Origin of the sequence: Nocardioides litoris (assembly GCF_006346315.1) — a bacterium.
GTDB classification, from domain to species: Bacteria; Actinomycetota; Actinomycetes; order Propionibacteriales; family Nocardioidaceae; genus Nocardioides; species Nocardioides litoris.
The window spans coordinates 113334-170378 of record NZ_VDMR01000006.1; the positions used below are offsets into that span (position 1 = coordinate 113334).

Sequence of the window (57045 nt, forward strand, 5' to 3'; positions counted from 1 at the left end):
GCGGCATCGTCGAGCTGCTCAGCACCCCCGAGCAGCGGGCCATCCTCGACCGCGTCACCGGCATGATGTCGCTGCTCGAGGGCCACGCCGACGTCGTCATGGACGGCGTCGGGCCGACCGTGATCCCCAGCGTGGCCGCCATCCGCGAGCGCTTCACCCAGCGCCGGGCCGGCGTCGGCACCCTCGACCGGCTGCTGCGCCGCGTCCTCGGCCTCGACGCCAAGATGGCGCAGTACCGCGACGGCGCCCGCTTCGTCCGCTCCGTCGTCGACAAGGTCGGCATGACCGAGTTCAACGTCGTCTGGGAGCGCGCCGAGCACCTCCCGTCCAAGGCCGAGCTCCAGGACCCCGAGGGCTGGGTGTCCCGGGTCCTCGGGTGAGCCTCGACCCCGCCGTCGCGGCGGTCCGCCTCGCCGTGCGCCGCACGCTGGCCGCGGCCGACCTCGCTCCCGCGACGCCCGTCGTCGTCGCCTGCAGCGGCGGCGCCGACAGCCTCGCCCTGCTCACCGCGACCGTGTTCGAGGGCCACAAGGACGCCCTCCGCGTGGTCGGCGCCGTCGTCGACCACGGCCTGCAGGACGGCTCGGGCGAGCACACCGACCGGGTCGTCGCCCAGATGGCCGGGCTCGGGGTCGACGAGACCCTCGCCGCCCGGGTCACCGTCGAGGCCTCCGGGCAGGGCCTCGAGGCTGCGGCCCGCGAGGCCCGGTACGCCGTGCTCGAGCAGGTCGCCGCCAGCGTCCGCGCCCCCCTCGTGCTGCTCGGGCACACCCTCGACGACCAGGCCGAGACCGTCCTGCTCGGCCTCGCCCGCGGCAGCGGCGGTCGCTCGATCGCCGGCATGCGGCCGGCGTTCGGCGTCTTCGCCCGGCCGCTGCTCGGCACCACCCGCGCCCAGACCGAGCAGGCCTGCGCCGCCCAGGGCGTCGAGCCCTGGCGCGACCCGCACAACACCGACCCCCGCTTCACCCGCTCCCGCGTCCGCGCCACCGTGCTGCCGACCCTCGAGCGCGAGCTGGGCCCCGGCGTCACCGAGACGCTCGCCCGCACCGCCGAGCAGCTCCGCCCCGACATGGAGGCCCTCGACGACATCGCCGAGCAGCACGAACGAGCCGCCCGCGACGGCGACGGCTGGGCGGTCACGGCCCTGCTCCGCCCGCCCCGCGCCATCACCACCCGCGTGCTGCGGCTCGCCGCGCTGCGCTCCGGCGCCACCGGCTCCGAGCTCTTCCACGTCCACGTGACCGCCCTCCTCGACCTGGTCGAGGGACGCCTGCGCGGCGAGGTCCAGCTGCCCGGCCTGGTCACGGCCCACCTCCTCGACGGTCGACTGAGGTTCCGGCCGACGGCTGTGCGAGGCTGACCGCCATGGACGCAGCCCACGTCGACGACGACCTCGTCAACGTCCTCTTCACCGAGGCGCAGATCCAGGAGAAGATCGGCGAGCTGGCCGCCGCCATCGAGCGTGACTACGAGGGCCAGGACCTCGTCGTCGTCGGCATCCTGCGCGGCGCCGTCATGGTCATGGCCGACATGGCCCGCGCCTTCACCCGCCACGTCGAGATGGACTGGATGGCCGTCTCCTCCTACGGATCCGGCACCAAGTCCAGCGGCGTCGTCCGCATCCTCAAGGACCTCGACACCGACATCTCCGGGCGCCACGTCCTCATCGTCGACGAGATCATCGACACCGGCCTCACCCTGTCCTGGCTGACCTCCAACCTCTCCTCGCGCAACCCCGCGAGCGTCGAGATCGCCACCCTCCTGCGCAAGCCCGAGGCCCTGACGATGCCCGTCGACGTCAAGTACGTCGGCTGGGACATCCCCAACGAGTTCGTCGTCGGCTACGGCCTCGACTACCGCGAGCGCTACCGCAACCTGCGCGACATCGGCACGCTCGCCCCCCACGTGTACTCCTAGGACTGGTCGCGGACCGTCGGCCCCGCGCCCGCCGGGCCGCGCCGCTCTTGCAGGGCTGCCGCCGGTCGGTACGGCGGCCCGTCCGGGCGCCGGGGCCACCGGCCGCTCCGTGCGCCGTGTCGTCAGGTCGAGCGTGGGCCCGGGCGCCTCGCTGTGGTCTGGTCGCGGACCGTCGGCCCCGCGCCCGCCGGGCCGCGCCGCTCTCGCAGGGCTGCCGCCGGTCGGTACGGCGGCCCGTCCGGGCGCCGGGGCCACCGGCCGCTCCGTGCGCCGTGTCGTCAGGTCGAGCGTGGGCCCGGGCGCCTCGCTGTGGTCTGGTCGCGGACCGTGGCCCTGCGCCCGCCGGGCCGCGCCGCTCGTGCAGGGCTGCCGCCGGTCTGGCCCGGCGGCCCGAGCGTCCAGGTCGGGCCGACCCACGGTGGTCGAGGAAGGCGCCCTGGCGCCTGTCTCGAGACCACGGAGCCGGCGTACCGGACCCCACCGCGGCAGCGGCCGTGGCCCGGTCGGTGGCCCGGTCGGTGGCCCGGGCTGACCCACCTGGGCGGTCCGCTCCCGCTCCCCTGAGAGGATGGGGGCTGTCCCCGCACCCCTGTACCGTCGGGGGCTCAGTCGTGCTACGTGCGGAAGTGTGGTCGTGAAGCGGATTTTCAAGGGTCCCTGGGTGTGGATCGGGATCGCGGTCGTGGCCGTGGTCCTCGCCCTGCAGTTCCTCGCGCCCGGCGGCGGGTACGACGAGGTGCCGACCTCCCGGGCCCAGGAGTACATCGCCCAGGACGAGGTGAAGGACATCACCTTCATCGACGGCGAGCAGAAGATCGAGATGACCCTGCGCGACGGCGTGCGCGACGAGGGGTCCAAGGTCTCCACCTCGTGGGTGCTCGGTCAGCAGCAGGGGTTGATCGCCCAGGCCGAGGCGCAGCTGAAGACCAACGGCGGCAACCTCGAGGAGCTCAACTCCGAGAACCCGCAGCCCAGCACCCTCGCCAGCATCTTCTTCACGCTGATCCCGTTCGTGCTCATCATCGTGCTGTTCCTGTGGCTGATGAACAGCGTCCAGGGCGGCGGCGGCCGGGTCATGCAGTTCGGCAAGTCCAAGGCCAAGCTGATCTCCAAGGACATGCCCAAGACCACCTTCGCCGACGTCGCGGGCTGCGACGAGGCCATCGAGGAGCTCGGCGAGATCAAGGAGTTCCTCCAGGAGCCGGCGAAGTTCCAGGCCGTCGGCGCCAAGATCCCCAAGGGCGTGCTGCTCTACGGCCAGCCCGGCACCGGCAAGACGCTGCTCGCCCGCGCGGTCGCTGGCGAGGCCGGCGTCCCCTTCTACTCCATCTCCGGCTCCGACTTCGTCGAGATGTTCGTCGGTGTGGGCGCCAGCCGTGTCCGCGACCTGTTCGAGCAGGCCAAGGAGAATGCGCCCGCGATCGTCTTCATCGACGAGATCGACGCCGTCGGCCGCCACCGCGGCACCGGCATGGGCGGCGGCCACGACGAGCGCGAGCAGACCCTCAACCAGCTGCTCGTCGAGATGGACGGCTTCGACGTGCGCGGCGGCGTCATCCTCATCGCCGCCACCAACCGGCCCGACGTCCTCGACCCCGCGCTGCTGCGCCCCGGCCGCTTCGACCGCCAGATCCAGGTCGACGCCCCCGACCTCGCCGGCCGCACCCAGATCCTGCAGGTCCACGCCCGCGGCAAGCCGCTCGGCCAGGACATCAACCTCGAGAACGTCGCCCGTCGCACCCCCGGGTTCTCCGGCGCCGACCTGGCCAACGTGCTCAACGAGGCAGCCCTGCTCACCGCGCGCAGCGGCCAGAAGATGATCGACGCCCCCGCCATGGACGAGGCGATCGACCGGGTCATCGCGGGCCCGCAGCGCCGCACCCGCCTGATGAGCGAGAAGGAGAAGCTCGTCACCGCCTACCACGAGGGCGGGCACGCCCTGGTGGCCGCGGCCATGCCCAACACCGACCCGGTGCACAAGATCACGATCCTGCCGCGCGGCCGGGCCCTGGGCTACACGATGGTCCTGCCCGACGAGGACAAGTACTCCCAGACCCGCTCCGAGCTGCTCGACAAGCTGGCCTACATGCTCGGGGGCCGTGCCGCGGAGGAGATGATCTTCCACGACCCGACCACCGGCGCCGGCAACGACATCGAGAAGGCCACCAACCTGGCCCGGGCCATGGTCACCCAGTACGGCATGACCGAGCGGCTCGGTGCCATCAAGCTCGGCGCCGACAACTCCCAGCCCTTCTTGGGCCGCGACCTCGGCCACTCCCGCGACTACAGCGAGGACGTCGCCGCGATCGTCGACGAGGAGGTCACCAAGCTCCTCACCGTGGCCCACCAGGAGGCGTTCGACGTCCTGGAGGACAACCGCGACGTCCTCGACGCGCTGGTGCTCGCGCTGCTCGACAAGGAGACACTCGACAAGGAGCAGGTCGCCGCGATCTTCGCCGACCTGCGCCGCAAGCCGACCCGCCCCGCCTGGACCGGCTCGCCCACCCGGCACCCTTCGACCATCCCGCCGGTCGAGATCCCGCAGGCCATCCGCGACCGCGCCGCGGCCGGCATCCTGGCCAAGGCCCCCGCCGGCGAGGGTGGGGTCGTGGTGACCCCGCCGGGACCGGGTGGCGACGTCCACGGTGACCCGAGCCTCGGGGGCACCAGCGGCTCCAACGGCACCGGCGGCCCCGGGGCGGCTCCCACGCCCCCACCGCCGGGAGCCTGAGGTGACCGACCCCATCGACCGCGACCCGGTCGACCCGGCCAAGGTCCCTGACTTCGACCACGACCGGGCCGAGGCCGCCGTCCGCGAGCTGCTCGCGGCGATCGGCGAGGACCCCGACCGCGAGGGCCTGCGCGAGACCCCGGCCCGGGTGGCGCGGGCCTACGCCGAGCTCACCGTCGGGCTGCGCCAGCGGCCCGAGGACGTGCTCACCACGACCTTCGACCTCGGCCACGACGAGATGGTCCTGGTGCGCGACATCGAGCTGTGGTCGATGTGCGAGCACCACCTGGTGCCCTTCACGGGCGTCGCCCACGTCGGCTACATCCCGGCCACCAGCGGCAAGATCACCGGGCTGTCCAAGCTGGCCCGGCTCGTCGACGTCTACGCCAAGCGGCCCCAGGTGCAGGAGCGGCTGACCTCGCAGGTCGCCGACGCGCTCATCGACATCCTCGAGGCGCGCGGCGTCGTCGTGGTCATCGAGGCCGAGCACCTGTGCATGACGATGCGCGGCGTCCGCAAGGCTGGCGCCCGCACCACCACCTCGGCGGTGCGCGGCCTGATGCGCACCGACGCCGCCACCCGGTCGGAGGCGATGGCGCTCATCCACCGCTCGCGGTGACCCCGCTCCTGCGTCGGGTCGCGGCGACCCTGCAGGGCGCGGAGCGGGTCGTGGTCGTCGACCCGCCGGGGCTGGCCCCGCCCACCGGTCTGCAGGGCCCGGGCCGCAGGGTCGAGGTGGTGACGGTGCGGCCGCCGCGGCCGCTCCACGAGGCCCTGGTCGGCCACGGTCACCTCGACGTCGTCGTCGACCGGGCGCGAGGCGCCGGCGCGGCGCCGCGCCTGCCGGTGCTGCTCGCGCACGTCCGGCCGGGCGGATCGGCGTACGTCGCGCTGCCCGCGCGCCCGGAGGCCCGCGGCCCCCTGCTCGACCTGGTCGCCGAGATCGAGCGCGTCCGGGCCGACGGGGTCGACCCGCCGTCGCGCCGCAGCCACGACCGGCGTCCGGTCGAGGTCCTCGACCTGCACGCCCTGGCCGCGAGCGTCGCGGCGGTCGAGGTCGACGACGTCGCGGTCCGGGTCGTGCGGTCCGACGTGGCCACGTGGGCCGTCGTGCCCGAGCGCCGCACCGACGACCTGCTGGCTGCCCACCCCCACCTCGGGCAGGTCCTGGAGCACCGACCGCCGGCATCGCGGCCGCGCACCGCCGGCTTCCGGTCCAGCGACCCCGACGAGACCGGGCTCGAGGGCCTGCACGCGCCCGGCCTGTCCCTGCGGGCACACGACGACGCGGTCGTGGCCCCCCGCATGGTCGCTCGCGTGCGCGACCTGGTGCTGCCCCAGGCGTGGCGCAACACCGTCGACCGACGTCCGCGCACCCCCGCCCTGGCCGGCTGGACCCGCTGGAGCGTCCGCGTCCCCGCCGAGCTCGACCGCCCCGCTGCGCCCCTGCCCGGCACCTGGTTCCACGCGGACAACGTCCTGCGCGGCCACTTCGGCCACGCCGTGACCGAGCAGCTCTCGCAGCTGTGGGCCTGGCCCGCGGTGCTGGACAGGTACCCGGACGCCGGCGTGCTGGTGGGCACCGACCGGGCCCCGCTGGCCGCGTGGGAGACCGAGCTGCTGGAGGCGGCGGGCCTCCCGCGCTCGCGGGTGCACGGCATCCAGGGGCCGGTGCGCGTGGAGCGCCTGCTGGCCGCCACGCCCGGCCACGTCGTCGGCCGGCACGTGCACCCCGACCTCCGTGCCCTCCACGCTGCCACGGGCGACGCCCTCGAGGCGCGCTCGGGGCTGTCCGCCACCCCGCGGCGGCTCTGGGTCACCCGGACCGCGGCCAAGCGCCGCTGCCACGAGGAGGCCGAGGTCGAGGAGCTGGCCCGTCGCCGCGGGTTCACCGTCGTCGACCCGGCCGCCCACCCTCTGCCCGACCAGGTCGCGATGGTGCGCCGGGCCGAGGTCGTGGCGGGCTGGGGCGGCTCCGGCCTGGTCCACCTGCTCCTCGGCGGACCGCCGCGCGCGGTCGTCGTGGTGACTCACACCGGCTACCCCGCCTGGAACGAGCAGGCCGCCGCCGTCCTCGGCGACCACCCGCTCACCCTGGTCCGCGGCACTCCCGACATCGTGACCGACGGCTTCAGCCGCGCGGCCATGCACTCCGACTTCCACCTCGACCCCGACCGCGAGGGCCGGGTGCTGCGCGAGGCCCTGGACGGGCTGTGAGGCCCGGCACCCGATCTCGGTAGCGTCAGGGCATGACCGGACGGGTGCGGGTGATGGGCGTCGTCAACGTCACGCCCGACTCCTTCTCCGACGGCGGACGGTACGCCGACACCGACGCCGCCGTGGCCCACGGCCGGCGGCTCCTCGCCGACGGCGCCGACCTGCTCGACATCGGCGGCGAGTCCACCCGGCCGGGCGCGACCCGGCCCGTGGTCTCGGAGGAGCTCGACCGGGTCGTGCCGGTCATCGAGGCCCTGGCCGCCGACGGCGCGACCGTCTCGGTCGACACGATGCGGGCCGAGGTGGCCGCGGCCGCGCTTGCCGCCGGCGCCACGGTCGTCAACGACGTCTCCGGCGGCCTGGCCGACCCGGCCATGCTCGCCACGGTCGCGGCGGGCGGGGCGACCTACGTCGCCATGCACTGGCGCGCCCACAGCGACCGGATGACCGACCACGCGACGTACGACGAGCCGGGCGGGCCCGACGACGTGGTGGCCGCGGTGTGCCGCGAGCTGGGGGAGCGGGTCGACGCCGCCCGCGCCGCCGGGCTCCCCGACGAGCGGCTGGTGCTCGACCCCGGGCTCGGGTTCGCCAAGCGCGGGGAGCACAACTGGCAGCTGCTGGCCGGGCTCGACCGGGTGCAGGCCCTGGGCTTCCCGCTGCTGGTCGGGGCGAGCCGCAAGTCGTTCCTCGGCGCGCTGCTCGCGGCGGGCGACGGCACCCCCCGGCCGGTGGGGGAGCGCGAGGTGGCGGGCCACGCGCTGACGCTGGTGCTCGCCCAACGAGGCGTGTGGGGGGTCCGGGTGCACGACGTGCGGGGCACCCGTGATGTGCTGCGCGTGTGGGAACGGACGCACCCCTGACGGGCCTCGACGAGCTCGCCGTGCGGGGCATCGAGTGCTGGGGCCACCACGGCGTCTTCGACTTCGAGAAGCGCGAGGGGCAGACCTTCGTGGTCGACCTCGTGCTGGGCCTCGACACCCGCCCCGCAGCGGCCTCGGACGACTTGCACGACACCGTCGACTACGGAAGCCTCGTGGCCGCGGTCAAGGCCGCGGTGGAGCGGGACCCGGTCGACCTGATCGAGTCCCTCGTCCAACGGATCGCGGACGTCTGCCTCTTGGATGTTCGTGTTCAATGGGCGCGGATCACGGTCCACAAGCCCGATGCCCCCATCGACGCGACGTTCGCCGACGTCGCGCTGACGATCACCCGAGAGCGCGAGGTCACCCGTGACTGAGACCCCCAACCCCAACATCGTCGATGCCGACACCCTCACCGGTGAGATGCGTCCGATCCGGCGGGTCGTCATCGCACTCGGCTCCAACCTCGGCGAGTCGCTCTCGGCGCTCCAGGGCGCCGTCGACGCGATCGCCGACACCCCCGACGTGTGGGTGACCGGCGTGTCCCCGGTCTACGAGAGCGAGCCGGTCGACTGCCCGCCGGGCTCGCAGAACTTCCTCAACGCGGTGCTGCTGGCCGACACCACCCTGGCCGCCAACCGCCTGCTGGAGCGGGCGATGGCCGTCGAGGACGCCTACGACCGTGAGCGCAGCGACGTCCCCAACTCCCCGCGCACTCTCGACGTCGACCTCATCGTCGTCGGCGACCGCCGCAGCGACACCGACACCCTCAAGCTGCCCCACCCGCGCGCCGGCGAGCGCGCGTTCGTGCTCAAGCCGTGGTTCGACCTCGAGCCCGACGCCGAGCTGCCCGGCAGCGGCCCGGTGGCCGACCTGCTCGCCCAGATCGGCGTCGACGGCCTCACCCTGCGTGAGGACCTCACCCTCGACCTCGACTGACCCGGCGACCCCCGCGACCCCCGCGATCCCGAGACCCGTGTGAGCGCCGGCGACCCCCGTCGCCCCGACAGCGGGGGCACCCTGGGCCCGACCCGCCCGGTCGTCCTCGCGGCCTGGGCGCTGGCCGGCTTCGCCGTGGGCTACCTCCTGCACCCCGTCTCCGACCGGTTCGGCAACCCGCCGTTGGTCACCTGGGCCCAGCCGCTCGGGCTGGCCCTGGTCGCCGCCATCGTCGGGGGCACCGCCTGGTCGACGTACCGGTCGGTCCAGGTGCGGCGCGAGACCCTCGAGCCGCACCGGGCGGTCAACCGGCTCGTGCTGGCCCGGGCCTGCGCCTACGTCGGCGCGGTGGTCGGCGGCGGCTACCTCGGGTACGCCGCCAGCTGGCTCGGTGACCCCTCGCCGCTGGCCGACGAGCGGGTCGTCCGCTCGGGCGTCGCGGCGCTGGCGGGCCTGGTCACCGCGGTGGTTTCGCTGCTCCTCGAGCGCGCGTGTCGCGTCCGATCGGACGACCCGCCGCACTAGCGTTCGGCCCATGTCTTCCCCCGCAGCCCGCCCGGGCAGCACCCGGCGCCGCCAGCGCTCCACGCGCGTCCTGGTCGCCGTCGTGCTCGTCGTCCTGGCCGTGGCGGCCGCTGCCGCCGCGGTGCTCAGCGGATCGTGGGCGGTCGCTGCCGGCGCCGCCGTCGCCGGTGCCCTCCTCGGGGCCGCGGCCGTCCGCATCACCTGGACCGAGGTCGCCGACACCCGGCGCGCCTGGGCGCGCGACCGGGCCGAGCAGGCGCAGGCCTACGCCGCCATCACCGAGGTCCGCACCACCGAGCAGGCCCTGTACGTCGCCGACACCAGCGGCCGCATCGCCCGCCACGAGGCCACGATCACCCGCCTCGAGAGCCGGCTCGCCGACGCCGCGGCCGAGGTCGCCGCCACCCGGGCCGAGCTCGTCACCGAGCAGGACAACGTCCTCGCCGCCCGCGAGGCCTCCACGGCCGAGCTCGACCGGATGGGCCGCCGGCTCGCCGACGCCGAGGAGCGGGCCGCGATGGCCGTCGTCCGGGTCGCCGAGCTCGAGCAGGAGCTCGACATCGTCCAGGCCGAGCTCGTGGCCTGGCAGTCCACCGGCGCCGCGCTCCGCAAGAAGCACGCCTAGACCCCACCCTGGCCCCACGCCGGCATCGCTGCCGGCCCCGCCCGGGCCCCACACCACGCCGACCCGTCGTGATCCACGACGGGTCGATGTGGTGCAGGGGCACCTCACCCCTGCGGTGCTGGAAGGATGGGCGATCGTGATCCCCGAGGCGTCCCGGTTCGAGTCCGACCCCGAGGAGGTCGTCGGCGACCTCGTCGACGAGCTGCCGGGCCTCCCCGCCGGGTGGCGCGTGGACTCCCCGGACGCCGACGACCCCACCGACGTCGCCCGGCTGACCGTGCTGCTGCGCGACCACGAGCGGCACGGCCGCGGGTGGCCGGGGGCCGGCGTCGACGACGTCCTGGTCGAGGTCTCGGCGGCGGGACTGCGCACCCGCGAGAACGTCGTCGTCCGCGACGAGGCCGGCCTGGTCCGGGCCTGGGGGAGCGTCCACGACCGAGCCGGCGGCCGGATGCTCTTCGTCCACGTCGTCGGGCGCGACCTGCCCGAGGAGGTCGGCCGCACCTGCTCCGACCTGCTCGTCGAGTGGGCCGTCGGCCAGGCCGTCGCGGTCGGCTCGGCCCGCGGCCTCGACGTCCAGCAGGTCGACACCGGCGCCTTCGCCGGCGACGAGCGCCAGGCCCGCTGGCTCGCCGCCGCGGGCTTCACCCACGTGCGCACGTGGTGGCAGATGAGCCGCCCGGTGACCGCCGACGAGGCCGACCTGGTGCCCTCGGTCGACGACTGGGCCGACCGCGGCGCCCGCTTCCGCCAGGTACGCCGCGCCGGCGACGGGTTGCCCGACGAGACCGACCTGCGGGCGGTCCACGACGTGCTGGAGGAGGCGTTCCTCGACCACTTCAACTCCTGGGAGGAGACCTTCGACGAGTTCCTGCACCGCCTGCGTGAGGACCCCGGCCACCGCTGGGACCACTGGTGGCTGGCCGAGCTGGAGGAGACCGGGGAGCCGGTCGGCGCGCTGGTCGGCACGGTCTCCGAGGCGGCGCCCGGGTCCGGGAAGCCCGACGGGTCCTACGTCTCCTACATCGGGGTCCGGGAGGCGGCCCGCGGCCGTGGCGTCGCCAAGGGCCTGCTGCGCACGATCATCGCCGACGCGGCCGGTCGCGGCCGTGACCGCGTGGGCCTGGAGGTCGACGCCGACTCCTCCACCGGCGCCGACGGGCTCTACACCTCGATGGGCTGGGAGACGCGCTACACCACGCAGAGCTGGCACCGCGACGTCCCCGTGCCCTGACGCACGACGACGCCGGCCCGCCCCGGGAGGGACGAGCCGGCGTCGTGCGGAGGACCGGTGGGCCGGTGGCCGGGGTCGGCCGTCAGGCCAGGCCCTTCTCCTGCAGCCAGTCGGCGGCGGCGGTCTCGGCGGAGGCCTTCTCGTCGCCCTCGACCCGGTCGCGCAGGCCGATGAGGTCCTCGGTCGTCAGCTCGGCCGAGACGGCGTTGAGCGCGTCGGCGAGCTCGTCGCTGTAGGCGGCGTCGGAGACCAGCGGGATGACGTTCTGGGCGGCGATGATGCCCTCGGGGTCCTCGAGGACGACCAGGTCCTCGGCGACGAGCGCGGGGGAGGTCGTGTAGATGTCGGCCACCTGCACCGTGTCGTCGACCAGGGCCTTGACCGTGTCGGGGCCACCGAAGTCCTCGATCGGGACGAACTCGACGTCGGTGATGCCGTAGGTCTCGTTCAGGCCCGGGACGCCGTAGCTGTACTCGTTGAACTGCGGGTTGGCGCCCAGCTTGAACGGCGTGATCTTCTCCAGGTCGGCGATGGTGGTCAGGCCCTCGGCCTCGGCCTTCTCGCGGGTGACGACGTAGGCGTCCTTGTCCTCGGCCGGCGCCGAGTCGAGCACCCGCAGGTCGTCGGCGGCGACGGCGTCGACGAGGGCCTCGTCGATCTCGCCGGTCTCGATGAGGGTGTTGGACTCGTCGTAGTAGGTCAGCAGGTTGCCGTTGTACTCCGGGATGAGGTTGATCGAGCCGTCCTGCAGCGCCGGGATGGTCTGCTGGCGCGGGCCGATGTTGAACCGCTCCTCCACGTCGAAGTCCTTGGCCTCCAGCGCCTGGGAGTAGATCTCGCCGAGGATCTCGCTCTCGGGGTAGTTGAACGACCCGACGACGATCGTGTCGCCGCTGGCCGCGCCCTCGGAGGGTCCGGTCGGGTCGCTGGAGCCGCAGGCGGCCAGCGCGGTGCTCAGTCCGGCGACGACGGCGACGACGCCGATCCGGCGCCAGCGGGGGTGGTGGGTCATGACTGTTCTCCTTGTCATCACGCGCTCTTCGAGGCGTGCGGCCGTGGTGACCGTCTGGGGCGGCGGGCTGCCGCGGGGCGCCGGTCGGTGACGCCGGGGGTGCGGGTGAGCCTCTGCGCCAGGGCGAAGAGCCCGTCGAGCAGCAGCGCGAGCGCGGTGACCAGCAGCGCCCCGCCGAGGATGAGGTCGTAGTCGTTGAGGCCGATGCCGCTGGTGATGATGCGGCCCAGGCCGCCGAGGCCGGCGTAGGAGGCGATGGTGACCGTCGAGACCACCTGCAGGGTCGCCGAGCGCAGGCCGCCCAGGACGAGGGGCAGGCCGAGCGGCACCTCGACGCGCCACAGCACCTGCCACTCCGTCATCCCGGTGGCCCGGGCGGCGTCGACGGTGGTGCGGTCGACCGACTCGATGCCGGCGTACGCCCCGGCCAGGATCGAGGGGACGGCCAGCACCACGAAGGCGATGGTGGCGCCGACGATCGGCGCGGTGTCGTAGGAGAGCCAGTAGCCGAAGACCATGAGCAGGAAGAACAGCAGGCCGAGCGTGGGCAGGGCCCGCATGGCGCCGGTGAACCCGATGACGAGCTGGCGGGCGCGCCCGGTGTGGCCGATCCAGCAGCCTAGGGGCAGCGCGATGGCCGCGGCGATGACCATGGAGACCGCCGTGTAGCGCAGGTGCTCCAGCAGCCGGGCCTGGATGGGCAGCGGCGTGGTCGCGCTGGGGTCCCAGTTGGCCGGGTCGGCGATCCAGCGCAGCGCGCTGAGCAGGAACTCCATCAGGCGTCCCCCCCGCCCACGCCGGCGTCGGCCTTGTCGAGCTTGGGCGGGGCGGGCACGGCGGGCCCGCCGGTCGCGGGGTCGGCCACCAGCCCGGCGCGCTTGCGCCCGGCGCGGCCGGGGCGGTTCCACGGCATGAGCACCCGGCCGAGCAGCACGATGACGACGTCGAAGACCAGGGCGACCAGCAGGGACATCAGGATGCCGACCACGACCTCCTCGAGGATGCCGCGCTGCTTGCCGTTGCTGAACAGGTAGCCCAGGTTCTGCGAGCCGATGATGACGCCGACCGAGACCAGGGCGATGGTGCTGACCGCGACGACCCGGATGCCGGCCAGCAGCACCGGCCCGGCCAGCGGCAGCTCGACCCGCACGAAGCGCCCGAACGGCGAGTAGCCGATGGCCGTGGACGCCTCGACGGTCGTGCGGTCGACCGAGGCGAGGGCGTCGGCGGCCGAGCGGGCCATCACCGCGACGCCGTAGATCGTCAGGGCGACCACGAGGTTGAGGGAGTCGAGCACCCGGGTGCCGATGAGGATGGGCAGGATGACGAACAGCGGCAGCGACGGGATCGTGTAGAGCAGGCTGCCGCCGGTGATGACGACCGCGCGCAGCACGCGGTTGCGGTTGGCCAGCCAGCCCAGCGGGATCGAGAGCACGAAGCTGGCCAGGATCGGCACGATCGCGAGCTGGACGTGGTTGATCGTCAGCTCGCGGACCAGGTCGAGGTTGGCCCTCGTCCAGTCGAGCATCAGCGGGCCCCGTCGGCCGGACCGTCGGCCAGCACGCCGATCGGCCGGCCGTCGCCGTCGACCACGATGGTCCGGCCCTTGCCGCCGCCGTCCCCGTCGCGCAGGTGCAGCGTGCGCTTGCCCCGGTCGGCACCCACGAACGAGGCCACGAAGTCGTCGGCCGGCGCCGCGAGGATCTCGGCCGGGCTGCCGGCCTGGGCCACGACGCCGCCCTTCTTGAGGATCACGACCTGGTCGGCCAGCAGGAACGCCTCGTCGATGTCGTGGGTCACGAACACCACGGTCTTGCCGAGGTCCTGCTGCAGCCGCCGCAGCTCGACCTGCAGGTCGGCGCGCACGAGCGGGTCGACGGCCCCGAACGGCTCGTCCATCAGCAGGATGTTGGGGTCGCTGGCCAGGGCGCGGGCCACGCCGACGCGCTGCTGCTGCCCGCCGGAGAGCTGGGCGGGGTAGCGCTTGCCGAGTGCCCGGTCCAGGCCCACCGTGTCGAGCAGCTCGTACGCCGCCTCGCGCGCCTTGGCCTTGGCGGTGCCGGTGAGCACCGGCACGGTCGCGACGTTGTCGACGACCTTGCGGTGCGGCAGGAGCCCGGCGGCCTGCAGGACGTAGCCGATGCTGCGCCGCAGCTGCACCTTGTCGCGGCCCGCGACGTCCTCGCCGTCGATGAGCACGCGCCCGGAGGTGGGCTCGACCATCCGGTTGACCATCCGCAGCAGAGTGGTCTTGCCGCAGCCCGACGACCCGACGAAGACCGTCGTCTGCCGGGAGGGCAGCACCAGGCTGAAGTCCTCGACGGCCATGGTGCCGTCGTCGAACCGCTTGGACACCGACTCGAACTCGATCACGCTGGTGCCCCGTCCCTTGGTTGGAATGCCGCGAGCCGGGACACAGTAACCGGGTCGAGATACCCGATCGGGGGAATTGGCGGCGGCTGGACGCGGGTCGTGGCCGAGTTCACCCCCAGGGCGGAGCGCTGCCGGACCCCTCAGTGCTCGTCGTCGCGCAGCGCCAGGGCAGCCCGGTCGACGCTGCGGGGGTCCAGCCCGGGCACGTCGATCCGCACCCCGTCGTCGTCCTGCACGCGCGGCACCCGCTCCCCGGGGCCCAGCCCGGCGACGTAGGCCATGACGTGGACGGCGTCGTCGCGCCGCCCCTGCTCGACCAGCCAGCCGGTGAGCCGGTGCACGGGCGGCAGCCCGCTGTGGACGAGCGAGCGGCCGGCGTACACCTCGGTGACGCCGGAGCGCAGCAGCTCCCACCAGGCGTCGTCGGCCTCGGGCAGGTGGCGGAAGTAGCGGTGCAGGTCGCCGGGCAGGACCCGGTCGGTGAAGACCTTGCTGACCCGGCCCGAGCCGTACGCCGCCACGTCGGCCTGCGCCATCAGCTTGGTCGCCCACCGGTCGCGCAGGTCGTCGAGCGAGGCCCGCTGCTGGGTGATCGAGGAGCCGTCGGCGCGCTGGCGCCAGTGGTAGACGACCTCGGGCACGACCCCGATGCGGCGCGCCCGGAGGTAGGCCCGGGTGGTGGTCGGCTGGTCCTCGTAGCGGCGGCCCTCGACCCACGCCAGGCCGGCGGCGTCCCAGAAGTCGCGGCGGAACAGCTTGTTCCAGGCGAACACGTCGCCGAGCAGCTCGGGGTGCTGCTCGATGACCAGCGCGGCCCGGTCACGGTGCAGCCGGCGCATCCAGGGCAGCTCGACCAGCTCGCGCGCTGGGTCGGGCCCGTCGGCGGCGTCGGGGTGCCACCAGGCGACCGACCCCGTGACGAGGTCGCAGCCCGACCGGCTGAGCTGGCGGTGGAGCACGGCGTAGGCGTCGGCGGGCACCCGGTCGTCGGAGTCGGCGAAGGTCACGAGCGGGCCGGTGGTGTGCCGCAGGCCCTCGTTGCGGGCCGCGCCGAGACCGCGGTTGGGGGTGTGCACGACCCGCACCCGGGGGTCGCGGGCGGCGTACTCGTCGGCCACGGCACCCGACCCGTCGGTCGAGCCGTCGTCGACCACGACGACCTCGAGGTCGGGCCAGGTCGCCGCGAGCACGCTGTCGAGGCAGGCCGGGAGGTAGGCCTCCACGTCGTACACGGGCACGACGACGCTGATCCGCGGCGGCGGGCGTCGGCTCCAGCGCATGCGCGCGAGGCTACGGGAGGCCGATAGGCTCACGCCCCGTGACCGACGCCCCCGACCACCCCCGCACCGTGCTCTTCGTCGCCGGCGCCGGTCGCAGCGGCACCAGCACCATGGCCGGGCTCGCCAAGATCCTCGGCCTGCACGTGCCGCAGCCCGAGGTGCCGTCGGACGCCACCAACCCCAAGGGGTTCGCCGAGCCGCAGTGGGTCGTCGACCACCACGACCGGCTGCTGCGCGAGGCGGTCGTGCAGGTCAGCGACAGCCGGCCGCAGGCCTGGTTCGACACCGGGCGCGTCAGCACCCGCGAGCCCGAGCGCATCGCCACCGCCGCGTGGCTGGAGTCCCACCTCGCGGTCAACCCCGAGCTGGTGGTCAAGGACCCCCGGCTGAGCTGGTTCCTCAGCCTGTGGCGCGTCGCGGCCATCCGCACCGGCTCCCGCCCGGTCTTCGCGACCATGCTCCGACCGCCGGCCGAGGTCGTCGGCAGCAAGCAGACCTACTACGCCAACAAGCTCGGCTCGGCCCACCTCGCGGCCAGCTGGCTCAACATGCTGCTCCACACCGAGCGCGGCACCCGCGGCACCGAGGGCGGCGCGGACCGCGTCTTCGTCCGGTACGCCGACCTGCTCGACGACTGGACCCGCGTCGTCATGGACGCCGGCGAGCGGCTGCAGCTGCAGCACGTGCTGCACGCCAGCTCCGAGCAGATCCGCGACGGCCACCGCTTCGTCGACCCCTCGCTGCGCCGGATGACGCTCACCCTCGACGACCTCGGCCTGCCGCCGCGGCTGCACGAGCTGGTCGCCGAGACCTGGGCCGAGCTCAACCACCTCGCCGACCAGGGCGGCGACACCGCCGAGCGGCACGCCACCCTCGACCAGCTGCGCGAGGCCTACAGCGACCTGTACGCCGAGGCCGAGGCCATCAGCCGCTCCTCGGTCGTGCACGCCGAGCACGTGCTCCGCGGCCGCGGCCGGCCCGCTCCCGCCCCCGAGCCCGCGCCGGGCCCGGCCCGCGGGGCCGACCGCATCCCGCACGGCCTGCGCGCCGCCGTCCCCCCGTCGGTGCGGCGCGGCCTGCGCAGGGCCGCCGGGCGCGAGCGGCCCCAGTGACCGGGGGAGCGACCCGGTGACCGCCCACGCCGGGCCCACCGGCCTGCGCAACCTCGAGGGCCACGCCGAGTACGACGTCACCTGGCCCTGGGTCGCCGCGGGTGGCGTCCGCGGCCTGCGCTCGGGCAGCACCGCCGTGCTGCGCGTCAAGGACGAGGCGCCGTCGCTGCCCTGGGTGCTCCCGCCGCTGCTGCGGTCGATGGACCACGTGCTCGTCGTCGACAACGGGTCCACCGACGGCACTCCCGAGGTCACCACGGCCACCGCCGAGCGCGCCGGCCTCGCCCACAAGCTCACGCTGGCGTCGTACCCGTTCGAGGTGGCGCGCGCCGGCGCCGAGCACCGCGCCGTGCACGAGCTGTCGGTGCACTCGCTGTCCTACTTCTACAACTGGTGCTTCGCCCAGGTCGGCACCCGCTACTCCTTCAAGTGGGACGGCGACATGGTGCTCACCGCCGAGGGCGAGGCGTCGCTGGCCGACCTGGCCTGGCAGGTCGGCGACGTGCAGTCGATCATCCGCGTCCCGCGCCACGGCCTCTACCTCGACTCGCGAGAGCCCCGGCGCGGCTGGCTCGACCTCGGCCTGCGCAACGCCGAGGAGTGGGGCTTCCCGATCGGCCCGGACTTCGTGTTCACCAAGGCCTTCGAGTGGGAGGTCCGCACGACGCCCAAGCCGGTCGTCTCGATCGGGCTGCCGCACGGGCTGTGCGTGGAGCTGAAGCACCTCGACGGCGACGAGTTCGCCCACTGGACCGACCCGGCGTCGTTCGCCACGAGCTACCGCAACAAGCGCAAGCGGCGCGAGTGGGAGGTCTTCCACGCCCTCAAGGCCGGCGAGGTGCCCGCCGGGGTGCACGCGATCGAGGCGCCCGAGGGCGTGCACGTCGTCGACCACGTCACCCGCACCTGGCTGCCCCAGGCCCCCCGGCCCCTCGAGGTCGGCACCGTCGTCGCGTCCGACGACCAGCGCACCTGAGCGCCGCGTCTGCCAGGCTCGTCCCGTGAACGCCGACGACGGACTGCCGGAGACCATGCGGGCCCAGCGGCTCGACACCCGCACGCGGACCTTCGAGGTGACCGACGTGCCGGTGCCGCGGCCCGGTCCGGGCGACGTCCTGGTCGAGGTGGCGTACTGCGGCATCTGCCACTCCGACCTCAGCCTGCTCGACGGCACGTTCCCGGCCCTCGGCCCGCCGGTCATCACCCAGGGCCACGAGGCGTCGGGCACCATCGCGGCCGTCGGGCCCGACGTCACCGGCTGGCAGGTCGGCGACCGGGTCGTGCCCGCGGCCGGCCGCCCGTGCGGGGAGTGCCGCTTCTGCGCCCGTGGCGCCTACGGGTCCTGCACCGCCCTGCGGCTGATGGCCTTCGCCTACGACGGCGCCTGGGCGGAGTACACCGTGGCCCTGGCCGCCGGGCTGACGCGCATCCCCGACAACGTCTCGATGGAGCAGGCCGCGATCCTGGCCGACGCCGTCTCCACGCCGTACGGCGCCGTGGTGCACACCGCCGACCTGCGGGTCGGCGAGTCGGTCGGCGTCTGGGGTGCGGGCGGCGTCGGCACGCACGTCGTGCAGCTGGCCCGGCTGGTCGGCGCCACCCCGATCGTCGCGCTCGACCTCGACCCGGTCGTGCGGGAGCGGGCGCTCGAGCTCGGCGCCGACCTCGCCCTCGACTCGCGCGCCCCCGACGTGGCCGCCCGGATCGCCGAGGTCACCGACGGCGCGATGCTCGACGTCGCGTTCGACGCCGTCGGCCTCAAGACGACCTTCGAGCAGGGCCTGGCCATGCTCGGCGCGGGCGGCCGGCTCGTCGGGGTCGGCATGAGCGCCGAGGAGGTCTCGCTCGGATCGACCCTCGGCCTCGGGCTGAGCCGCAAGCAGGTCCGCGGCCACCTCGGGTACGACGTCGCCGACATCGGCGTGCTCGCCCGGCTCGTCTCGACCGGCCGGCTCGACCTGTCCCGGTCCATCAGCGGGATCGTCCCGCTCGAGGACGTCGGCGAGGGCATCCGCCGGCTGCAGGAGCGCGACGGCAGCCCGGTGCGGATCCTGGTGCAGCCCTGAGGGGCTGACCGGCCCCGACCGACCGGCCCGCCGGCCGCGGACCGACGCGACGTGCGTCACGTCACGTTCGGCAGACATCGCGGAATCGGCCCGCCTACGCTCGTGTTGACCGTGGTGACAGCACCACACCGAGCACATCGTCTGGTACCCGTTCGCGGGACTGGAACGAAAGGTTCGACATGGCTCACCAGCCCGGCGCGCCCGCGCGCCCGCAGCAGCACCGCATCGGCGTCGTCGGCGCAGGCCGGGTCGGCGCGGTCCTCGCGGCCGCCCTCCGTGCGGCCGGCCACGACGTCGTCACCGCCGCCGGTGAGTCCGACGCCTCCCGCGGCCGGGTGGCCGCGCTGCTGCCCGGGGTCGCGGTGCGCAAGCCGAGCGCCGTCGCGCGCGCCTGCGACCTGCTGCTGCTCACCGTCCCCGACGACATGCTGGCCAACGTCGTGCGCGTGCTCGCCGACAGCGGCGCCCTGCGCCCCGGCCAGCTCGTCGTGCACACCAGCGGTCGCCACGGCCTCGCCGTGCTCGCCCCCGCGGCCGCGGTCGGGGCCCGCATCGTCGCCCTGCACCCCGCGATGACCTTCACCGGCACCGCAGTCGACCTCGACCGGCTGGCCGGCTGCGTCTTCGGGCTCACCGCCGAGCCCGGTGAGCGCGCGGTCGCGGCGTCCCTCGTCGACGACCTCGGCGGTCGCCCGCTGTGGGTGCCCGAGGAGCGCCGCGCGCTCTACCACGCCGGCCTCGCCCACGGCGCCAACCACCTGGTCACCCTGGTCACCGAGGCCATGGAGATCCTCGCCGCCGCCGGGGCCGACGACCCCGCCGCCACGCTGCGCCCCCTGCTCACCGCCGCCCTCGACAACGCCCTCGCCGACGGCGACGCCGCCCTCACCGGCCCGATCGTGCGCGGCGACCTCGGCACGGTCCAGGCCCACCTCGACGGCATCCTCACCGAGGCTCCGACCACCCTGCCCGCCTACCTCGCCCTGGCCCGCGCCACCCTGTCCCGCGCGGTCACCGACGGTCGCCTGCTGCCCATCCGCGCCCTCGCCATGAGCCAGGCCCTCGCGGAGGCCGAGGCCGCGCACCTCGCCGGTCTCGCCGCCCAGCAGCCCGGCCAGCCCGCCCAGCCCGGCCAGCCCGGCCAGCCCGCCGCGGCCGACCCGCCCCTCCGGCGTACGCCGTGACGCGCGTCGCCACGACCCGCGCCGAGCTCGCCGACGCCCTGGCCGAGCGCCGCCACGCGGGCGAGCGGGTCGGCCTCGTGCCGACGATGGGCGCGCTGCACGTCGGCCACGCCAGCCTCATGGACCGCGCCGCCGCCGAGGTCGGCGGCGGCCCCGTCGTGGTCTCGGTGTTCGTCAACCCGCTGCAGTTCGGGCCCGGCGAGGACCTCGACCGCTACCCCCGCACCCTCGACGCCGACCTCGAGGTGTGCGCGGCCCACGGCGTCGACCTGGCGTTCGCGCCGACGGTCGAGGAGGTCTACCCGGCCTGGCCGCCCGCCGTCACCGTCGACCCCGGCCCGCTCGGCACCGTGCTCGAGGGCGCGAGCCGTCCCGGTCACTTCGCCGGCGTCCTCACGGTCGTGGCCAAGCTGTTCGGTCTCGTCCGGCCCGACGTCGCCGTCTTCGGCGAGAAGGACTGGCAGCAGCTCGCCCTGGTGCGCCGCATGGCCGCCGACCTGTGCCTCGGCGTCGACGTCGTCGGCGCCCCGACCGTGCGCGAGCCCGACGGTCTGGCCCTGTCCAGCCGCAACCGCTACCTCGGCCCCGAGGAGCGGCTGGCCGCGGTCGCGCTCAGCCGCACGCTGCACGCCGCCGCCGACGCCGCCGCCCACGGGCTCGCCCCGGCCGTCGACGCGGCCCGGGCCGAGCTGCGCGAGGCCCACAAGGTCGACCTCGACTACCTCGAGATCACCGCCCCCGACCTGTCCCCGCTGCCGGACGACCCGGCACCGGGCACCCCCGCCCGGGCCCTCATCGCGGCCCGCGTCGGCTCGACCCGCCTGATCGACAACGTCCCGCTCACCCTCGGCGCCTGACCGGCCGCCCCACCCGACCTCCACCCATCCCGCCCAGACCACCCGGAGACCCCGATGCTGCGCACCATGATGAAGAGCAAGATCCACCGCGCGACCGTCACCCAGGCCGACCTGCACTACGTCGGCTCCGTCACCGTCGACCAGGACCTGCTCGAGGCCGCCGACCTGCTGCCCGGCGAGCTCGTCCACATCGTCGACATCACCAACGGCGCCCGCCTGGAGACCTACACGATCGCCGGCGAGCGCGGCAGCGGCGTCATCGGGATCAACGGCGCCGCGGCCCGGCTGGTGCACCCCGGCGACCTCGTCATCCTCATCGGCTACGGCCAGATGAGCACCGAGGAGGCCACCGAGCTCAAGCCGCACGTGGTCTTCGTCGACGCCGACAACAAGATCATGGCCACCGGCTTCGACCCCGCCGAGACCTTCGGCGACCCCGGCCTGCAGCGCGGCGACGCGCTCGCCCCGCTGAGCCCCGCCCGACCGAGCCAGTAGCGTCTGCCGGATGCCGACCGCCGTACGCCGCCTGCCCGGCCGCCTGACCGCGCCCGAGCCCGGGTGGACCACCCGCGCCGACGTCGTCGTCGTGGGGTCCGGCATCGCCGGGCTCACCGCCGCGCTGCGCCTGGCCGGACAGGTCGAGAAGGTCCTGGTCGTGACCAAGGACGAGCTGGCGGCCGGGTCCACGCAGTGGGCGCAGGGCGGCATCGCGGCGGCCCTCGGCCCCGGCGACACCCCCGAGCAGCACGCGGTCGACACCCTCGTCGCCGGCGCGGGCGCCTGCGACACCGACGCGGTCCGGGTGCTGGTCGACGAGGGCCCCGAGGCGGTCCGCGAGCTGATCGCGCTCGGGGCGGTCTTCGACCACGACGACACCGGCGCCATCTCGCTGACCCGCGAGGGCGGCCACCACCGCGACCGGATCGCGCACGCCGGCGGCGACGCCACCGGCGCGGAGATCCAGCGAGCGCTCATCGCCGCGGTCGAGGCGGCGCCCGAGATCGAGGTCGTCAAGCGGGCCCTGGCCGTCGACCTGCTGCTCGACGGGGGCGGCGGTGTCGCCGGCCTGACCCTGCACGTGATGGGGGAGGGGCAGCGCGACGGCGTCGGCGCGGTGCACTGCCGCGCGGTCGTCCTGGCCAGCGGCGGGCTCGGCCAGGTGTTCAGCCAGACGACCAACCCCGCGGTCTCCACGGGCGACGGCATGGCGCTGGCCCTGCGGGCCGGGGCGACGCTGCGCGACCTGGAGTTCGTGCAGTTCCACCCGACCGTGATGTGGCTCGGCCCCGACAGCCACGGACAGCAGCCGCTGATCTCCGAGGCGGTCCGCGGCGAGGGCGCCTTCCTCGTCGACTTCGAGGGCGACCGCTTCATGCAGGGCGTGCACCCCCTGGCCGACCTCGCCCCGCGCGACGTGGTGGCCAAGGCGATCATGCGCCGGATGCTCGACAGCGACCAGCCGCACATGTGGCTCGACGCGCGGCACCTCGGGGCGGCGTTCTGGGAGCGGCGGTTCCCGACCATCCTGGCCACCGCCCGCCGCCACGGCGTCGACCCGGTGACCCAGCTCATCCCGGTCGCGCCCGCCTGCCACTACGCCTCCGGCGGCGTCCGCACCGACCTGCACGGCCGCTCCGACGTGCCCGGCCTCTACGCCACCGGCGAGGTCGCCTGCTCCGGCGTCCACGGCGCCAACCGGCTCGCCTCCAACTCCCTCCTCGAGGGCCTGGTGTTCTCCCGGCGCATCGCCCAGGTGCTCCCCGGTGAGCTCCGGCCCTGGTCCGAGCCCGCGCCCGACCGGCGGGTGCCGGGGCTGGTGTCGGGCGAGGTCCGCGCCGAGCTGCAGGAGGTGATGACCTCCCGCGTCGGCGTGCTGCGGGGCGCCACCGGTCTGGCCGAGGCCTCCGCGGTGCTGGAGAAGCTGGCCGGCCAGGAGACGACCGTCGTCGACCTCGCCGCGTGGGAGGCCACCAACCTCGTCACCGTCTCCACCGCGCTCACCGAGGCCGCGACCCTGCGCGAGGAGACCCGTGGCTCCCACTGGCGCGACGACTTCCCCGACCGCGACGACGACCGCTGGGCCGGCCACGTCGACACCGTGCAGGACGACGGCGTCGCCGAGGTCTCCTTCCACCCCGCCCCCGCCACCGACGGAGGACTGTCGTGAGGTTCCACCGCGTGCCCGACGACCTGTGCGCCGAGCTCGAGGCCGCCGGCCTCGACCCCGACGAGGTCCACGACGTCGTCCTGCGGGCCCTGCAGGAGGACCTGCCCGGCGACGGGGTCGACGCGACCTCGGAGTCGACCATCGCCGCCGACGCCCGGGCCGAGGGCGTCTTCGGCGCCCGCCAGGACGGTGTCGTCGCGGGGCTCGCCCTGGCGGCGGCGGTCTTCCGCGTCGTGTGCGGTGACGACGTCGTCGTCACCGACCGGCTCGCCGACGGCAGCCGCGTCGTGGCGGGCGACGTCGTGATGCGTGTCGAGGGGCCCACCCGCGGCCTGCTCACCGCCGAGCGCACCGCGCTCAACCTGGCCTGCCACCTCTCCGGCGTCGCCACCGCCACCTCGCACTGGGTCGACGCGCTCGAGGGCACCCGCGCCCGGGTGCTCGACACCCGCAAGACCCTCCCCGGCCTCCGGGCCCTGCAGAAGTACGCCGTGCGCTGCGGCGGCGGGGTCAACCACCGCTTCGGCCTGACCGACAAGGCGATGGTCAAGGACAACCACGTCATCGCCGCGGGCGGCGTCGTGCCGGCCTTCGAGGCCGTGCGGGCGGCGTACCCGGACCTGCCCGTGGAGGTCGAGGTCACCGACCTCGACCAGCTGCGGGCGCTGCTCGAGGTCGGCTGCACCGAGATCCTCCTCGACAACATGGACGACGCGACGATGGCCGAGGCCGTGCGCCTCACCGCCGCCTCGCCGACGCCGGCCACCCTCGAGGCCTCCGGCGGCCTCACCCTCGAGCGGGCCCGCGGCGTCGCCGCCACGGGCGTCGACTTCATCTCCGTCGGCGCGCTCACCCACTCCGTCGTCGTCTTCGACCTCGGGCTCGACCTGCAGGACCTCTGATGCCCCTGCTCGCCGCCGACGTCGGCAACGCGCACACCGTGCTCGGCCTCGTCGCGGGCGGCGAGGTCAGCGGCGACTGGCGGGTCGCGACCGACGAGCGGCGTACGGCGGACGAGTGGGCGGTGCTGGTGCGCGGCCTCCTCGGGCGGCGGCTGGCCGAGGTCGACGGCATCGTGCTCTGCTCCACGGTGCCCGCGGTGACCCTCGCGGCGCGGGAGATGCTGGGCCGGCACTTCTCCGAGGTGCCCCACCTCGTCGTCGAGCCCGGGGTCCGCACCGGAATTCCGGTGCTCACCGACAATCCGCGCGAGGTCGGCACCGACCGCATCGTGAATTCCCTGGCCGCGGCCACGTTCTTCGGTGGTCCGGCGATCGTCGTCGACTTCGGGGGCACGGCGACGACTTACGACGTCGTGAATGCGGCCGGGCAATACGTCGGTGGCTCCATCAGCCCGGGGATCGAGATCTCCTTGCAGGCGCTCGGCCGCCGCGGTGCGCAGCTGCGGCAGGTCGAGCTGGCCCGACCCCGGTCGGTCATCGCCAAGAACACCGTCGAGGCCCTGCAGTCGGGCATGGTCTTCGGTGTCGCGGCGCAGGTCGAGGGACTGGTGGAGCGGATGATCGAGGAGCTGGGCGTCGATCCCGACGACACCACGGTCATCGCCACCGGTTACCTGGCGCCGCTGGTCGTCGAGGAGTGCGACTGCTTCACCCACGTCGATCCGTGGCTCACCCTGAAAGGCCTCGAGCTCGTCTTTTCGCGCAATTCCTGAATTCACGCTTTTCTGCCATGATGGCGAATATCCCGGTGTCGTCGAATGCGACGACAAACCACGTCCACACGGCAGAAGGAATTCCCCGCCATGGCACAGAAGGTCAACATCGTCCTCGTCGACGACATCGACGGGTCGGAGGCGACCGAGACCGTCGCGTTCGGGCTCGACGGCACGTCCTACGAGATCGACCTCAACGACGAGCACGCCCAGCAGCTGCGTGACGCCCTCGCCGGCTACGTCGGCAACGCCCGCAAGGTGGCCAGCGCCCGCCGCGGCGGCGGCCGCAAGTCCTCCTCGTCGTCCTCGGCGGCCCCCGCCGGCGGCGCCAGCGCCGCCGAGGTCCGCGAGTGGGCCCGCTCCAACGGCTACGAGGTCCCCGAGCGCGGCCGCATCCCCGCCGAGATCCGCGAGGCGTTCGACGCCGCCAGCTGAAGATGCCCCCGCAGCACCGCTGACCCGTCGTGCACCTGCGACGGGTCAGCGTCGTCCGGGGCGGGCTCGGCGGCCGTTGTTCGCTGTCAGCGGACGCCGTTGGGGTGGATGACGGAACGCGTAGGCTGGCTGCGGGGTTGTACCTCCCGTACCCCTCCCTCCACCCAGGAATGGACGGGGACCCCAGGACCAGAGGAGCAATGCATGTTCGAGCGGTTCACTGACCGAGCTCGCCGGGTGGTCGTGCTGGCCCAGGAAGAGGCCCGCATGCTCTCCCACAACTACATCGGCACCGAGCACATCCTGCTCGGTCTCATCCACGAGGGCGAGGGCGTCGCCGCGAAGGCGCTCGAGAGCCTCGACATCTCCCTCGAGGCGGTCCGCGCCCAGGTCGAGGAGATCATCGGCCAGGGCCAGCAGGCGCCCTCGGGCCACATCCCGTTCACCCCCCGCGCCAAGAAGGTGCTCGAGCTGTCCCTGCGCGAGGCGCTGCAGCTCGGCCACTCCTACATCGGCACCGAGCACATCCTGCTCGGCCTGATCCGCGAGGGCGAAGGCGTCGCGGCCCAGGTGCTGCAGAAGCTCGGCGCCGACCTCAACCGCGTCCGCCAGCAGGTCATCCAGCTGCTCTCGGGCTTCCAGGGCAAGGAGTCGACCGCCGCGGCGGCCGCCGCGACCGGTGGCAGCGACGCCCCGTCGTCCTCGCTCGTGCTCGACCAGTTCGGCCGCAACCTCACCCAGGACGCCCGCGAGGGCAAGCTCGACCCGGTGATCGGTCGCGAGACCGAGATCGAGCGGGTCATGCAGATCCTCTCGCGCCGCACGAAGAACAACCCGGTGCTCATCGGTGAGCCGGGTGTCGGCAAGACGACGATCGTCGAGGGCCTGGCCCAGGACATCGTCAAGGGCAACGTGCCCGAGACGCTCAAGGACAAGCAGATCTACACCCTCGACCTCGGCGCGCTGGTGGCCGGCAGCCGCTACCGCGGTGACTTCGAGGAGCGCCTGAAGAAGGTGCTCAAGGAGATCCGCACCCGCGGCGACATCGTGCTGTTCATCGACGAGATCCACACCCTCGTCGGCGCCGGTGCGGCCGAGGGCGCCATCGACGCCGCCAGCATCCTCAAGCCGATGCTGGCCCGCGGCGAGCTGCAGACCATCGGCGCGACCACCCTCGACGAGTACCGCAAGTACCTCGAGAAGGACGCCGCGCTCGAGCGCCGCTTCCAGCCGATCCAGGTCGCCGAGCCGTCGATCGCCCACACGATCGAGATGCTCAAGGGCCTGCGCGACCGCTACGAGGCGCACCACCGGGTCACCATCACCGACGAGGCGCTGGTCTCGGCGGCGACGCTGGCCGACCGCTACATCTCCGACCGCTTCCTGCCCGACAAGGCCATCGACCTCATCGACGAGGCCGGCTCGCGCCTGCGCATCCGCCGGATGACCGCGCCCGCCGACCTGCGCGAGTACGACGACAAGATCGCCGAGGTCCGCTCCCGCAAGGAGGCGGCCATCGACGGCCAGGACTTCGAGGCCGCCGCGCGCCTGCGCGACGAGGAGAAGCAGCTCATCAACAAGAAGGCCGAGCGCGAGAAGCAGTGGCGCGCGGGCGACATGGACGAGGTCGCCGAGGTCGACGAGGAGCTGATCGCCGAGGTGCTCGCCGTGGCGACCGGCATCCCGATCGTCAAGCTGTCCGAGGAGGAGTCGAGCCGGCTGCTCAAGATGGAGGACGAGCTGCACAAGCGCGTCATCGGTCAGGAGGAGGCCGTCCGGGCGCTCAGCCGGGCCATCCGTCGTACGCGTGCCGGGCTCAAGGACCCCAAGCGTCCCGGCGGGTCGTTCATCTTCGCCGGGCCCTCGGGCGTCGGCAAGACGTGGCTGTCGAAGACGCTCGCCGAGTTCCTCTTCGGTGACGAGGACTCCCTCATCCAGCTCGACATGTCGGAGTTCAGCGAGAAGCACACCGTCTCGCGGCTCTTCGGCTCGCCCCCGGGCTACGTCGGCTACGAGGAGGGCGGTCAGCTGACCGAGAAGGTGCGGCGCAAGCCGTTCTCGGTCGTGCTGTTCGACGAGGTCGAGAAGGCCCACCCCGACATCTTCAACAGCCTGCTGCAGATCCTGGAGGAAGGTCGCCTGACCGACTCCCAGGGCCGGGTGGTCGACTTCAAGAACACCGTCATCATCATGACCAGCAACCTGGGCACCAAGGACATCGCCAAGTCCGTCCACCTGGGCTTCAACCAGAGCGGCGACGCGGCCGGCTCCTACGAGCGGATGAAGGGCAAGGTGCAGGACGAGCTCAAGCAGCACTTCCGGCCCGAGTTCCTCAACCGTGTCGACGAGATCATCGTCTTCCCGCCGCTCAGCCAGGAGCAGATCGTGGCGATGGTCGACAACATGATCGCCTCGGTCGAGCTGCGCATGCGCGACCGCGACATGAAGATCGAGCTCACCCAGGCCGCCAAGGACCTGCTGGCCGTGCGCGGCTTCGACCCGGTCCTCGGCGCCCGCCCGCTGCGCCGCACGGTCCAGCGCGAGATCGAGGACACCCTCGCCGAGAAGATGCTCTTCGGCGAGGTCGGCCCCGGCCAGATCGTGCTGGTCGACGTCGAGGGCGAGGGTCCGACCGCGACCTTCACCTTCAAGGGCCAGAAGATGGGCGAGCTGCCCGACCTGCCGCCGTTCGAGACCGCCGAGGTCGGCGGCCCCGACCTCAGCAAGACCGAGGACGGCCCGGTCGACATCAAGAAGGCCGGCCCCGGCGACACCGAGGGCGGCGCCGCCGGCCTCGCCGACGGCCCCGGGACCGGCACCCTCTAGGTCCCACCAGCACCACCTCACGCTGACCCGTCGCACTCGTGCGGCGGGTCAGCGTCCTTTTCCCGGTCAGGGGAGGGCCCAGGTGTCGGGACCGACCTGGGTGACGAGGTCGTCCGCGAGCAGGGAGGCCAGGCAGCGGGCGCGCTGGGCCTCGTCGGGCCAGGCCGCGTCGAGGCTGGAGCGGTGCACGGGGCCCTCGGCGTCGCGCAGCACCGCCAGCAGCCGTCCGCGCACCTGCCGGTCGGTGCCGGCCCAGGTCTGCACCTTGCGCGGCGGCCCGTCGTACGCCGGGTGGCCGGCCGCCCGCCACGCGCACTGGTCGGCCAGGGGGCAGGCACCGCAGCGCGGCTTGGCCGCGGTGCACACGAGCGCTCCGAGCTCCATGACGGCCACGGCCCAGGTGGCGGCGGTGGCCTCGTCGTCGGGCAACAGGCCGGTGGCGACGCTGCGCTCGGCGCGGGTGACCGAGGTGCCCGGCAGCTCGACGCCGCCGACGGCGCGGGCGAGGACCCGTCGCACGTTGGTGTCGAGCACGACGTGGCGGCGGCCGTGGGCGAAGCTGGCGACGGCGGCCGCGGTGTAGTCCCCGACACCGGGCAGGGCGAGCAGCTCGTCGTAGGAGGCCGGCACCTCGCCGCCGTGCCGCTCGACGATGGCGACCGCGGCGGCGTGCAGGCGGAGCGCGCGGCGGGGGTAGCCCAGCCGGCCCCACGCCCGCACGGCCTCCCCGGTCGGCTCGGCCGCCAGGTCGGCAGGGGTCGGCCAGCGCTCCAGCCACGCCTCGTGCACCGGGAGGACCCGGGCCACCGGGGTCTGCTGCAGCATCAGCTCCGAGACCAGCACCGACCAGGGCGAGGCCTCGGGGCGGCGCCACGGCAGGTCGCGCTGGTGCTCGGCGTACCAGTCCAGGACGGGGGCGTGGAGCGGGGAGTCGGGCACCCCACGATTGTCCGCGGTGCGCCTCCCCGGCTCGGCGGGGGTCGGTGGCTAGCGTGACGTGCCATGGTGACGCGTGGTCCGCTGCCCCGGGCGGTCTACTGGCGCCGGCGCGCGGTGCTCGCCGGCACCGCGGTGCTGCTCCTGGTCGCCACCGTCGACCTCGTCGGGGGCGACGACGGCCCGCCGCCTGCCGCCGAGACCGCCGCCCGCACGGGCGCCGAGCCGTCGGCGCCCGCCAGCACGCCCAGCGACCCGCTCGTCGGGCCGACCGCCGGCGAGCAGGGCCGCGGCGGCAGGAACGGCGGGAACGGCGGGAACGGCAAGGGCCGCGGCGCCCGGCCGCAGCCGACCGCCCCGACGACCCCGGCCGCGCCCGCGCCCCCGGCGCCGTCCGGCACCTGCGACGACGCCGACGTGCTGGTGACGCCGGTGATGTCGTCGGCCGAGGCCGGCCGTCCGGTGCTGGTGACCCTGAGCCTGCGCACCCGCACGGCCCTGGCCTGCACCTGGCAGATCGACCGCGAGCACCTCGCCTACACGATCACCTCCGACGGCGAGGACGTCTGGTCCAGCAGTGAGTGCCCGGCCCAGGTGCCCAGCGACCCGGTCGTGCTGCGCCGCGACTTCATCACCACCTACCGGCTGGCCTGGAACGGTCGCGAGTCGAGCCGGGAGTGCCCGAGCGGCATGGACCGGGCGCCGGCCGGGACCTACGAGGTGCAGGCGGCGGCGATCGGGGGCGAGCCGTCCGAGGTCGTGCCGTTCACGCTGACCGAGCCCGTGGAGCCCGAGCGGCTCGGCCCGGCCCTGCCGAAGGGCGCCGGAGCCGGCCGCGGCTGAGGCCTCAGACGTAGCGCTCGAGGATGGTCGACTCGGCCAGCCGCGAGAGCCCCTCGCGCACGCTGCGCGCGCGCAGCTCGCCGACGCCGTCGACGACCTGCAGGTCGTCGATGCCGGCGCTGAGCAGCTTCTGCAGGGTGCCGAACTGCTCGACCAGCCGGTCGACGACGGGGGCGGGCAGGCGGGGCACCTTGGCCAGCAGGCGGTAGCCGCGCGGGGCGACCGCCCCGTCGAGGTGCTCGCTGGCGCCGAGCCCGAGCACGCGGGCCGCCGACGCGGGGTCGACCAGCTCGGTCGGTGAGAGGGCCTCGAGCTTGGCGAGCAGCACCTCCGGCGAGGTCTGCCGCCGCCCGGCCGGGACGTAGTCGCGGATGACGAGCTCGCGCTCGGCATCGACGCCGGTGACCAGCTCCTCGAGCTGGAGGGCGAGCAGCCGGCCGTCGGTGCCGAGCTCGAGCACGTAGTCCTCGATCTCACGCGCGATGCGGGTGACCATCTCGAGTCGCTGGGCGACGACCGCGACGTCGCGGACGGTCACGAGGTCCTCGATCTCGAGGGCGGACAGGGTGCTGGAGACCTCGTCGAGGCGCAGCTTGTAGCGCTCGAGGGTCTGCAGGGCCTGGTTGGCGCGGGAGAGGATCTGGCCGGAGTCCTCGAGCACGTGCCGGGTCGCGCCGACGTAGGCGGCGATGATCTGCATCGACTGCGAGACCGAGATGACCGGGAACCCGGTCTGCTTGGCGACCCGGTCGGCGGTGCGGTGGCGGGTGCCCGTCTCCTCCGAGGGGATCGTGTGGTCGGGCATCAGGTGCACCGCGGCCCGGTGGATGCGGGTGAGGTGCGCGTCGACGATGATCGCGCCGTCCATCTTGGCCAGCTCGCGCAGGCCCGTGGCCGTGAACGGGACGTCGAGCACGAACCCGCCCGTGGCGATGGACTCCACCGTGCGGTCGTGGCCCACCACGATGAGGGCGCCGGTGCGGCCGCGCAGGATGCGCTCGAGCCCGTCGCGCAGCGCCGTGCCCGGCGCGGTCTGCGCCAGGGTCGCCCGCAGGCGCTCCTGCTCCTCGCTGCGGCCGTCGGTCACGGGAGAAGGCTAACCGGCCCACCTCGTCGATGCCCGGGACATCACCACCCTGGGCGCACGACGACCTTGCCGGCCAGGTCGCCGGCGGCGGCCCTGGCGTGGACGCTCGGCAGGTCGGCCAGGGCGACGCGCTCGGCGACGTCGACGACCAGCTCGCCGCGGTCGACCCGGGCGACCAGCTCGGCGAGCTGCCGGCGGTCGCTGCGGACGTAGAAGTCGACTGCTCGGACCCCGCGGGCCTCGTCGCCCGGGGTGGCCATCCAGACGGTCGTGCTGACGACCACGCCGCCGTCGGCCACCGCCGCCACGAGGGCGGCGAGCCGCTCGGGGGTGACCGGTGCGAGGTTGAGCAGCGCGTCGACCGGCGCGGACAGCGCGGCCCCCAGGTCCTCGGTCCCCGGGTCGAGCACCTCCGCCGCCCCGCGCTCCAGCAACCGGTCGCGGTGGCGCGGAGCCGCGACCGCGATGACGACCGCGCCCGAGGCCCGGGCCAGCTGGACGGCGTACAGGCCGACCGCGCCGCCCGCCCCGTTGACGAGCACCCGCTGGCCGGCGCGCACCCCGGCCGCCTCGAGGGCCTGGAGCGCGGTGAGCCCGACCAGCGGGAGAGCAGCGGCATCGTCCAGGGGGACCGTGGTCGGCGCAGGCGCCAGGTCCTCGACCGACGCGCGGGCATGATCGGCCGCGGCCCCGTCGTCGGTGAACGGCAGGAACCCGACCACCCGGTCGCCCACGGCCAGGCGGGACCCCTGGGTGCCCGGTCCGAGCGCGGTCACGGTGCCGGCGAGGTCGAGCCCGGGCACGTGGGGGAGCGTGACCGGCATCGGGCCCTGCATGGCCCCGGCACGGATGTTGGCGTCGACGCCGTTGAACGACGTCGACGCCACCGCGACGAGCGCCTGGCCCGGGCCCGGCGTGGGGACGTCGACCTCCTCGAGGTGGAGGACGTCGGCGGCGCCGTACTGGTGGAAGCGGATGGTCTGCATGGTGGTCTCCTCGGTCGGTGCTTCGAAGTCGAAGCATGTGGTGACCGTAGCGCTGCTTCGATTTCGAAGCAAGTGCTTCGAGTTCGAAGTTTCCTGTAGAGTGGGGCCGTGCCCTCGGACCCACCCCGCCTCGACCCCGTGCAGCTCGGCGCCTACTTCGCCCTCATGGACGTCGCCGGGATGCTGCGGCACCGGGTGGAGCAGCAGCTCAAGGAGGAGGGCGACCTGAGCTACGTGCAGTTCCAGCTGCTGGCCCGGCTCGCCCTGGACTCGACCGACGGGAGCGCGCGCATGACGGACCTCGCCGACGGCGTGGTCTACAGCCGCAGCGGACTGACCTACCAGGTGGGGCTGCTGGAGAAGGCCGGCCTGGTGACGCGAGCGGCGTCGCAGGAGGACGAGCGCGTCGTCGTGGTCACGGTCACCGAGGAGGGCCGGTCCCGGGTGCGCACGGTGCTGCCCGGCCACGTCGATGTCGTCCGCGACCAGCTCGTGGCCGCCCTGCCGGGGGCTGGCATCGGCCAGCTCGCCGACCTGCTGGCGCCGGTGCGCGACCACATGCGCGCCGCCCCGCCGCGCTCGGCCGCGACGCGACGGGGACGCTGAGCCGTCGGACAGGCCCCGGGAGGCGCCGCGCGACGAGCGGGATCAGCGCTCGTCGGCGCCCTCGACCACCTCGAGGGCGTGCTTGGTGCGGGCGTCGAGGTGGAGCAGGTGCAGCGCTGACCGGACGTCGCGGACCTCCACGACCCGCATGCCGTCGACCACCTGGTCCGACGCGATCGGCTGGGGGTGGTGCCGCCCGGCGGCCGGGGCCGGGACGACCGCCATCTTGAAGCCGAGGCGGGCGGCCTCGGCGAGGCGCTGGGGCAGGTCGCGGACCCGGCGCAGCTCGCCGGCCAGCCCGATCTCGCCCATGGCCACGACGCCGACCGGCGGCGGCGTCACGTAGGTCGCGGAGGCGAGCGCCACCGCGACGGCGAGGTCGCTCGCGGGCTCGGAGAGCCGGGCTCCGCCCACGGTGGAGGTGAACACGTCGTGGGCGTGCAGCCGCACCCCGCAGTGCTGCTGCAGCACCGCGAGCACCATCGCGATGCGAGACCCGTCGAGGCCGGAGGTGGTGCGCCGCGGCCGCTCGTGCGGGGACGGCGTCACCAGGGCCTGCACCTCGGCCAGCAGCGGGCGGCGGCCCTCCATGGTGACGGCCACGCAGGTGCCGGCGACCCGGCCCTGCAGGTGCTCGACGAACAGGCCCGTGGGGTCGGCCACCGCCGTGATGCCGTCGGCGGCGAGGTCGAAGCAGCCGACCTCGTCGACCGGGCCGAACCGGTTCTTGACCGCCCGCACCATGCGGAAGCGGCTGTTGCGGTCGCCCTCGAAGTGCAGCACCACGTCGACGAGGTGCTCGAGGACCCGCGGCCCCGCGATGCCGCCGTCCTTGGTCACGTGGCCCACGAGCACGGTGGCGATGTCGCGGGTCTTGGCGACGCGCACCAGCGCGGCCGAGACCTCCTTGACCTGGGTCACGCCGCCGGGCACGCCCTCGACGCCCGCCGCGCCGATGGTCTGCACCGAGTCGACGACGATGAGGTCGGGCCGCACCTGCTCGATGTGGGTGAGCACCGCCCCGAGGTCGGTCTCGGCCGCCAGGAACAGCTCGTCGTGCACGCCGCCGGTGCGGTCGGCGCGCAGCCGCACCTGGCCCGCGGACTCCTCGCCGGTGACGTAGAGGACCCGCCGGCCGCTGCGCGCGGTCTGGGCGGCGACCTCGAGCAGGAGGGTGCTCTTGCCGACGCCGGGCTCGCCCGCGAGCAGGATGGCCGCCCCGGGCACGAGGCCCCCGCCGAGCACCCGGTCGAGCTCGGCGACGCCGGTGCCGCGGAAGGCCGCCTCGGAGACCCTCACCTGGCCGATGGGGACGGCCGGGCTCGTGACCGGGCCGGCGGCCTGGCGCTGGGTGGGTGCGCTGGCCTCGGCGACCGACCCCCACGCCTGGCACTCGCCGCACCGGCCGACCCACTTGGCGGTCTCCCAGCCGCACTCGGCGCAGCGGTAGCTCGGTCGCGGGGCGCGGGTGGCGGTCTTCGGCATGCCGGGCACGCTAGACGGGACCGCCGACAGTCCTGGCCGGGACACCCGGGCGCCGCGCGCATCCATCGGTCCTGCGCGGCGACGTGCGGCTAGACTCCCGCCTTGGATCGATCCAGAGGAGGCCGCGTGGAGCGCAACGGACGGGCCGCGTCGCGCGTGCCGACGTTCGCGCCGACCCTCGCCGACGTGGCCGAGCGGGCCGGCGTCTCGCGGCAGACCGTCTCCAACGCGGTCAACAACCCCGACCTCCTGCGCCCCGACACCCTCGCCCGTGTGCAGGAGGCCATCGCCGACCTCGGCTACGTCCCCAACCGCGCCGCCCGCAACCTGCGCACCCGCGCCTCCCACCTGGTCGGCCTGCGGCTGAGCCCGGTGCAGGAAGGCACGGCCAACGCCGCGATGGACCGGTTCGTGCACTCGCTCGTGTGGACCTCGCGCGAGGCGGGCTACCACGTGCTGCTGTTCTCCGGCGAGGGTCCCGACCCGCTCGAGGGCTACGAGGACCTGCTGCGCTCCACCGCCGTCGACGCCTTCGTGGTCACCGACACCTTCCTCGGCAACCCGCAGGCCGCCTGGCTGCGCGAGCGGCGCGCGCCGTTCGTGGCCTTCGGTCGGCCCTGGGACGACGCCGACGCCCGGCACCCCTGGGTCGACGTCGACGGCGCCGCCGGCACCGAGCTGGCCACCCGCCACCTGCTCGAGAAGGGCCACACCCGCATCGCCTGGATCGGCTGGCGCAAGGACTCCTTCATCGGCGAGGACCGTCGCGCCGGCTGGACCCGCGCGGTCCGCGAGCACGGCCTGTCGACCACCGGGATGGCCTCCCGCGTCGAGGACACCGTCTGGAGCGGCCGCGAGGCCAGCGCCGTGCTCCTCGACGAGGCCCGGCCCACCGCGTTCGTCTGCGCCTCCGACACCCTGGCCATGGGCGTGCTGCACACCCTGGCCGAGCGCGGCCTGCACCCCGGGCGCGACATCGCCGTCGTCGGGTTCGACGACTCCCAGGTCGCCCAGGTCGTGCACCCCGGCCTCACCTCCGTGCGCCAGCCGCTCGAGGAGGTCGCCATCGCAGTCGTCCGGGCGCTGGAGGACCTGCTCGCCACCCCGTCGTACGTCGGCGAGGGGCTGCTGCTCGCCCCCGCGCTGACGGTCCGCGGCAGCTCCTGAGCCCAGCCGCCGGAGACGGACTGGCAGGTCGCGGCGGCACGCCGTCGACCGACGCCTATCCCGGGCGTGTCGGCCCGGTTCGCCAGTCGGTCCACGACGGGGCCGGCCTCAGAAGGTCCGCGACCACACGTTGACGGCGTAGTCGACCTCGACGCCGTCGTGGTGGCGCAGGGCCTCCTCGGCCACGGCGGGCGGGAGCTCGATGCGCACCACGGCCTCCAGGTCGGCGCGGGAGCCGAACCGCCACCCCATGTCGACGGGGGTGCGGGTCCAGCCGCGGGTCACCCAGAACCGCTCGACCTCCGCCGGTGAGGGCAGGTGCGGGTAGCCGCGGCGGAACCACGCCCCGAACGTCGAGCGGGAGCCGTCGTTGTCGATGACCAGGGCGGTGCCGCCGCGGCGCACCACGCGGCCGAGCTCGGCGAGGCCGGGCTCGCAGCCGGGGCCGAAGAAGTAGGCCCACCGGGCGTGCACGACGTCCACGGAGCGGTCGGGCAGCGGCACGTCCTGGGCCGTGCCGGGCAGGCAGCGCACGGCCGGCCCGAGCCGCGCCGCACGACGACGGGCGAGGGCCAGGAGGTCGGGGTGCGGCTCGACGCCGACCACCTCGCGGGCGGCCCGGGGTCCCTGGGCGAACAGCGGCAGGTGGAACCCGGTGCCGCAGCCGAGGTCGAGCACGGTGCGGCCGGACCAGTCGGCGAGCGACTGCAGCGCCGACCAGAGGCGGCCGTCGGGGTCGACGGCGCGGTTCTCGACCTCGTACGTCGTCGTGTGCTGCCAGATGTTGGGGCTCGGGACGGCACCCTTCAGCGGCCGTGCCACCACCCGGACCGCGGCAGCGTCAGATGCGGACGAGGCCCGCGGGCGTCGTCACCTGGGCGGCGAGGATGCCGGGGGTGCCGTGGGGGGCGACCCACTCGACCTTGACGTCCTCCAGCGGCGCCTCGACGGTCTCGCCGAGCCACTCGCTGACCCGCTGCGGGTCGCCGGCGATCTCGAGGCAGGCCAGCGCGAGGGTGTCGTCACCCCCGGCCGACGGGTGCTGCTCGGCCGGGCTGTCCCACTGCACGAAGAACGGCAGCTGCGGGTCGGCGATGAGGCCGTTGATGCCGATCTGCTTCCACAGCAGCTCGGTGCCGTCGGGCCGGTGCCGGTTGCCGGCGACCGCGGCCCGGCCGAGGCGCTGCTCGACCACGGTGATGTCGTCGACCGCGACGACCCAGCCCAGCCAGCCGCCGCCGAGCGCGGAGCGGGCCTTGACGGCCTGGCCGAACGGCGCCTTGTCCGACGCCGGGTGCTCGAGCGCCTCGACGACCTCGAGGTAGGTGCCGTCGGCGAGACCCAGGGTGCGGTTGCGGGTGCCGAAGCGGGGGTGGATGCCGCCGTCGACGAAGTCGCGCCCCAGGAGCTGGCCGATGCGTGCCGCGGTGGCGTCGAGGCCATCGGGTCCGGCGGCGTAGGAGAGGTGGTCGAGGCGCATGGCGACGATTGTGCGCCAGTGGCCGACCTCACCCGTGAGGCGGGGGGTGGGTGTCTTGACGTCGAGAGGCCTGGACCGGCTCGTGGCCAGGCCGGCGGCCGGTCAGGAGCGGGAGGCGGGGTGGATCGCCAGCGCCGAGCGCGACCGCACGTGGGCGTCGCAGTGCCCCACCAGCTCGTCGTACGCCGCCCGCCCCATCAGCTCGACGAGCTCGGCCTCGTGGGTGAGGTAGACGGGGTCGGGTGCGACGTGGGCCTCGGTGTTGCCGGAGCAGTACCAGTCGAGGTCGTGGCCGCCGGGACCCCACCCGCGTCGGTCGTACTCGCCGATCGACACCTCGGTGTAGGTGGTGCCGTCGGTGCGCTCGACCTCGCGGAAGGTGCGCCGGATCGGCAGCTGCCAGCACACGTCGGGCTTGGTCTCGAGCGGGTTCTTCTCCAGCACGTAGGCCAGCGCGTGCAGCGCGCAGCCGGCGCCCAGGTGGAAGTCGGTGCGGTTGTGGAAGACGCACGCCGACTGGCCGTCGACCTCGTGCACCCGGGTCTTGCGGTCGCCCTCGTCGTCGGTCTCGACCCAGTCCTTGGTCTTGACCATGCGGCCGGGGTGGAACTGCCACAGCGTCTCGTCGAGCATCCCGACGAAGCCTGCGACCCGCTTCTCGTCGTCCTTGTCGGCGAAGTGGGCGCCGAGGGTGCAGCAGCCGGTGTCGGGGCTGGTCTCGTAGATGCCCTGGCAGCCCTCGCCGAAGACGCAGCGGTAGCGGCTGGTCAGCCAGGTCAGGTCGCAGCGCATGACCTCGCTGTCGTCGGCCGGGTTGGCGAACTCCACCCAGGCGCGCGGAAAGACCAGGTCGACCTCGGGCACGCCGGAAGCCTACGGGTCCGTCGGCGGGGTGAGCCGCCCCGGGAGTAGCGTGGAGCCATGCGCCTCGGCGTCCTCGACATCGGCTCCAACACCGGGCACCTGCTGGTGGTCGACGCCCACGACGGCGCGGCCCCGCTGCCGGCGTACTCCTACAAGCAGCCGCTGCGCCTGGCCGAGCACCTCGACGCCGACGGCGCGGTCTCGCAGACCGGCATCGACGCGCTGACCTCCTTCACGGCCGAGGCGCTGGTCGTGGCCGAGGACAAGGGCTGCGAGGACATGCTGTCGTTCGCGACCTCCGCGGTGCGCGACAGCGCCAACAGCGACGACGTGCTGGCCCACGTGCGCGAGCGCACCGGGGTGACGATCAGCGTGCTCTCGGGCGAGGACGAGGCGCGCCTGACCTTCCTGTCCGTACGTCGGTGGTTCGGCTGGTCCGCGGGCCGGCTGGCCGTCTTCGACATCGGCGGCGGGTCGCTGGAGATCGCCGGGGGCGGCGACGAGCGGCCCGACGTCGCGTGGTCGCTGCCGCTGGGCGCGGCCCGGCTGGCCCGCTCGGAGTTCGCCACCCGGCCCGACGAGGCGGGGCTGAAGTCGATCCGCAAGCGCATCCGCGCCGAGATCGCCCGCGACGCCGGCAACCTGCTGCGCGCCGGCGCGCCCCACCGGGCCGCGGCGACGTCCAAGACCTTCCGCTCGCTGGCCCGCATCTGCGGCGCCGCGCCGTCCGGCGAGGGGGCGCTGGTGCCGCGCTCGCTGCCGCTGGAGAGCCTGCGCGGCTGGATCCCCAAGCTGGTCGACATGAGCGCCGAGGAGCTGGCCGACCTGCCCGGTGTCTCGCCGAGCCGCACCCACCAGATCGTGCCGGGCGCGCTGGTCGCCGAGGCCTGCATGGACATCTTCGACCTCGCCGAGCTCGAGATCTGCCCGTGGGCGCTGCGCGAGGGCGTCATCCTCGAGCGCATCGACCGCATCAGCGTCGCCGACCTGCCGACGGTCGTCCCCGGCGCGGTGGGCCGGTGACCCGGGTCGGGCTGTCGACGTCCTCGGTCTACCCGGAGTCGACGGCGCACGCCTTCGCCCACGCCGCCTCGATCGGGTACGACGCCGTCGAGGTCATGGTCGGCATCGACGCGCTCAGCCAGCAGACCTCCGCGGTGCAGCAGCTCTCCGAGCACCACGGCGTGCCGATCAGCGCCGTGCACGCACCCTGCCTGCTCTTCACCCAGCGGGTCTGGGGCACCGAGCCGTGGGGCAAGCTCGAGCGCTCCGCCGAGATGGCCGAGGCGGTCGGGGCGCGCACGGTCGTGGTGCACCCGCCGTTCCGGTGGCAGAAGGAGTACGCCCGCGACTTCGTCAACGGCATCGCGGCGCTGGAGAACTCCACCGGCATCATGTTCGCGGTCGAGAACATGTACCCCTGGCGGGCGACCAAGAAGCGCGGCGCGGAGATGTACCTCCCCGGCTGGGACCCCTCTGCCGAGCCTTACGCCAACACCACGATCGACCTGAGCCACGCCGCCATCGCCGGCTCCGACGTCATCGAGATGGCCGAGCGCCTGGGCCCCCGGCTGCGGCACGTGCACCTGACCGACGGCAGCGGGTCGGCCAAGGACGAGCACCTCGTGCCCGGCCGCGGCGTCATGAACGCCGCCGCCTTCCTGCGCCACATCGCCGCCGCCGGCTTCGACGGCGAGATCGTGGTCGAGATCAACACCCGCAAGTGCTCCGACGCCGAGGAGCGCGAGGCCGACCTCCGCGCGTCGCTGGAGTTCGCCCGCGAGCACTTCACGGTCGGCCCGGTCGGCGGCTGACCCGCTCCCCGTCGTACGGCGCCCGTGGGCCCGGCTGTCCGGATTGTCGGACAACTGACGGGACTCCCCTCCCAGCTGCGGGAACACCCGGTCGACCGGGTGTTCCTCCCGGCCCCTGCTGGACGGGGACTTCTCGCGCTGGGGGGCCAATGCATTGCCCTCCCAGCGACAGTTCTGCCCTCCCAGCTGCGGGAACACCCGGTCGACCGGTTGTTCCTCGCCCCGGGCGCCGCCCGGTTCCCACGCCCCTCAGAGCCGCGGCGGCACCGCGACCCGGTCGAGGTCGCGGGCCACGACCAGCTCGCCGTCGTACGCCGAGCGCGCCTGGGCCTCGTGCGCGGCGAGGTCGCGGTAGCGCTGGGACACGTGGGTCAGCACGAGCCGGCGGGTGCCGGCCCGTGCGGCGGCGGCCGCGGCCTGCCGGGCGGTGAGGTGGCCGTGCTCGCGGGCCAGGTGCTCGTGCTCGTCGGCGTACGTCGCCTCCACGACGGCCAGGTCGGCGTCGGCGAGGAGGGCGTCGACGCCGTCGCACAGGCGGGTGTCCATGACGAAGGCGAACACCTGGCCGCGCCGGGGCTCGCTCACCTCCTCGAGCGCGACCCCGCCGAGCCGGCCCTCCCGCACCAGCCGCCCCACGTCGGCACCACGCACGCCGCGGGCCGCGAGCCGGTCGGGCAGGAGGCGGCGGCCGTCGGGCTCGACGAGCCGGTAGCCGTAGGTCTCGTGGCCGTGGTCGAGGGCGACCGCCTCGAGCGTGCCGAACGCGCCGCGGGCGACGACGCCCGGCCCGGTCACGGGAGCGGCGTGCACGTCGGTGGTGTCGTGGAAGAGCGAGGCGTGGCGCAGCCGGTCGTAGAAGACCCGGCCCGAGGCCGGGAAGTGCACCGGCACCGGCCGGGTCACGCCGTCGAGCGAGAGCCGCTGCACCACCCCGGGCAGGCCGAGGCAGTGGTCGCCGTGGAGGTGGGTGATCGCGACCCGGGTGGTGGCCGAGGCGGGCAGCCCGGCCAGGGCCATCTGGCGCTGGGTCCCCTCGCCGGGGTCGAGCAGCAGGCCCTCGTCGTCCCAGCGCAGGAAGCAGCCGTGGTGCGCCCGCTCGCGCGTGGGCACCTGGCTCGCCGTGCCGAGCAGCACCACCTCGCGGCTCGACACCCCTAGCCGACCAGGCCCGTCTCGTACGCCGTGACGACCAGCTGGGCGCGGTCGCGGGCGCCGAGCTTGAGGAACAGGCGCGACACGTGGGTCTTGGCCGTCAGCGGGGAGAGGACCAGCTCGGCCGCGATCTCCTGGTTGGACAGGCCGCGGCCGACCAGGGCGAGCACCTCCCGCTCGCGCGGGGTCAGGTCGTCCAGCCGCGGGTCGGGTCCGGGGGCCGCCGGTGCCGCGGCCCCCGCCGCCGCGGGTACGTCGAGGGGCGCGCTCGCGACGTACGCCTCGATGAGCCGCTTGGTCACCCGGGGGGCGAGCAGGGCCTGGCCGTCGTGCACGAGCCGGACGGCTTCGATGAGGGCCTCGGGCTCGACGTCCTTGAGCAGGAAGCCGGCGGCCCCGGCCCGCAGGGCGCCGAAGACGTACTCGTCGAGCTCGAACGTCGTCAGCACCACCACCCGCGTGCCGGCCAGCCGCGGGTCGGCGCTGATGCGGGCGGTGGCCTCCAGCCCGTCGACGCGGGGCATCCGCACGTCCATCAGCACCACGTCGGGCACGAGCTCGGTCGCGAGCCGCACCGCCTCGTCGCCGTCGACCGCCTCGCCGACGACCTCGACGTCGGGCTCGGAGTCCAGCAGCGCGCGGAACCCGGCGCGCACCAGGGTCTGGTCGTCGACCAGCAGGACCCGGATCGTCACGAGACCGGCGCCCCCGCCGCCGCCGTGGCCGGCACCTCCGCCGTGGGTCCGACCGGCTCCCCGACCGGCTCCCCGACCGGCTCCCCGACCGGCTCCCCGACCGGCGCACCGACGACGCCGAGCGGCAGCACCGCGGTGACCCGCCATCCACCCTCGGGCCGGGGGCCGGCCTCGACCGTGCCGCCGACGGCGGCGGCCCGCTCGCGCATGCCCCGCAGCCCGTTGCCGGACCCGGAGCGCTGCAGCGTCGCCGGGCCGCGGCCGCCGTCGTCCTCGACCACGATGCGCACCCGGGCGCGACCGCCGTCGTCGTCGCGGGTGACCCGCACCCGGGCGGTGGTGGGCCCGGCGTGCCGCAGCACGTTGGTCAGCGCCTCCTGGACGATCCGGAAGCCGGTCGAGCCCACGGCGGCCGGGACGCCGTCGGCAGCGGGGTCGAGGGTGACGTCGACGTCGACACCGGCGGGGGCCAGGCCGTCACGCAGCCCGGCGACGTCGGCCAGGCCCTGGGTCGGGGTGACCGGGGCGGCGGGGTCGTCGTCGGGGCGCAGCAGGCCGAGCATGGCCCGCAGGTCGCCGAGCGCCTCGCCGCTGGTGCGCTTGATCTCGCGCAGCGTCGCGTGGGCCTGGGCGGGGTCGCGGTCGAGCAGGTGGGCGCCGACGCCGGCCTGCACGTTGATGGCCACCATCGCGTGCGCGACGACGTCGTGCACGTCGCGGGCGATGCGCAGCCGCTCCTCGCCGACCCGGCGCAGGGCCTCCTCCTCGCGGGTCCGCTCGGCCGACTCCGCGCGCTCGACCAGGGCGGCGGTCGCGGCCCGGCGCTCGTGCGAGGCCACGCCGAGCGCGAGGGGCACCACGACGAAGGCGAGGTTGCGCACCGTGTCCCAGGTGAGCAGGCCGTGCGGGCTGTAGACCTGCAGGATCACGACGACCAGCGGCATGCCTGCGGCCGCCGCCGCGAGCGCCGCCCGACGGCCGTGGGCCTGGGCGAGCGCGTAGGCGCAGATCATCGCGGGGATCGCGATGGTCTGGTAGACGCACGCCGGCCGCACGAGCGCGGTGACCAGCACCATCGCGGCCACGAACGAGCCCACAGGACGGTGCCGCGCGGTGAGCACCGGCAGGGCGAGGACGACGATCGCGAGAGGCGACCAGGCGTACGGCGCCTCCTTGGGCGAGCGGTCGAGCTCGACCAGCATCGAGGCGACGCACAGCGCGAACGCGACCCCGTCGAGGACGGGGCCGCGCCACCTCCGCAGGTGCGCGGACGACGAGAGCCGGGCCACGCACCGACGGTAGCGGTGCGCGGCCCGGCTCGGCGTCGTCCTGGGGGAGTACGTCGCCCCGGGGCGCGGGCCCGGCGTCAGGCCGGGACGAGGTCCCGCGCGGGCGAGACCTGGGCGGGCTCGCCCTCGGAGAACCCGATCCGGTCGTGGACCCGGCGCAGCCACATCGGCGCCCACCAGTTCCACTTGCCCATCAGGCCCATCAGCGACGGGACGAGCAGCGAGCGGACGATGAAGGCGTCCACCAGGACGCCGACGGCGGTCGCGACGCCGATCTGCTGGATGAACGAGATCTCGCTGGTGCTGAAGGCTCCGATGGCGACCGCGAGCAGGATGGCCGCGGCGGTGACGACGCTCCCGGTCCGGCCGAGGCCGACGGCGACGGCCTCGCGCTCGGGCAGCCCGGCCTCGCGGGCCTCCTTGACCCGGCCGAGGAGGAAGACGCCGTAGTCGGTCGACAGGGCGAACACGAGGGCCCCGGTCACCAGGAAGTTCGTCGGCTCGACGCCGCCGTTGGAGGTGTAGCCGAGCAGCTCGGTGAGCCGGCCGTCCTGGTAGACCCAGGTGATCGCGCCGAGCGAGACGCCGACGGTCAGGGTGTTCATCACGACCGCCTTGACCGGCAGCACGACGGACCCGGTCATCAGCCAGAGCACCAGCATCGTCAGCAGCACCAGCAGGGCGCCGGCGATCGGGAGCACCTCTGCGATGGCCGCCTGCTGGTCGACGAACTCCGCGGCGGGACCGGTGACCAGCACGTCGACGCTGCTCTCGGCCGCGAGGTCGCGGGTCGCGGCGACCAGGTCCTGCGCCTCGGCGCTGGCCGGGTCGCCGTCGACCGGCAGGTCGACCTGCCAGGTGTCGCCGTCGAGGGCGCCGGCCTCGGCGGGGGCGGTCACGCCGGGCAGCCCCGACGCCGCCCGGGCGAGCTCGGCCACCGCGTCGGCGTCGCCGGACTCGATGGCGACGGTCACCGGCGTCCCGCCCGTGTCGTACGACGCCGCGAGCTCGTCCGAGACGACCCGGGCGCTCTGCGACTCCGGGACCGCGGTGGCGTCGACCGGGGTCCACTCGGCCCGGAGCGCCGGGGCGGCGAGCAGGAGCATCACCGCGGCGGTGCCCACCGCGACGAGGCCGGGGCGGCGCATGACGGCGTGGGAGAAGCGGTACCAGCGGACCTCCGACCGGGCTCCGCCGCGCCGGCTGCGGCGGGCCAGCTTGCCGCCCCACAGCGAGAGCACCACGGGGGTGACCACGAGGGCGGCGACGGCGGCCACGACCGCGACGGTGGCGCCGGCGATGCCCATCGACTTCAGGAAGCCCTGCGGGAAGAGCACGAGGGTGGCGAGGGCGACCGCGACGGTGACGGCGGAGAAGGCGACGGTCCGGCCGGCGGTGCGCATCGTGGTGGCGACGGCGCCGAAGGTCGCGCCCTGCCGGTCGAGCTCCTCGCGGTAGCGGGTGAGCAGGAAGAGCGTGTAGTCGATGGCCAGGCCGAGCCCGAGACCGATGACCAGGTTGAGGGCGAAGACGCTCAGCCCGTAGACCTGGTTGATCCCGGCCATGACGAGGAAGGTGCCGAGGACGGTGGTCACGCCCACGACGAGCGGCAGCACGGCGCCGCGCAGGCCGAAGACCAGGAGCGAGAGCACCACCAGGACCGGGAAGGCGAGGGTCTCGGCGCGGGCCAGGTCCTCCTCGACCTGGCCCCCGATCTGCAGGCCGGCGACGGCGCCGCCGCCGACCTGGACGCCGTCGTCGTCCGCGAAGGCGGCGACCGCCTCCTCGGCGACCGCCTCGTCGTCGGCTGCGGCCTCGACCACCCCGACGACCAGCGCCGAGGAGCCGTCGGACGCCGTGCCGCCCGGGCGGGCCGAGGCGATGCCGTCGAGGCCCGCGAGCGTGGCGGTCGCCCGCTCGACGTCGGCGGCGCCGCTGCCGTCGGGCGGCGTGGCGACGAGGAGGACGACGCCCGGGGAGGGCTCGACACCGGTGGCGGCCTCGAGCCGCTCCACGGCCCGGACCGAGTCGGAGTCGGCGGGGGCGAACCCGCCGTCGCTGGTCAGCGCCCCGGCGACGGGGCCGCCGAGGGCGCCCGCGGCGACGACGAAGAGGAAGACCGCGACGGCAGCGCGGCGGGGGTGGGCGTGCAGGGCCCGGAGCAGGCGCCCGAGCGGTCCGGGGGTCCCGGCGGCCCCGGGTGGGGTGGACGGGCGGGCGGGAGGGTGCGTGGTGGTCATGGGGACGACCCTCCTGGCCGGCGGGGGTGCGCCGCGTCGTGCTGGGGGAGTGACCGCGCCTGTGCCCCAGGGCCCACCTGCTCCCGGGGGAGTACGACCGTGGGCCTACCTCGCCGTCGTGGCACGTAGCCTGGACGGCATGTCCCTGCTCCGCCGGCCGATCCTGCTGCTCAGCCGCAGCGGCGGCGTCAAGAAGGTCGTCAGCACCCTCCCGGTCACCTCGGGCATCGTCACCGGCTACGTGCCCGGCGAGACGACCGAGGCCGCGGTCGAGGCCACCGACGGCCTGGTCGAGGCCGGGCTCCAGGTCACCCTCGACTACCTGGGCGAGGACACCCTCGACGTCGAGCAGGCCGAGGCGACCGTGGCGGCGTACGTCGAGCTGCTGCGCGCGCTGTCCGAGCGCGGGTTGTCCCGGCAGGCCGAGGTGTCGGTCAAGCTGTCGGCCATCGGCCAGGCCCTGCCCGAGGTGGGCGACAAGGTGGCGCTGGAGAACGCGCGCACCATCTGCCGCGCCGCCCGCAACGCCGGCACCACGGTCACCCTCGACATGGAGGACCACACCACCACCGACCGCACGCTGGCGGTGCTGCGCGACCTGCGCAAGGACTTCCCCGAGACCGGCGCGGTGCTCCAGGCCTACCTGCACCGCACCGAGGCCGACTGCCGCGCGCTGGCCCACGAGGGGTCGCGCGTGCGGCTGTGCAAGGGCGCCTACCACGAGCCGGAGGAGGTGGCCTTCCAGGACAAGATCGACGTCGACAAGTCCTACGTGCGCTGCCTCAAGGTGCTGCTCGGCGGCGCGGGCTACCCGATGATCGCCACCCACGACCCGCGCATGGTGGCCATCGCGGCGTCCCTGGCCAGCCGCTACGGCCGCTCTCCGGGCACCTACGAGTACCAGATGCTCTACGGCATCCGCCCCGAGGAGCAGCGCCGCCTGGCCGCCGCCGGCGAGACCGTGCGGGTCTACGTGCCCTACGGCCAGGAGTGGTACGGCTACCTCGTGCGCCGCCTCGCCGAGCGCCCGCAGAACCTCGCCTTCTTCCTCCGGTCGCTCGTCTCCAAGAAGTAGCGGCCCCAGTAGGTTGCCGGGGTGAGCCAGACCAGCACCGCCATCATCGGCGCCGGGGTGATGGGGGAGACCCTGCTCTCGGGCCTCGTCCGCGCCGGCCGCCGCGTCGACCACCTGCTCGTGGGCGAGAAGCGCGCCGAGCGCGCCCACGAGCTCGAGGAGCGGTACGGCGTCGCGGTGGTCTCCAACGTCGAGGCGGCCGCCCGGGCCGACACGCTGGCGCTGGTCGTCAAGCCGCAGGACATGGCCGAGGTGCTGACCGAGATCGCGCCGTCGCTGCGGCCGGGCCAGCTCGTGGTCTCGCTGGCCGCCGGCACCACCACCGCGTTCATCGAGTCGCTGGTGCCCGAGGGTGTCGCCGTCGTGCGCGTCATGCCCAACACCCCGGCCCTGGTCGACGAGGGCATGGCCGCCATCTCACCCGGGTCGCACTGCTCCGAGGCCCACCTGGCCGAGGCGGAGTCGCTGCTGGCCTCGGTGGGGCGGGTCGTGCGCATCCCCGAGCGCCAGCAGGACGCCGTCACCGCGATCTCCGGGTCCGGGCCGGCGTACATCTTCTTCGTGGTCGAGTCGATGATCGAGGCCGGCGTGCACCTCGGGCTGCCCCGCGCGACGGCCAGCGACCTCGTCATCCAGACCCTCGTCGGCTCGGCCAAGATGCTGCGCGAGACCGGCACCCACCCGACCGTGCTGCGCGAGCAGGTCACCTCGCCCGGCGGCACCACCGCCTCGGCGCTGCGCGAGCTCGAGGTGCACCGGGTGCGGGCGGCGTTCCTGGCCGCCATGGAGGCCGCGCGCAACCGGTCGCGCGAGCTCGCGGAGGGCAGCTGAGTGGGCGCCCCCGACGTCCGGTTCTGGTTCGACCCGGTCTGCCCGTTCGCGTGGCTGACCAGCCGCTGGGTGCGCTCGGTGCGGGCCCAGCGCGGACCTGGTGGCTTCGCGGTCGAGTGGCGCTTCATCTCGCTGCGCCTGCTCAACGCCCACGTCGACTACGACGCGCACTTCCCACCGGAGTACGAGGCCGGCCACACCGCGGGCCTGCGCCTGCTGCGCGTGTGCGCCCAGGTGCGCGACGACCACGGCAACGACGGCGTCGACGCCCTGTACGACGCCCTGGGCCGCCGCACCTTCGACAGTCCTCCGGCCGGCAGCGGGCCGGGCGACCCGGGTGATCCGGCGGCGCTGCTCACCGACGCGCTGGCCGCGGCCGGCCTGCCAGCGGGCCTGGTCGACCACCTCGACGACACCGACCGCGACGCCCAGCTGCAGGCCGAGACCGACGAGGCGCTCGCGCTGACCGGCAAGGACGTCGGCACCCCGATCCTGCACGTCGCGCCGCCCGAGGGCGCGGCCTTCTTCGGGCCGGTGATCAGCCGGGTCCCGGCCGAGGAGGACGCCGTGCGGCTGTGGGAGCACGTGGTCGGGCTGGCGACGTTCCCCGGGTTCGCCGAGCTCAAGCGGAGCCTGCGCGAGCAGCCCCAGCTGCGGTCCTTCGGTGTCGGGGACGGCGCCGTCGGCGTCCAGGAGGACTGGCACGCCGGCAGCCGCCGGCTGCGCGAGGACAAGGGCTGAGCGTGGCCCCCGCCGCGCCCGACGCCGGCCGCCCCTGGACCTGGGGCGCCACGCCCGCCGAGGCCGCCCGCCGCTTCCCGGCCGACGACCTCGCGCCGGGCGGGCACCCCATGACCCGCGCAGTCGACGTGGCCGCGCCGCCCGAGGTCGTCTGGCCGTGGCTGTGCCAGCTGTCCCAGGCGCCGTACTCCTACGACTGGGTCGACAACCTCGGCCGTCGCAGCCCCCGCGACCTCACCCCCGGCGCGACCGACCTGCGCGAGGGGCAGCGGATGGCCGGGGTGTTCCGGCTGGCCGCGTGGGAGGAGGGCCGGTCCTGGACCGGCGTCGCCGGCGGCGGCCGGGTCGGCGCGACCGCGGCGACGTACGCCGCCGAGCCGGCCGGCCCGGGCCGGAGCCGCCTGCTGTGCCGGATGACCGTGGCCTGGCCCCGGCCGCTGGCCCTCGCCCTGGCCTGGGGCGACCTGGTGATGATGCGCAGGCAGCTGCTGAACCTCCGCGACCTGGCCGAGACCCGGCCCTGAGTCAGGCGCGCTGACGGGCCTGCTCGACGAGCTCGGTGGAGACCTCCCACAGCCGGCGGGCGTCGTCGGGGTCGAGGGCGTGCGGCACCACGCCGTGGATGCCCTGCAGCTCCTCGACCACCTCGGCCTCGTGGCAGTCCTCGAAGTAGCGCCCGCCGATGCCCTCGACCAGCGGCGAGGTGGCCAGGAAGGCCGAGGTCGCCGCGCCCTGCTCGGGGGTCTTCATCCGGAACAGCCCGGCGGCAGCCCCCTGCCGGGCCTCCTCCTCGGCCGCCCGGCGCTTCTCCTCGCTCCAGTGCCGCTGCAGCGGCGTCCAGATGCCTCCGGGCATGAGCGCGTTGGCGGTGATGCCGTCCTCGGCCCAGCGGCGGGTCGCCTCGACCGCGAACAGCGCGTTGGCCGTCTTGGACTGGCCGTAGGCCAGCCCGGGGTCGTAGGAGCGGCGCTCGAAGAACAGGTCGTCGAACACGATGGGCGAGGCGGCATGGCCGCTGGAGGAGACCGCGACGACGCGGGCCCCGCCCGCGGCGGCCAGGGCGCCGTGCAGGCCGGTGGCCAGGGCGAAGTGGCCCAGGTGGTTGGTGCCCAGCTGCAGCTCGAAGCCCTGGGCGGTGGTCCGGTGCGGGGTGTCCATGACGCCGGCGTTGAGGACGAGCACGTGGAGCGGCCCCTCCCAGGCGGCCACGAAGGCGTCGACGCTGGTCAGGTCGGCCAGGTCGAGCGGGGCGACCCGGACCGCGTCGGCGCCGCGCCCGCTGGTCTCGCCGATGTCGGCGGCCGCCTGGCGGCCCGCCTCGGTGTCGCGGACGCCGATGGTCACCTCGGCGCCGGCGTGGGCCAGCGCCCGGGCGGTCTCGACGCCGATGCCGGAGGCGCCTCCGGTCACGACCGCGCGGCGGCCGGTCAGGTCGAGGCCGGCCACGACCTCGAGCGCGGTGGTGGTGTCGTCGTACGGGCTGGTGATCCGGGTGGTGGTCATGCCCTGAACCATACCAACTAGTTGGTTGGCTGTACGCTCACCCCATGGTTCGGGACGGGGACGCGAGCAGGCGGCGGCTCCTGGCCGCGGCGACGGCCGAGTTCGCCGAGCGCGGCATCGCCGGCGCCCGGGTCGACCGCATCGCCGCGACGGCCGAGGTCAACAAGCAGCAGATGTACGCCTGGTTCGGCTCCAAGGACGGGCTGTACGACGCCGTGCTCGCCCAGCAGCTGGGCCGCATCCTCGACGCGGTGCCGTTCACGCCCGACGACCTGCCCGGGTACGCCGTGGCCCTCTACGACTCCTACCTCACCGACCCGGAGATGATCCGCCTCGTCGGGGTCACCCGGCTCGAGCGGGCGCCGGCGGGTGACCTGACGACCGCCCTGCCCGGGCACTCCGACGGCAAGCACGAGGCGATCGCGCAGGCCCAGCGCGACGGGCTCGTGGTCGAGGGGATCGAGCCGGCCGACGTCTACGCGCTGGTCATCGGGCTGGCCGGGTCGTGGTCGCCGCTCAGCGGCACCTGGGCCGCCTCGCCCGCCGACCCCCGGGCCGACCACGAGCGGCGCCGGGCCGCGCTCCGTGCGACCGTGGCCCGCGCCCTCAGCCCCGACGCCGGGCGAGGTGGAGCGGCACGTCCTCGCTGACCTCGACCGGGTCGGGCAGCAGGGCGCGGACGGCGGCGAGCAGGTCGGCGCGGTCGTCCGGCGCCAGGACGAGGTAGGCCGAGACGGTGGCCAGGTGGGCGACGTAGTCCTCGGCTGCCATCATCGCCCGGCGCTCGAGCACGGTCTCGACCGCGTCGCAGAGTGCAGGGTGGGCCGCGACGTCGGCGATCGTCCACGACCCCAGGGCCGGACCGCGGTGCCCGCCCGCGAGCCGCCCGTCGGTCAGGTCGTCGACCCGGGCCCGCAGGTCGGGGTCGGCCAGGTCGCGGGCGCAGCCGAGCACCGCCAGCACGCCGCCCGGCCGCAGCAGGGCGACCGCACGGTCCCAGCGGGACGCGGGGTCGGTCCAGTGGAACGCGGCGGCGGCGTACACGAGGTCGAAGGGGCCGAGGCCGGGCTGGGCCGGGTCGAGGTCCTCGAAGGTGGCCGCGCGCACCTCGACCGGCCAGCCGTGGGCGGCCGCCTCGCCCGCGAGCAGGGCTCGCATGGCCGGGTCGGGCTCGACCGCCACCACGTCCAGGCCGCGGCCCGCGAAGACCGCGGTGGCCTTGCCCGTGCCGGCGCCGACCTCCAGGGCCCGGCGGACCGGTCCCTCGGCGTGGGCCAGCACCAGCTCGGCGACCGCGGCGGGGTAGCCCGGGCGGTGGCGGTGGTAGGCCTCGGCCACCGACCCGAAGCTCCGCGCGCGCTCCACCGTGCCGGGCCCTAGACCGGCGGGCCGGCGGTGCGCAGCGAGCGCAGCAGCTCGAGGAGGTCGTCGACGACGCCGCGGACGCCGGGGAGCCGGGAGAGGCGGACCAGCTTGTCGACCATCGGCACCGCGCGGGCCACGAGGGCGTGCGTGCGGGCCTGGCCGGGACTGCGGTCGTGCACCCAGAACAGCACGATGCCCATGTGCATGAGCCACAGCAGCTCGGGCAGCTCCTCGCGCAGGGCCTTGGCCACCTTGACGTCGGAGCCCGCGACGACCGCGCGGAAGATGTCGGTGCTGGCCTCGCGGGCCGGCGTGGACTCCGGGCTGAACGGCGAGAGCGGGCTCGTGGGCTCGGCGGCGTTCTTGAAGAACTGCCCGGCGAACTCGTGGTTGGGGGCCGCGACCTCCAGCCACGCCTCGAGCACCCCGCGCAGCCGGCGGTCGAAGGCCTGCTCCCGGGCCAGGACCGCCACGGAGCGCTCCGCGTGCTCGACCTGCATGCCGTCGTAGAACGCCTGGATCAGGTGCTCCTTGGAGGCGAAGTAGTAGTAGGCGTTGCCCACCGAGACGCCGGCCTCGCGGGCGATGGCCCGCATCGTGGTGCCGTCGTAGCCGTCGCGGCGGAAGAGCCGCATCGCCGCGTCGGCGATGGTGGCGCGGGTCTGCTCAGCCTTGCTGGTGCGCACGGGGCGCGCAGGTTCCGGCACAGCCGTCAGGGTAGCCACCTCCCCCCGACCCGAGGAGGTGGCGTACGCCGGCCGCGCCGGCGGCGGCGCCACGGGCCAGTGGCAGCAGGTGGGGCTGGGCGAGCCGCTCGGCCGTCCGGCGGAAGCGGCGGGTGGCCCACAGGCACATGACCCACGCGTGCTCCTGGGTCCAGACCGCCCCGTCGTCGCCGACCACGGTGACCTCGCGCAGGGTGCGCGCGTGGTCGAGCCCGGGGAGCAGGGCGCGCGCCTCGGGCGAGCCCGCCGGCACCAGGCGCAGCGGCACGAGCAAGGCCTGGCGCTCCAGCCAGTCACGGAAGCGCGAGCACAGCGGGCACCCGGCGTCGTACAGGACGGTGAGGGCGGTCATGGTCTCAGCGGCCGGGAGCGGGGTAGGGCTGCTGCCCGGCGACGGGGCCCATGGGGCCGGTCCAGGCCTGCGGGGCGACCGGCGCGGTGCGGAAGGAGTCCATGCGCTGGCGGCGCCGCATGCTGCTGAAGACCCACACGTTGGCGAAGTGGACGACGCCGAGCACGAGGGTGACGACGCCGATCTTGACGCTGAGCTGCTCGAGCAGGCCGCGCAGGTCGACCACCGTGTCGCCGCTGCGCAGGTAGAGGCTCACGAAGCCCAGGTTGAGCAGGTAGAACCCGACGACCAGCAGCCGGTTGACCGCGTGGGCGAGCGGCTCGTTGGCGGTGAAGACGTCCTCGAGGAACACCCGCCCGTGCCGCGAGAGGGTCGAGGCGACCCACACGGTCAGCGGGACGGCGACGAGCAGGTAGGTGAGGTAGGTGGCGACGGTCCAGTCCATGGCGGGCTCCTGACGTGGTGTTTGAACGTGTTCAACGCCAGGCTACCCTCATTCTGAACGCGTTCAAACACGGCGGTAGACCGCCGTGGGGGCCGAGGCCCGGTCGGGCACCACGTAGCGGTGCCGCCGGGCGCCCCCGTCGGACCAGCGCACGAAGCGGTAGCGGCGGCCGTCGAGCCGTTGCACCGGCGGCGCCGCGACCCGCAGCGCCGTGCCGACCTGGTGCCGCCGTGCTCGCCCGAGCCCGGCCCGCACCCAGCGCGAGCCCACCCGCAGCCGCAGGCCCGGCACCGACGTCCGCAGCCGCACGGACCGCACCACCGGCACGAACCTCGCGACGTACGACGCCCGCCCGGTCGCCGGGGCCTGGACCGTCACCGTCGGGCCGGCGGCGCCGGTCGCGGTCGACCAGGACGCGAACGCCCACAGCCGCCCGGCCCGCCGCTGCCGCACGGGCGTGCCGAGGACGACCCGCTCGCGCGCGATCCGCCGCTGGGTCGTCGGGGTGGTCGCGCGCTCGCCGTCGACGGTGTGCACGAGCCCGCGCGGGGCGGTGTCGACCGTGGTGGTGACGACCCGTGGCTGCAGCACCCGCTCGACCGAGCTCACCAGGCCGCGACGGTCGGTCGCGGTCGCGGTGAGGACGAGGTGGCTGGGCAGCTCGTGGTCGAAGGCGGTGACCTCCCCGCCCGCGCCGGCGACCGTCTCGACCAGGTGGGCGTGGCAGTCGCCGGGGCAGTGCGCCATCGAGACGCTCCAGCGGAGGTCGGCGGCCGGGAGCGGCCCGTCGTCGGGGTCGGTCGCCGAGCCGGAGAAGGCGATGCGGTCGCCGACCGCCCAGGTCGTGCCGGCCGCGGGCTCGTCGATGGTCACGACCGGCGGCCGGTTGCCGGCCGAGACGACCAGCGTGGCGGTGTCGGTCTCCCCGTCGGGGTCGGTCACCACCAGCCGCACCGGCACGTCGCCGTCGGTGGCGTAGGTGCGCGAGGCCGTGGCGCCGCGGGCGTCGAGCGAGCCGTCGCCGTCGAGGTCCCAGGCGTAGGACAGGGCACCGCCGTCGGGGTCGCTGGAGGTCGAGGCGTCGAGGTCGACGCGCAGCGGCAGCGCGCCCCACGGCGTCGAGGAGGTGATGCGCGCGACGGGGCGAGAGGGGTCGTAGGAGATCCGGTGCACCTTGCCGCGGCCGGGGTCGGGCGTGCCGTCCTCGTCGAACCCGATGTCGACGTAGAACAGGTCGCCGTCGACCCCGGTGAACAGGTCGACCGGGTTGGCCGCCCGCTCGACGAGCAGGGCGGGGGCGGAGGCGTCGGGGACGCCGTCGGCGCCGGCCGGCAGGTACCAGATGCAGTCGCGGGCGTAGTCGCCGAACGCCAGGGCACCTCGGTAGGGCGCGGGCCAGTCCGGGGCCTCGACGAAGGCCAGCGCGGAGATGGAGGTGGTCCCGCGCTTGCACTGCTCGCCGGGCACCACGTCGCCGTCCCGGTCGTAGGTCAGCAGGGGCCGGGTGACCGCGGAGGCGGGCAGTCCGGTGCACAGCGGCCGGTCCATCGAGGTGCGCTGCGTCCCCTCGAAGCAGGGCCACCCGAAGTTGGGCAGCCCGAGGTCGGGCAGCCCGGCGCCCTCGGGCACGCGGTCGATCTCGTCGGCCAGGGTCTCGCCGACGTCGCCGACGTACACCTCCGAGGTGCCGGGCCGGATGGCGAACCGGAACGGGTTGCGGAAGCCGTGGGCGAGCAGGCGCCGGGCGCCCGGGTCGCGGCTCCCCGCGAGCGGGTTGGCGGGCACCCCCTCCCCGGTCGCGGGGTCGACCCGGGCCACCGACCCGGCGAGTCCGGTGGGGTCCCCGGGGGTGCGCACGTCCTGGGACCGCAGCCGGCCGCCCTCGTCGACCGGGTCGCCGCAGGCGTTGCCGAGCTGGCCCCAGTCGGGCTGGTCGAAGCTCGCGCCCTCGCCGCCGGAGGCGTACAGGCGGCCCTCGTCGTCGACCTCGACCGCGCCCGCGGAGTGGCTGTGGAACTGCTGGCACCAGTCCTCGACCAGGACCCGCGGGCTGCCGGCGGTGCCGTCCGTGCCGGCGCCGAGGGTGAAGCGCACCAGTCGGCTGCTGATCTCGCACCCGACCTCGAGCGAGCGCGGGCAGGTGTCGTCGCTGGGGTTGGCGGTCGACCCCCAGGCCGGCACCGCCGCCGGGTCGTCGCCGAGCCGGTGGTTGTAGGCGTGCAGGACGTAGAACCACCCGTTGTCGGTGAAGCCCGGGTCCAGGGCCAGGCCCAGCGCACCCCGGTCGTAGAAGTTGTAGGTCTCCCGACGCAGGTCGAGCACCTCCCGCGTCCGCGGGCCGCCCGGCGCACCGAGGTCGTCGACCTCGAGCACCACCCCGTCCTTCTCCAGCACCAGCAGCCGCCCGTCGGCGGCCTGCTCGGCCGCCGTCGGCTGCTCGAGGCCGGCGACCACCACCTCGTCGCGGAAGCCGGAAGGCAGCTCGGCGGCGCCTGTGACGGGGGCGGCCACCGCCAGCGGGTGGTCGTGCCCGCCGGTCCCACCGGTCCCGCCGGTCCCGTCGTGGGCGCTCGCCGTGGCGGGCAGCAGGAGCAGGACCGCGACGGCGCTCACGGTCCGGCGCAGGACGGTTCGGTGCACGGTGACCCCCCGGGACGGCCGTCGTGTGGGGGGACGGTGAGGCACGCTAGCCCCGACCCGCTGTCCGCGTCGCCCGTTCGCAGGAGTCCGCCCGGCTGCGACGTCCGGCCTCACAGCCCCATCGCCGTGCGGGCCGCGGCCAGCACGGGCTCGGTCACCGTGCGGGCCCGCTCCTCCCCGCGGCGGTAGACGTCCGCGACGTGCGCCGGGTCGGCCGCTAGCGCGGCGTACCGCGCCTGGAGCGGCTCAAGCTCGGCCACCACGGCGTCGGTGACCGCCCGCTTGAGCGCGCCGTACGTCGTCAGGCCGGCCGCCGAGCCGCCGCACGCCTCGAGCACCTCGAGCAGGTTGGTCACGCCGGGCTTGGCCTCCCGGTCGCGGCGCACGGCGTCGGGGCCGGTGTCGCTGTCGGTGACCGCCCGGGCCACCTTGCGGCGCACCACGTCGGGCGGGTCGAGGAGCAGCACCGAGCCCGCCGGGTCGGCCGACTTCGACATCTTGCGGGTGGGGTGCGCCAGGTCCATGACCCGGGCCCGGCCTCCCGCGGCCGTGACGACCTCGGGCACCACGAACACCTCCCCGTACCGGCGGTGGAAGCGCAGCGCGAGGTCGCGGGTGAGCTCGACGTGCTGGCGCTGGTCGTCGCCGACCGGCACCACCGCGGGCCGGTAGAGCAGGATGTCGGCCGCCATCAGGGCCGGGTAGGTGAACAGCGACGTGCGCACCGAGTCGGCGCTGCCGGCCCGGCGCTTCTCGCGGTACTGCGTCATCCGGCCCAGCTCGCCGGTCGTGACGACGCACTCGAGCAGGTAGCCGAGCTGGGCGTGGGCCGGCACCCGGCTCTGCCGGAACAGGGTCGCGCGGTCCAGCCCGGCCGCGAGGAGCAGGGTGGCCATCTCGGTGGTGTGGGCGCGCAGGGCGACCGGGTCGTGCTCGGTGGTCATCGCGTGCAGGTCGGCGATGCCGTAGAAGGCGTCGTCCTGGCGCTCCCGCATCGGGTGCAGGGCGCCGAGCAGGCTGCCGAGCGTGAGGCGGCCGGACGGGGTGAGCAGGGACAGGGTGCGGGTGGTCATGGGTGGCTCCGGGGTCGAGGTCGCCCCGGGGCCCGTCGTGCCGACAACGCAGCACGGCCGCCCGAGGGCGGCCGTGTCTGGGTGAGGTGCGTCAGAGGATGGTCCGCCGGGTCAGGCGGGCCACCACGCGGTCGTCACGAGGACGGCGGTCGTCAGCACGAGCGCGATGCTCTCACGGGAGCCGGGCCGCGACCACCTCGTCCAGCACGCCGAGCGGCAGCGAGCCCGAGTCGAGGACCGCGGAGTGGAAGCGGCGCACGTCGAACGCCTCGCCCTGCCGCTCCTCGGCCGCGCGCCGGATCCGCTCGATCTCGACCCGGCCCACCATGTAGGAGCAGGCCTGGCCGGGCATCGTGATGTAGCGGTCGACCTCGGGCCGCACGACGCCCTCGGCGAGCGGCGAGTTGTCCAGCATGTACTGCACGGCCTGCTCCCGGCTCCAGCCGAGCGCGTGCAGCCCGGTGTCGACGACGAGCCGGCACGCGCGCATCGAGTCGGCGGCGTACATGCCCATCCGGTCGACGGGGGAGGTGTAGAGGCCCATCTCGTCGGCCAGCCGCTCGGTGTAGAGGCCCCAGCCCTCGGCGTAGGCCGAGTTGTGGAGGTGCTTGCGGAACTCCGGCACCGCGTCGAGCTCGGCGGCGATGGCCAGCTGCAGGTGGTGGCCCGGGATGCCCTCGTGGAAGGCCATCGCCTCCAGCTCGAAGGTGCCCCACGACGTCGGGTCGTCGACGTTGATGAAGAACGTGCCGCCCCGGCTGCCGTCGCCCGCGGGCGGGAAGTAGAACGCCTTGGCGCCGCTCGTGGTCGAGCGCACCTCGCACGGCGCCTGCGGCAGCACCTCGAACCAGTCGGGCATCGCGTCCCACGCCCGCTGCATCGCGACCTCGGACGCGGTCACCAGCTGCTCGCCCTCGGTGAAGTGCAGGGCGGGGTCGGTGCGCATGGCCTCGAAGATCTGCGCCAGGTCGTCGGTGCCGACGACGTCGGGCCCGAGCGAGCGGTACTCCTCGGCCAGCTTGGCCACCGTGGCCAGGCCGAGGTCGTGGATCTCCTGCGCGGTCTTGTCGGTGGTCGTGTAGTAGCGCAGCAGTGCGGCGTACGTCGCCTCGCCGTCGGGCAGCGCGGCCAGGCCGCACCGGTCGTCGGGCCGGGCGTGGGGGAGCACCTCGTCGCGGAGCACGTCGCGGAACGCGGCCATCGCCGGCCGCAGCTCGTCGGCGACCACGGCGGTGACCGCCGCGCGGAAGGACTCGGCGTCGACCTCGGCGGGGGCGGCGGGGAGCGCGGCCAGCACCGGGTCGTCGGCCACGTCGGTCCCGAGGATCGCGTCGAGCTGGGCCACGGTGTCGGTCACCGCGAACGCCGCGGGGGTGCGGCCCGACGCCACGCCCTCCCGCAGCCGGTCGGCCTCCTCGCCGTAGGCCCGGGCGACGCCGTGCAGCTTCTCGAGCAGCGCCTGGGCCACGGTGGCGTCGGGCAGCGCGAACATGCCCACGAGGATCGGCACCATCGCCTGCGAGCCGAAGATCGGGTTGGCGCCGGTCAGCTCGGCCAGCCGCGCCTCGAGCCGGTCGGCGGTCGAGGTGGCCGTCTGCAGGAGCACGGCC

The 57045-nt window shown here is 74.7% G+C and carries 57 protein-coding genes (2 of these 57 running past the window's edge); 33 read left to right on the forward strand and 24 right to left on the reverse strand.

The features are described 5' to 3' along the window. From FJQ57_RS17130 to FJQ57_RS17185, 12 genes are all read left to right on the forward strand, one after another. On the forward strand, nt 1-380 hold the final stretch of the coding sequence (locus FJQ57_RS17130) for a zinc-dependent metalloprotease (RefSeq protein ID WP_246081875.1). It extends 655 nt beyond the left edge of the window; 380 of the gene's 1035 nt are visible here — the last part of the coding sequence; its start codon lies off the left edge, out of view; its stop codon occupies nt 378-380. Beyond that, on the forward strand, nt 377-1363 hold the full coding sequence (gene tilS, locus FJQ57_RS17135) for a tRNA lysidine(34) synthetase TilS (protein WP_139982668.1): 987 nt from the start codon (nt 377-379) through the stop codon (nt 1361-1363). Before FJQ57_RS17130 ends, tilS begins: the two co-directional genes overlap by 4 nt. 5 nt (nt 1364-1368) lie before the next feature. Continuing rightward, entirely contained in the window at nt 1369-1920 is a 552-nt protein-coding gene (hpt, locus tag FJQ57_RS17140; RefSeq protein WP_139982670.1) for a hypoxanthine phosphoribosyltransferase, read from the forward strand. Between the two features lie 628 nt (nt 1921-2548). Continuing rightward, nucleotides 2549-4651, forward strand: coding sequence for an ATP-dependent zinc metalloprotease FtsH (gene ftsH / locus FJQ57_RS17145; protein ID WP_139982672.1), 2103 nt, complete (start codon nt 2549-2551; stop codon nt 4649-4651). Between the two features lies 1 nt (nt 4652). Next, the gene (folE, locus tag FJQ57_RS17150; protein WP_139982674.1) at nt 4653-5270 is read left to right on the forward strand and encodes a GTP cyclohydrolase I FolE; all 618 of its coding nucleotides are present in this window, start codon (nt 4653-4655) and stop codon (nt 5268-5270) included. Then, on the forward strand, nt 5267-6868 hold the full coding sequence (locus tag FJQ57_RS17155; protein ID WP_139982676.1) for a glycosyltransferase family 61 protein: 1602 nt from the start codon (nt 5267-5269) through the stop codon (nt 6866-6868). The genes folE and FJQ57_RS17155 overlap by 4 nt, the downstream gene beginning before the upstream one ends. Nucleotides 6869-6900: 32 nt before the next feature. After that, nucleotides 6901-7731 carry a dihydropteroate synthase gene (gene folP / locus FJQ57_RS17160; RefSeq protein ID WP_139982678.1) on the forward strand — a complete coding sequence of 277 codons (831 nt, stop codon included), beginning with the start codon at nt 6901-6903 and terminating at the stop codon, nt 7729-7731. After that, nucleotides 7710-8108, forward strand: a complete 399-nt coding sequence (gene folB / locus FJQ57_RS17165; RefSeq protein WP_246081876.1) for a dihydroneopterin aldolase — start codon at nt 7710-7712, stop codon at nt 8106-8108. Before folP ends, folB begins: the two co-directional genes overlap by 22 nt. Next, nucleotides 8101-8670 (forward strand): 2-amino-4-hydroxy-6-hydroxymethyldihydropteridine diphosphokinase, encoded by a 570-nt coding sequence (gene folK / locus FJQ57_RS17170; RefSeq protein WP_211349048.1) that lies wholly within the window; start codon nt 8101-8103, stop codon nt 8668-8670. Before folB ends, folK begins: the two co-directional genes overlap by 8 nt. A gap of 39 nt (nt 8671-8709) precedes the next feature. Then, nucleotides 8710-9195: a DUF3180 domain-containing protein gene (locus tag FJQ57_RS17175; protein ID WP_246081877.1), complete on the forward strand. Its 486-nt coding sequence runs from the start codon at nt 8710-8712 to the stop codon at nt 9193-9195. 10 nt (nt 9196-9205) lie between these two features. Continuing rightward, nucleotides 9206-9820 carry a hypothetical protein gene (locus FJQ57_RS17180; protein ID WP_139982680.1) on the forward strand — a complete coding sequence of 205 codons (615 nt, stop codon included), beginning with the start codon at nt 9206-9208 and terminating at the stop codon, nt 9818-9820. Between the two features lie 136 nt (nt 9821-9956). Beyond that, on the forward strand, nt 9957-11054 hold the full coding sequence (locus tag FJQ57_RS17185) for a GNAT family N-acetyltransferase (RefSeq protein WP_211349050.1): 1098 nt from the start codon (nt 9957-9959) through the stop codon (nt 11052-11054). An 82-nt stretch (nt 11055-11136) separates the two neighbouring features. On the opposite strand, the gene FJQ57_RS17190 is transcribed toward FJQ57_RS17185, so the two are convergent. The 5 genes from FJQ57_RS17190 to FJQ57_RS17210 form a co-directional block, all read right to left on the reverse strand. Then, entirely contained in the window at nt 11137-12066 is a 930-nt protein-coding gene (locus FJQ57_RS17190; protein ID WP_139982682.1) for an ABC transporter substrate-binding protein, read from the reverse strand. Nucleotides 12067-12083: 17 nt separating this feature from the next. Next, on the reverse strand, nt 12084-12842 hold the full coding sequence (locus FJQ57_RS17195; protein ID WP_139982683.1) for an ABC transporter permease: 759 nt from the start codon (nt 12840-12842) through the stop codon (nt 12084-12086). Beyond that, entirely contained in the window at nt 12842-13594 is a 753-nt protein-coding gene (locus FJQ57_RS17200; RefSeq protein WP_139982685.1) for an ABC transporter permease, read from the reverse strand. The genes FJQ57_RS17195 and FJQ57_RS17200 overlap by 1 nt, the downstream gene beginning before the upstream one ends. Then, complete coding sequence (locus FJQ57_RS17205) at nt 13594-14439, reverse strand: ABC transporter ATP-binding protein (protein WP_139982687.1); 846 nt, start codon at nt 14437-14439, stop codon at nt 13594-13596. The genes FJQ57_RS17200 and FJQ57_RS17205 overlap by 1 nt, the downstream gene beginning before the upstream one ends. 140 nt (nt 14440-14579) lie before the next feature. Beyond that, nucleotides 14580-15719 carry a glycosyltransferase family 2 protein gene (locus FJQ57_RS17210; protein WP_139982689.1) on the reverse strand — a complete coding sequence of 380 codons (1140 nt, stop codon included), beginning with the start codon at nt 15717-15719 and terminating at the stop codon, nt 14580-14582. Nucleotides 15720-15757: 38 nt separating this feature from the next. Between FJQ57_RS17210 and FJQ57_RS17215 the strand changes: the two genes are divergently transcribed. The 11 genes from FJQ57_RS17215 to FJQ57_RS17265 all read left to right on the forward strand — a co-directional run bounded on the left by FJQ57_RS17215 (nt 15758) and on the right by FJQ57_RS17265 (nt 28041). After that, on the forward strand, nt 15758-16831 hold the full coding sequence (locus tag FJQ57_RS17215; protein ID WP_246081878.1) for a sulfotransferase family protein: 1074 nt from the start codon (nt 15758-15760) through the stop codon (nt 16829-16831). Nucleotides 16832-16847: 16 nt separating this feature from the next. Then, complete coding sequence (locus tag FJQ57_RS17220; protein ID WP_139982692.1) at nt 16848-17807, forward strand: glycosyltransferase family protein; 960 nt, start codon at nt 16848-16850, stop codon at nt 17805-17807. Between the two features lie 43 nt (nt 17808-17850). After that, entirely contained in the window at nt 17851-18897 is a 1047-nt protein-coding gene (locus tag FJQ57_RS17225) for an alcohol dehydrogenase catalytic domain-containing protein (RefSeq protein ID WP_139982908.1), read from the forward strand. Between the two features lie 179 nt (nt 18898-19076). Next, nucleotides 19077-20081 carry a Rossmann-like and DUF2520 domain-containing protein gene (locus FJQ57_RS17230; RefSeq protein WP_139982694.1) on the forward strand — a complete coding sequence of 335 codons (1005 nt, stop codon included), beginning with the start codon at nt 19077-19079 and terminating at the stop codon, nt 20079-20081. Beyond that, the gene (gene panC, locus FJQ57_RS17235; protein ID WP_139982696.1) at nt 20078-20938 is read left to right on the forward strand and encodes a pantoate--beta-alanine ligase; all 861 of its coding nucleotides are present in this window, start codon (nt 20078-20080) and stop codon (nt 20936-20938) included. The genes FJQ57_RS17230 and panC overlap by 4 nt, the downstream gene beginning before the upstream one ends. A 54-nt stretch (nt 20939-20992) precedes the next feature. After that, a complete protein-coding gene (gene panD / locus FJQ57_RS17240) occupies nt 20993-21433 on the forward strand; it encodes an aspartate 1-decarboxylase (protein WP_139982698.1) in 441 nt (146 codons plus the stop codon). 10 nt (nt 21434-21443) lie between these two features. Then, the gene (locus tag FJQ57_RS17245; protein ID WP_139982700.1) at nt 21444-23105 is read left to right on the forward strand and encodes an L-aspartate oxidase; all 1662 of its coding nucleotides are present in this window, start codon (nt 21444-21446) and stop codon (nt 23103-23105) included. An 11-nt stretch (nt 23106-23116) separates the two neighbouring features. Then, nucleotides 23117-24007: a carboxylating nicotinate-nucleotide diphosphorylase gene (gene nadC, locus FJQ57_RS17250; protein WP_211349052.1), complete on the forward strand. Its 891-nt coding sequence runs from the start codon at nt 23117-23119 to the stop codon at nt 24005-24007. Next, on the forward strand, nt 24007-24780 hold the full coding sequence (locus FJQ57_RS17255; RefSeq protein WP_139982703.1) for a type III pantothenate kinase: 774 nt from the start codon (nt 24007-24009) through the stop codon (nt 24778-24780). The genes nadC and FJQ57_RS17255 overlap by 1 nt, the downstream gene beginning before the upstream one ends. Nucleotides 24781-24870: 90 nt before the next feature. After that, entirely contained in the window at nt 24871-25215 is a 345-nt protein-coding gene (locus tag FJQ57_RS17260) for a histone-like nucleoid-structuring protein Lsr2 (protein ID WP_139982705.1), read from the forward strand. A 204-nt stretch (nt 25216-25419) separates the two neighbouring features. Continuing rightward, nucleotides 25420-28041: an ATP-dependent Clp protease ATP-binding subunit gene (locus tag FJQ57_RS17265; RefSeq protein WP_139982707.1), complete on the forward strand. Its 2622-nt coding sequence runs from the start codon at nt 25420-25422 to the stop codon at nt 28039-28041. A gap of 66 nt (nt 28042-28107) precedes the next feature. Here FJQ57_RS17265 and FJQ57_RS17270 read toward each other — a convergent pair whose 3' ends face one another. Then, nucleotides 28108-28980: an HhH-GPD family protein gene (locus tag FJQ57_RS17270; protein WP_139982708.1), complete on the reverse strand. Its 873-nt coding sequence runs from the start codon at nt 28978-28980 to the stop codon at nt 28108-28110. A gap of 63 nt (nt 28981-29043) precedes the next feature. Between FJQ57_RS17270 and FJQ57_RS17275 the strand changes: the two genes are divergently transcribed. After that, nucleotides 29044-29820 (forward strand): hypothetical protein, encoded by a 777-nt coding sequence (locus tag FJQ57_RS17275; RefSeq protein WP_139982710.1) that lies wholly within the window; start codon nt 29044-29046, stop codon nt 29818-29820. Between the two features lie 4 nt (nt 29821-29824). Here FJQ57_RS17275 and disA read toward each other — a convergent pair whose 3' ends face one another. Further along, complete coding sequence (gene disA, locus FJQ57_RS17280; RefSeq protein ID WP_139982712.1) at nt 29825-30907, reverse strand: DNA integrity scanning diadenylate cyclase DisA; 1083 nt, start codon at nt 30905-30907, stop codon at nt 29825-29827. A 41-nt stretch (nt 30908-30948) separates the two neighbouring features. Further along, nucleotides 30949-31893, reverse strand: coding sequence for an NADP-dependent oxidoreductase (locus FJQ57_RS17285; RefSeq protein WP_139982714.1), 945 nt, complete (start codon nt 31891-31893; stop codon nt 30949-30951). Between the two features lie 108 nt (nt 31894-32001). On the opposite strand from FJQ57_RS17285, the gene FJQ57_RS17290 reads away from it, so the two are divergent. Next, nucleotides 32002-32499 (forward strand): MarR family winged helix-turn-helix transcriptional regulator, encoded by a 498-nt coding sequence (locus tag FJQ57_RS17290; RefSeq protein ID WP_139982716.1) that lies wholly within the window; start codon nt 32002-32004, stop codon nt 32497-32499. Nucleotides 32500-32541: 42 nt separating this feature from the next. Here FJQ57_RS17290 and radA read toward each other — a convergent pair whose 3' ends face one another. After that, nucleotides 32542-33984, reverse strand: a complete 1443-nt coding sequence (radA, locus tag FJQ57_RS17295; RefSeq protein ID WP_139982718.1) for a DNA repair protein RadA — start codon at nt 33982-33984, stop codon at nt 32542-32544. 126 nt (nt 33985-34110) lie between these two features. On the opposite strand from radA, the gene FJQ57_RS17300 reads away from it, so the two are divergent. Then, nucleotides 34111-35151 carry a LacI family DNA-binding transcriptional regulator gene (locus tag FJQ57_RS17300; protein WP_211349054.1) on the forward strand — a complete coding sequence of 347 codons (1041 nt, stop codon included), beginning with the start codon at nt 34111-34113 and terminating at the stop codon, nt 35149-35151. Nucleotides 35152-35259: 108 nt separating this feature from the next. Here the strand turns inward: FJQ57_RS17300 and FJQ57_RS17305 are convergent, their stop codons facing one another. The 3 genes from FJQ57_RS17305 to FJQ57_RS17315 form a co-directional block, all read right to left on the reverse strand. After that, nucleotides 35260-35973 (reverse strand): class I SAM-dependent methyltransferase, encoded by a 714-nt coding sequence (locus FJQ57_RS17305; protein WP_139982720.1) that lies wholly within the window; start codon nt 35971-35973, stop codon nt 35260-35262. 19 nt (nt 35974-35992) lie between these two features. Further along, nucleotides 35993-36631 (reverse strand): VOC family protein, encoded by a 639-nt coding sequence (locus FJQ57_RS17310; RefSeq protein WP_139982722.1) that lies wholly within the window; start codon nt 36629-36631, stop codon nt 35993-35995. Nucleotides 36632-36733: 102 nt separating this feature from the next. Continuing rightward, complete coding sequence (locus tag FJQ57_RS17315) at nt 36734-37495, reverse strand: DUF3109 family protein (protein WP_139982724.1); 762 nt, start codon at nt 37493-37495, stop codon at nt 36734-36736. Nucleotides 37496-37552: 57 nt separating this feature from the next. Between FJQ57_RS17315 and FJQ57_RS17320 the strand changes: the two genes are divergently transcribed. Both FJQ57_RS17320 and FJQ57_RS17325 read left to right on the forward strand, forming a co-directional pair. After that, nucleotides 37553-38518, forward strand: coding sequence for a Ppx/GppA family phosphatase (locus FJQ57_RS17320; RefSeq protein WP_139982726.1), 966 nt, complete (start codon nt 37553-37555; stop codon nt 38516-38518). Next, nucleotides 38515-39309 (forward strand): sugar phosphate isomerase/epimerase family protein, encoded by a 795-nt coding sequence (locus FJQ57_RS17325; protein WP_139982728.1) that lies wholly within the window; start codon nt 38515-38517, stop codon nt 39307-39309. Before FJQ57_RS17320 ends, FJQ57_RS17325 begins: the two co-directional genes overlap by 4 nt. A gap of 249 nt (nt 39310-39558) precedes the next feature. Here the strand turns inward: FJQ57_RS17325 and FJQ57_RS17330 are convergent, their stop codons facing one another. The 4 genes from FJQ57_RS17330 to FJQ57_RS17345 form a co-directional block, all read right to left on the reverse strand. Then, a complete protein-coding gene (locus tag FJQ57_RS17330; protein ID WP_139982730.1) occupies nt 39559-40461 on the reverse strand; it encodes a ribonuclease Z in 903 nt (300 codons plus the stop codon). A 2-nt stretch (nt 40462-40463) separates the two neighbouring features. After that, nucleotides 40464-41156, reverse strand: coding sequence for a response regulator (locus tag FJQ57_RS17335; RefSeq protein WP_211349081.1), 693 nt, complete (start codon nt 41154-41156; stop codon nt 40464-40466). Then, nucleotides 41153-42445 (reverse strand): sensor histidine kinase, encoded by a 1293-nt coding sequence (locus FJQ57_RS17340; protein ID WP_246081880.1) that lies wholly within the window; start codon nt 42443-42445, stop codon nt 41153-41155. The genes FJQ57_RS17335 and FJQ57_RS17340 overlap by 4 nt, the downstream gene beginning before the upstream one ends. A 77-nt stretch (nt 42446-42522) precedes the next feature. Beyond that, the gene (locus FJQ57_RS17345; protein WP_139982734.1) at nt 42523-44685 is read right to left on the reverse strand and encodes an MMPL family transporter; all 2163 of its coding nucleotides are present in this window, start codon (nt 44683-44685) and stop codon (nt 42523-42525) included. 139 nt (nt 44686-44824) lie between these two features. Here FJQ57_RS17345 and FJQ57_RS17350 point away from each other — a divergent pair, with 139 nt between their 5' ends. Genes FJQ57_RS17350 through FJQ57_RS17365 form a run of 4 tightly spaced genes read left to right on the forward strand, consistent with a single transcriptional unit; the run spans nt 44825 to nt 47856 of the window. Then, nucleotides 44825-45760 (forward strand): proline dehydrogenase family protein, encoded by a 936-nt coding sequence (locus FJQ57_RS17350; RefSeq protein WP_246081881.1) that lies wholly within the window; start codon nt 44825-44827, stop codon nt 45758-45760. A 21-nt stretch (nt 45761-45781) separates the two neighbouring features. Further along, nucleotides 45782-46591: a pyrroline-5-carboxylate reductase gene (proC, locus tag FJQ57_RS17355; protein WP_281284282.1), complete on the forward strand. Its 810-nt coding sequence runs from the start codon at nt 45782-45784 to the stop codon at nt 46589-46591. Next, nucleotides 46592-47332: a mycothiol-dependent nitroreductase Rv2466c family protein gene (locus tag FJQ57_RS17360; protein ID WP_139982736.1), complete on the forward strand. Its 741-nt coding sequence runs from the start codon at nt 46592-46594 to the stop codon at nt 47330-47332. Nucleotides 47333-47334: 2 nt separating this feature from the next. Further along, complete coding sequence (locus tag FJQ57_RS17365) at nt 47335-47856, forward strand: SRPBCC family protein (protein ID WP_211349063.1); 522 nt, start codon at nt 47335-47337, stop codon at nt 47854-47856. Nucleotide 47857: 1 nt separating this feature from the next. Here FJQ57_RS17365 and FJQ57_RS17370 read toward each other — a convergent pair whose 3' ends face one another. After that, nucleotides 47858-48835, reverse strand: coding sequence for an SDR family NAD(P)-dependent oxidoreductase (locus tag FJQ57_RS17370; protein WP_139982738.1), 978 nt, complete (start codon nt 48833-48835; stop codon nt 47858-47860). A 44-nt stretch (nt 48836-48879) separates the two neighbouring features. Between FJQ57_RS17370 and FJQ57_RS17375 the strand changes: the two genes are divergently transcribed. Further along, nucleotides 48880-49485, forward strand: coding sequence for a TetR/AcrR family transcriptional regulator (locus FJQ57_RS17375; RefSeq protein WP_139982740.1), 606 nt, complete (start codon nt 48880-48882; stop codon nt 49483-49485). On the opposite strand, the gene FJQ57_RS17380 is transcribed toward FJQ57_RS17375, so the two are convergent. The 7 genes from FJQ57_RS17380 to FJQ57_RS17410 all read right to left on the reverse strand — a co-directional run. Further along, the gene (locus FJQ57_RS17380; RefSeq protein ID WP_139982742.1) at nt 49442-50200 is read right to left on the reverse strand and encodes a class I SAM-dependent methyltransferase; all 759 of its coding nucleotides are present in this window, start codon (nt 50198-50200) and stop codon (nt 49442-49444) included. The two genes, FJQ57_RS17375 and FJQ57_RS17380, sit on opposite strands and share 44 nt — an antisense overlap. 11 nt (nt 50201-50211) lie before the next feature. Continuing rightward, a complete protein-coding gene (locus tag FJQ57_RS17385; protein ID WP_246081882.1) occupies nt 50212-50907 on the reverse strand; it encodes a TetR/AcrR family transcriptional regulator in 696 nt (231 codons plus the stop codon). Beyond that, nucleotides 50867-51277: a thiol-disulfide oxidoreductase DCC family protein gene (locus FJQ57_RS17390; protein ID WP_139982744.1), complete on the reverse strand. Its 411-nt coding sequence runs from the start codon at nt 51275-51277 to the stop codon at nt 50867-50869. The genes FJQ57_RS17385 and FJQ57_RS17390 overlap by 41 nt, the downstream gene beginning before the upstream one ends. A gap of 4 nt (nt 51278-51281) precedes the next feature. Further along, nucleotides 51282-51722 (reverse strand): hypothetical protein, encoded by a 441-nt coding sequence (locus FJQ57_RS17395; RefSeq protein ID WP_139982746.1) that lies wholly within the window; start codon nt 51720-51722, stop codon nt 51282-51284. A gap of 63 nt (nt 51723-51785) precedes the next feature. After that, nucleotides 51786-54335 (reverse strand): PQQ-dependent sugar dehydrogenase, encoded by a 2550-nt coding sequence (locus tag FJQ57_RS17400; protein ID WP_170219488.1) that lies wholly within the window; start codon nt 54333-54335, stop codon nt 51786-51788. Between the two features lie 137 nt (nt 54336-54472). Continuing rightward, entirely contained in the window at nt 54473-55435 is a 963-nt protein-coding gene (trpS, locus tag FJQ57_RS17405; protein ID WP_139982750.1) for a tryptophan--tRNA ligase, read from the reverse strand. Nucleotides 55436-55607: 172 nt separating this feature from the next. Continuing rightward, a protein-coding gene (locus FJQ57_RS17410) for a DUF885 domain-containing protein (protein WP_139982752.1) crosses the window boundary here: on the reverse strand, nt 55608-57045 show its 3' portion. It continues 257 nt past the right edge of the window; only the last 1438 of its 1695 coding nucleotides appear in the window; its start codon lies beyond the right edge, outside the window; its stop codon occupies nt 55608-55610.

Coding starts and splice junctions, on each gene's coding strand:
- hpt (WP_139982670.1), top strand. CDS start 1,369: ATGGACGCAGCCCACGTCGACGACGACCTCGTCAACGTCCTCTTCACC.
- folP (WP_139982678.1), top strand. CDS start 6,901: ATGACCGGACGGGTGCGGGTGATGGGCGTCGTCAACGTCACGCCCGAC.
- FJQ57_RS17180 (WP_139982680.1), top strand. CDS start 9,206: ATGTCTTCCCCCGCAGCCCGCCCGGGCAGCACCCGGCGCCGCCAGCGC.
- FJQ57_RS17190 (WP_139982682.1), bottom strand. CDS start 12,066: ATGACCCACCACCCCCGCTGGCGCCGGATCGGCGTCGTCGCCGTCGTC.
- FJQ57_RS17195 (WP_139982683.1), bottom strand. CDS start 12,842: ATGGAGTTCCTGCTCAGCGCGCTGCGCTGGATCGCCGACCCGGCCAAC.
- FJQ57_RS17200 (WP_139982685.1), bottom strand. CDS start 13,594: ATGCTCGACTGGACGAGGGCCAACCTCGACCTGGTCCGCGAGCTGACG.
- FJQ57_RS17210 (WP_139982689.1), bottom strand. CDS start 15,719: ATGCGCTGGAGCCGACGCCCGCCGCCGCGGATCAGCGTCGTCGTGCCC.
- FJQ57_RS17230 (WP_139982694.1), top strand. CDS start 19,077: ATGGCTCACCAGCCCGGCGCGCCCGCGCGCCCGCAGCAGCACCGCATC.
- panD (WP_139982698.1), top strand. CDS start 20,993: ATGCTGCGCACCATGATGAAGAGCAAGATCCACCGCGCGACCGTCACC.
- FJQ57_RS17245 (WP_139982700.1), top strand. CDS start 21,444: ATGCCGACCGCCGTACGCCGCCTGCCCGGCCGCCTGACCGCGCCCGAG.
- FJQ57_RS17255 (WP_139982703.1), top strand. CDS start 24,007: ATGCCCCTGCTCGCCGCCGACGTCGGCAACGCGCACACCGTGCTCGGC.
- FJQ57_RS17260 (WP_139982705.1), top strand. CDS start 24,871: ATGGCACAGAAGGTCAACATCGTCCTCGTCGACGACATCGACGGGTCG.
- FJQ57_RS17265 (WP_139982707.1), top strand. CDS start 25,420: ATGTTCGAGCGGTTCACTGACCGAGCTCGCCGGGTGGTCGTGCTGGCC.
- FJQ57_RS17275 (WP_139982710.1), top strand. CDS start 29,044: ATGGTGACGCGTGGTCCGCTGCCCCGGGCGGTCTACTGGCGCCGGCGC.
- FJQ57_RS17285 (WP_139982714.1), bottom strand. CDS start 31,893: ATGCAGACCATCCGCTTCCACCAGTACGGCGCCGCCGACGTCCTCCAC.
- radA (WP_139982718.1), bottom strand. CDS start 33,984: ATGCCGAAGACCGCCACCCGCGCCCCGCGACCGAGCTACCGCTGCGCC.
- FJQ57_RS17310 (WP_139982722.1), bottom strand. CDS start 36,631: ATGCGCCTCGACCACCTCTCCTACGCCGCCGGACCCGATGGCCTCGAC.
- FJQ57_RS17320 (WP_139982726.1), top strand. CDS start 37,553: ATGCGCCTCGGCGTCCTCGACATCGGCTCCAACACCGGGCACCTGCTG.
- FJQ57_RS17345 (WP_139982734.1), bottom strand. CDS start 44,685: ATGACCACCACGCACCCTCCCGCCCGCCCGTCCACCCCACCCGGGGCC.
- FJQ57_RS17350 (WP_246081881.1), top strand. CDS start 44,825: ATGTCCCTGCTCCGCCGGCCGATCCTGCTGCTCAGCCGCAGCGGCGGC.
- FJQ57_RS17370 (WP_139982738.1), bottom strand. CDS start 48,835: ATGACCACCACCCGGATCACCAGCCCGTACGACGACACCACCACCGCG.
- FJQ57_RS17375 (WP_139982740.1), top strand. CDS start 48,880: ATGGTTCGGGACGGGGACGCGAGCAGGCGGCGGCTCCTGGCCGCGGCG.
- FJQ57_RS17390 (WP_139982744.1), bottom strand. CDS start 51,277: ATGACCGCCCTCACCGTCCTGTACGACGCCGGGTGCCCGCTGTGCTCG.
- FJQ57_RS17395 (WP_139982746.1), bottom strand. CDS start 51,722: ATGGACTGGACCGTCGCCACCTACCTCACCTACCTGCTCGTCGCCGTC.
- trpS (WP_139982750.1), bottom strand. CDS start 55,435: ATGACCACCCGCACCCTGTCCCTGCTCACCCCGTCCGGCCGCCTCACG.